Annotated in this window: 43 protein-coding genes and 3 pseudogenes; 27 read left to right on the plus strand and 19 right to left on the minus strand. The window is 66.6% G+C overall.

The genetic code is table 11. The annotated features are described in order from the left end of the window. Positions 1–319: 319 nt before the first annotated feature. The 5 genes from Q9R26_RS17655 to Q9R26_RS17675 form a co-directional block, all read right to left on the minus strand. Positions 320–943, minus strand: coding sequence for a recombinase family protein (locus Q9R26_RS17655; protein ID WP_311228052.1), 624 nt, complete (start codon positions 941–943; stop codon positions 320–322). Between the two features lie 809 nt (positions 944–1,752). Then, the gene (locus Q9R26_RS17660; RefSeq protein ID WP_311228053.1) at positions 1,753–2,178 is read right to left on the minus strand and encodes an aromatic ring-opening dioxygenase LigA; all 426 of its coding nucleotides are present in this window, start codon (positions 2,176–2,178) and stop codon (positions 1,753–1,755) included. A 58-nt stretch (positions 2,179–2,236) separates the two neighbouring features. Continuing rightward, entirely contained in the window at positions 2,237–2,578 is a 342-nt protein-coding gene (locus Q9R26_RS17665) for an Lsr2 family protein (protein ID WP_311228054.1), read from the minus strand. 252 nt (positions 2,579–2,830) lie between these two features. Beyond that, entirely contained in the window at positions 2,831–3,112 is a 282-nt protein-coding gene (locus Q9R26_RS17670) for a hypothetical protein (protein ID WP_311228055.1), read from the minus strand. A 1,047-nt stretch (positions 3,113–4,159) separates the two neighbouring features. Further along, the gene (locus Q9R26_RS17675) at positions 4,160–5,212 is read right to left on the minus strand and encodes a BLUF domain-containing protein (RefSeq protein ID WP_311228056.1); all 1,053 of its coding nucleotides are present in this window, start codon (positions 5,210–5,212) and stop codon (positions 4,160–4,162) included. A 451-nt stretch (positions 5,213–5,663) separates the two neighbouring features. Between Q9R26_RS17675 and Q9R26_RS17680 the strand changes: the two genes are divergently transcribed. The 4 genes from Q9R26_RS17680 (at position 5,664) to Q9R26_RS17695 (ending at position 8,384) form a co-directional block, all read left to right on the plus strand. Beyond that, on the plus strand, positions 5,664–5,888 hold the full coding sequence (locus tag Q9R26_RS17680; protein WP_311228057.1) for a hypothetical protein: 225 nt from the start codon (positions 5,664–5,666) through the stop codon (positions 5,886–5,888). A 166-nt stretch (positions 5,889–6,054) separates the two neighbouring features. Continuing rightward, a complete protein-coding gene (locus Q9R26_RS17685) occupies positions 6,055–6,897 on the plus strand; it encodes an oxygenase MpaB family protein (RefSeq protein ID WP_311228058.1) in 843 nt (280 codons plus the stop codon). Positions 6,898–7,050: 153 nt separating this feature from the next. Further along, positions 7,051–7,986 (plus strand): ParA family protein, encoded by a 936-nt coding sequence (locus Q9R26_RS17690; protein ID WP_311228059.1) that lies wholly within the window; start codon positions 7,051–7,053, stop codon positions 7,984–7,986. Continuing rightward, positions 7,983–8,384: a ParB family protein gene (locus Q9R26_RS17695; protein ID WP_311228060.1), complete on the plus strand. Its 402-nt coding sequence runs from the start codon at positions 7,983–7,985 to the stop codon at positions 8,382–8,384. Before Q9R26_RS17690 ends, Q9R26_RS17695 begins: the two co-directional genes overlap by 4 nt. On the opposite strand, the gene Q9R26_RS17700 is transcribed toward Q9R26_RS17695, so the two are convergent. The 3 genes from Q9R26_RS17700 to Q9R26_RS17710 form a co-directional block, all read right to left on the minus strand. Next, positions 8,381–9,010 carry a recombinase family protein gene (locus Q9R26_RS17700; protein WP_311228061.1) on the minus strand — a complete coding sequence of 210 codons (630 nt, stop codon included), beginning with the start codon at positions 9,008–9,010 and terminating at the stop codon, positions 8,381–8,383. The two genes, Q9R26_RS17695 and Q9R26_RS17700, sit on opposite strands and share 4 nt — an antisense overlap. A gap of 140 nt (positions 9,011–9,150) precedes the next feature. Next, positions 9,151–10,101 (minus strand): DJ-1/PfpI family protein, encoded by a 951-nt coding sequence (locus Q9R26_RS17705; protein ID WP_311228062.1) that lies wholly within the window; start codon positions 10,099–10,101, stop codon positions 9,151–9,153. Between the two features lie 10 nt (positions 10,102–10,111). After that, the gene (locus Q9R26_RS17710; protein WP_311228063.1) at positions 10,112–11,320 is read right to left on the minus strand and encodes an MFS transporter; all 1,209 of its coding nucleotides are present in this window, start codon (positions 11,318–11,320) and stop codon (positions 10,112–10,114) included. Positions 11,321–11,425: 105 nt separating this feature from the next. On the opposite strand from Q9R26_RS17710, the gene Q9R26_RS17715 reads away from it, so the two are divergent. The 12 genes from Q9R26_RS17715 (at position 11,426) to Q9R26_RS17770 (ending at position 21,318) form a co-directional block, all read left to right on the plus strand. Beyond that, positions 11,426–12,004 carry an NADPH-dependent FMN reductase gene (locus Q9R26_RS17715; RefSeq protein WP_311228064.1) on the plus strand — a complete coding sequence of 193 codons (579 nt, stop codon included), beginning with the start codon at positions 11,426–11,428 and terminating at the stop codon, positions 12,002–12,004. Between the two features lie 65 nt (positions 12,005–12,069). After that, positions 12,070–12,522, plus strand: a complete 453-nt coding sequence (locus Q9R26_RS17720) for an NUDIX domain-containing protein (protein WP_311228065.1) — start codon at positions 12,070–12,072, stop codon at positions 12,520–12,522. Positions 12,523–12,738: 216 nt separating this feature from the next. Beyond that, positions 12,739–13,554: an MTAP family purine nucleoside phosphorylase gene (locus Q9R26_RS17725; protein ID WP_311228066.1), complete on the plus strand. Its 816-nt coding sequence runs from the start codon at positions 12,739–12,741 to the stop codon at positions 13,552–13,554. Between the two features lie 17 nt (positions 13,555–13,571). Then, positions 13,572–13,775 (plus strand): heavy-metal-associated domain-containing protein, encoded by a 204-nt coding sequence (locus Q9R26_RS17730; RefSeq protein ID WP_311228067.1) that lies wholly within the window; start codon positions 13,572–13,574, stop codon positions 13,773–13,775. Positions 13,776–13,960: 185 nt separating this feature from the next. Continuing rightward, positions 13,961–14,797, plus strand: coding sequence for a hypothetical protein (locus tag Q9R26_RS17735; RefSeq protein WP_311228068.1), 837 nt, complete (start codon positions 13,961–13,963; stop codon positions 14,795–14,797). A 32-nt stretch (positions 14,798–14,829) separates the two neighbouring features. Next, positions 14,830–15,624: an FkbM family methyltransferase gene (locus Q9R26_RS17740; protein ID WP_311228069.1), complete on the plus strand. Its 795-nt coding sequence runs from the start codon at positions 14,830–14,832 to the stop codon at positions 15,622–15,624. Positions 15,625–15,733: 109 nt separating this feature from the next. After that, the gene (locus tag Q9R26_RS17745; RefSeq protein WP_396136842.1) at positions 15,734–16,978 is read left to right on the plus strand and encodes an MFS transporter; all 1,245 of its coding nucleotides are present in this window, start codon (positions 15,734–15,736) and stop codon (positions 16,976–16,978) included. Positions 16,979–17,217: 239 nt separating this feature from the next. Beyond that, positions 17,218–18,024 (plus strand): TIGR02391 family protein, encoded by an 807-nt coding sequence (locus tag Q9R26_RS17750; protein WP_311228071.1) that lies wholly within the window; start codon positions 17,218–17,220, stop codon positions 18,022–18,024. Beyond that, entirely contained in the window at positions 18,017–19,324 is a 1,308-nt protein-coding gene (locus Q9R26_RS17755) for a tyrosine-type recombinase/integrase (protein ID WP_311228072.1), read from the plus strand. Before Q9R26_RS17750 ends, Q9R26_RS17755 begins: the two co-directional genes overlap by 8 nt. Continuing rightward, entirely contained in the window at positions 19,321–20,256 is a 936-nt protein-coding gene (locus Q9R26_RS17760) for a hypothetical protein (RefSeq protein ID WP_311228073.1), read from the plus strand. Before Q9R26_RS17755 ends, Q9R26_RS17760 begins: the two co-directional genes overlap by 4 nt. Then, a complete protein-coding gene (locus tag Q9R26_RS17765) occupies positions 20,256–20,525 on the plus strand; it encodes a hypothetical protein (RefSeq protein ID WP_311228074.1) in 270 nt (89 codons plus the stop codon). The genes Q9R26_RS17760 and Q9R26_RS17765 overlap by 1 nt, the downstream gene beginning before the upstream one ends. Before the next feature lie 226 nt (positions 20,526–20,751). Beyond that, complete coding sequence (locus tag Q9R26_RS17770; RefSeq protein WP_311228075.1) at positions 20,752–21,318, plus strand: winged helix-turn-helix domain-containing protein; 567 nt, start codon at positions 20,752–20,754, stop codon at positions 21,316–21,318. A gap of 711 nt (positions 21,319–22,029) precedes the next feature. Here Q9R26_RS17770 and Q9R26_RS17775 read toward each other — a convergent pair. After that, entirely contained in the window at positions 22,030–22,761 is a 732-nt protein-coding gene (locus Q9R26_RS17775) for a GAF and ANTAR domain-containing protein (RefSeq protein WP_311228076.1), read from the minus strand. 16 nt (positions 22,762–22,777) lie between these two features. Continuing rightward, positions 22,778–23,491: a GAF and ANTAR domain-containing protein gene (locus tag Q9R26_RS17780; RefSeq protein ID WP_311228077.1), complete on the minus strand. Its 714-nt coding sequence runs from the start codon at positions 23,489–23,491 to the stop codon at positions 22,778–22,780. A gap of 446 nt (positions 23,492–23,937) precedes the next feature. Here Q9R26_RS17780 and Q9R26_RS17785 point away from each other — a divergent pair, with 446 nt between their 5' ends. After that, positions 23,938–24,174, plus strand: coding sequence for a hypothetical protein (locus Q9R26_RS17785; protein WP_311228078.1), 237 nt, complete (start codon positions 23,938–23,940; stop codon positions 24,172–24,174). 387 nt (positions 24,175–24,561) lie between these two features. Here Q9R26_RS17785 and Q9R26_RS17790 read toward each other — a convergent pair whose 3' ends face one another. The 3 genes from Q9R26_RS17790 to Q9R26_RS17800 all read right to left on the minus strand — a co-directional run bounded on the left by Q9R26_RS17790 (position 24,562) and on the right by Q9R26_RS17800 (position 27,872). Then, the gene (locus Q9R26_RS17790; protein ID WP_311228079.1) at positions 24,562–24,882 is read right to left on the minus strand and encodes a hypothetical protein; all 321 of its coding nucleotides are present in this window, start codon (positions 24,880–24,882) and stop codon (positions 24,562–24,564) included. Between the two features lie 357 nt (positions 24,883–25,239). After that, positions 25,240–26,463, minus strand: coding sequence for an alpha/beta hydrolase (locus tag Q9R26_RS17795; RefSeq protein WP_311228080.1), 1,224 nt, complete (start codon positions 26,461–26,463; stop codon positions 25,240–25,242). A 185-nt stretch (positions 26,464–26,648) separates the two neighbouring features. Next, positions 26,649–27,872: an alpha/beta hydrolase gene (locus tag Q9R26_RS17800; protein ID WP_311228081.1), complete on the minus strand. Its 1,224-nt coding sequence runs from the start codon at positions 27,870–27,872 to the stop codon at positions 26,649–26,651. 60 nt (positions 27,873–27,932) lie between these two features. On the opposite strand from Q9R26_RS17800, the gene Q9R26_RS17805 reads away from it, so the two are divergent. Continuing rightward, complete coding sequence (locus tag Q9R26_RS17805) at positions 27,933–28,532, plus strand: helix-turn-helix domain-containing protein (protein WP_311228082.1); 600 nt, start codon at positions 27,933–27,935, stop codon at positions 28,530–28,532. A gap of 201 nt (positions 28,533–28,733) precedes the next feature. Here Q9R26_RS17805 and Q9R26_RS17810 read toward each other — a convergent pair whose 3' ends face one another. The 3 genes and pseudogenes from Q9R26_RS17810 to Q9R26_RS17820 all read right to left on the minus strand — a co-directional run. Beyond that, the gene (locus tag Q9R26_RS17810; protein ID WP_311228083.1) at positions 28,734–29,342 is read right to left on the minus strand and encodes a 3-hydroxyacyl-CoA dehydrogenase NAD-binding domain-containing protein; all 609 of its coding nucleotides are present in this window, start codon (positions 29,340–29,342) and stop codon (positions 28,734–28,736) included. Positions 29,343–29,523: 181 nt separating this feature from the next. After that, positions 29,524–29,664 (minus strand): annotated as a pseudogene (locus tag Q9R26_RS17815) (alpha-L-rhamnosidase C-terminal domain-containing protein); the annotation flags it as partial. Positions 29,665–29,750: 86 nt separating this feature from the next. Further along, a pseudogene (locus Q9R26_RS17820) lies at positions 29,751–29,987 on the minus strand (alpha-L-rhamnosidase); the annotation flags it as partial. Positions 29,988–30,588: 601 nt separating this feature from the next. Here Q9R26_RS17820 and Q9R26_RS17825 point away from each other — a divergent pair. The 3 genes from Q9R26_RS17825 to Q9R26_RS17835 all read left to right on the plus strand — a co-directional run bounded on the left by Q9R26_RS17825 (position 30,589) and on the right by Q9R26_RS17835 (position 33,536). Then, on the plus strand, positions 30,589–31,950 hold the full coding sequence (locus tag Q9R26_RS17825; protein ID WP_311228084.1) for a SpoIIE family protein phosphatase: 1,362 nt from the start codon (positions 30,589–30,591) through the stop codon (positions 31,948–31,950). Positions 31,951–32,121: 171 nt separating this feature from the next. After that, the gene (locus Q9R26_RS17830; RefSeq protein ID WP_311228085.1) at positions 32,122–32,427 is read left to right on the plus strand and encodes a hypothetical protein; all 306 of its coding nucleotides are present in this window, start codon (positions 32,122–32,124) and stop codon (positions 32,425–32,427) included. 218 nt (positions 32,428–32,645) lie between these two features. Continuing rightward, positions 32,646–33,536, plus strand: a complete 891-nt coding sequence (locus Q9R26_RS17835; protein WP_311228086.1) for a helix-turn-helix domain-containing protein — start codon at positions 32,646–32,648, stop codon at positions 33,534–33,536. 78 nt (positions 33,537–33,614) lie between these two features. Here the strand turns inward: Q9R26_RS17835 and Q9R26_RS17840 are convergent, their stop codons facing one another. Together Q9R26_RS17840 and Q9R26_RS17845 are read right to left on the minus strand one after the other, a co-directional pair. Beyond that, positions 33,615–35,795, minus strand: a complete 2,181-nt coding sequence (locus Q9R26_RS17840) for an ATP-binding protein (RefSeq protein ID WP_311228087.1) — start codon at positions 35,793–35,795, stop codon at positions 33,615–33,617. A 459-nt stretch (positions 35,796–36,254) separates the two neighbouring features. Beyond that, positions 36,255–37,622 (minus strand): NtaA/DmoA family FMN-dependent monooxygenase, encoded by a 1,368-nt coding sequence (locus Q9R26_RS17845; RefSeq protein ID WP_396136843.1) that lies wholly within the window; start codon positions 37,620–37,622, stop codon positions 36,255–36,257. 120 nt (positions 37,623–37,742) lie between these two features. On the opposite strand from Q9R26_RS17845, the gene Q9R26_RS17850 reads away from it, so the two are divergent. From Q9R26_RS17850 to Q9R26_RS17870, 6 genes and pseudogenes are all read left to right on the plus strand, one after another. After that, the gene (locus tag Q9R26_RS17850) at positions 37,743–39,407 is read left to right on the plus strand and encodes an ABC transporter substrate-binding protein (protein WP_311228089.1); all 1,665 of its coding nucleotides are present in this window, start codon (positions 37,743–37,745) and stop codon (positions 39,405–39,407) included. Continuing rightward, positions 39,407–40,345 (plus strand): ABC transporter permease, encoded by a 939-nt coding sequence (locus Q9R26_RS17855; protein ID WP_311228090.1) that lies wholly within the window; start codon positions 39,407–39,409, stop codon positions 40,343–40,345. The genes Q9R26_RS17850 and Q9R26_RS17855 overlap by 1 nt, the downstream gene beginning before the upstream one ends. Then, a complete protein-coding gene (locus Q9R26_RS17860) occupies positions 40,342–41,250 on the plus strand; it encodes an ABC transporter permease (RefSeq protein ID WP_311228091.1) in 909 nt (302 codons plus the stop codon). Before Q9R26_RS17855 ends, Q9R26_RS17860 begins: the two co-directional genes overlap by 4 nt. Further along, positions 41,247–42,038: pseudogene (locus tag Q9R26_RS18660) on the plus strand (ATP-binding cassette domain-containing protein); the annotation flags it as partial. The gene Q9R26_RS17860 and the pseudogene Q9R26_RS18660, both read left to right, overlap by 4 nt. A gap of 177 nt (positions 42,039–42,215) precedes the next feature. After that, positions 42,216–42,959 (plus strand): ABC transporter ATP-binding protein, encoded by a 744-nt coding sequence (locus tag Q9R26_RS18665; RefSeq protein ID WP_396136844.1) that lies wholly within the window; start codon positions 42,216–42,218, stop codon positions 42,957–42,959. Further along, positions 42,956–44,176 (plus strand): acyl-CoA dehydrogenase family protein, encoded by a 1,221-nt coding sequence (locus Q9R26_RS17870; protein ID WP_311228093.1) that lies wholly within the window; start codon positions 42,956–42,958, stop codon positions 44,174–44,176. The genes Q9R26_RS18665 and Q9R26_RS17870 overlap by 4 nt, the downstream gene beginning before the upstream one ends. Before the next feature lie 120 nt (positions 44,177–44,296). Here Q9R26_RS17870 and Q9R26_RS17875 read toward each other — a convergent pair whose 3' ends face one another. Then, on the minus strand, positions 44,297–44,641 hold the full coding sequence (locus tag Q9R26_RS17875) for an Lsr2 family protein (RefSeq protein WP_311228094.1): 345 nt from the start codon (positions 44,639–44,641) through the stop codon (positions 44,297–44,299). Between the last annotated feature and the right edge of the window lie 107 nt (positions 44,642–44,748).

Below are 44,748 nucleotides of genomic sequence, written 5' to 3' on the forward strand. Positions count from 1 at the left end.
CGGCGAACCGCCGCCCGCGTCAGCGTCGGCCGGGGAGCCGAGGGCGTAGGCAGTAGGGTGCAGATGCCGTCCGGTTGAGCATGCTCGCCAACGGCACACGGGCGTTCCCCCGGCAGCGTGGGACGCCTGGCCGGGGTGGTGTTTCAGGGACAGCACCCCGGCACCAACCCCTCTCCGACAGGGGATCGGATACCGAACTTCGGATCTAGGCCCTGCCGGAAGTATCCCCTCGGCGGACTCCGTTGCCTTCTGCTGTCTGGCCGGGGGCGTTGCCGTGTGGCTGTCGGGCAAGATATGCCCGGCGAAGGAGCGCTAATCGCTACGCGCCGACGACGTCGCCAGCGGCTGGATCGGGGGCAGCGGGGGAAATGGGTGTCGCGAGCATCCGGTAGAGAGTTGTGCGGTCGATGCCGAGCCCTCGAGCGATGGTGGTCTTCGGGACGCCGGTGCTGATGAGGCGGCGTGCTTCGGTGATCTGGTCGTCGGTGAGCTTGCGGTTTCGCCCCTTGTACTTGCCGGCAGCTTTGGCGATACGGATGCCCTCGCGCTGCCGCTCGCGGATCAAGGTGCGTTCGAACTCAGCGAACGCACCGAGGAGGTTCAGCATGAGCCGGCCGATGGCGTCGTCGGTGTCGCGGCTGTAGGTCTGCTGCTCCTTCACGAACTCCACCGAGGCCCCCTTCGCTGTGATCTCGTCAACGATGTCCCGCAAGTCGCCGAGGGAGCGCGCGAGCCGGTCCATCGACGCGACACGGACAACGTCGCCGTCCCGGACGTATCCGATGCAGTCGGCCAAGGCCAAGCGGTCGGCGCGTGCACCGCCGGAGATCTTCTCTTCGAACACTCGGTCGACGTCGCCGATGGTCTCGAGCTGCCGGTCGAGGTTCTGATCGACCGAGCTCACCCGAACGTAGGCGACGGTCTGCGTCTTGTGTTGCACCACTCCTAGACCCTCGCACACTCCTGTAGCAAAATGACCAAACGGCACCCTAGAACCACGTGAATCGACCACCCGAGCCGGTGTGGTGCTGGGGTATACCCCAAAACGGCATCGATTCCGAACGAGAGCCAGTCTCGTTGGTGAGAAGCAAGCGAGCGCGACTGCTGCTGTCGGAGGGGCAGGTCACAATAGCGTTGGACGAGAGAAGGAGGTCGCAATGGTGCGCTCAAACTTGTGGCCACGGAATCGGTACGGAGGGCCGGGCGGTGGTCGGTACACGGGCCCCGGCGGAGGGTTGTACGCCGGACCCGGCGGAGGGAGATACTCCGGGCCCGGCGGGGGCATGTACACGGGCCCGGGCGGAGGCATGTACACGGGTCCGGGGGGAGGGCTGTACACCGGCCCCGGGGGAGGACTTTCCACTGGTCCTGGTGGAGGCCTCTCCACGGGCCCTCGCGGTGGGCTGTCCTCGGGTCCTGGCGGTGGCCTATCTGCAGGGCCCGGGGGTGGGTTGTACGCAGGTCCAGACCAACATCCGTACACCGCAAACCAACCGCCGATCGATGTCTTCATCGCCGAACTGCGACACCGTGGTCTCAATGCTCAGGCGGACATGTTGGCGCACGCTCACGGGCTCAGCATGTAGTAACGCGGCAGCATCTTGTAGGCGAGTGCGTCAAGGCGGAGAGTAATGCTCGGCTCACAACGTGCGCTCGCATGGCTGGCATCAGAGCGCTGTTTTGTCACTAAGAAGGAAGACGGCCGGACCGTCAGGTATGACGCTCCGGCCGTAGATTGGGCTGCGGAAGGAGTTACTTTCCGAGGCGTCGGAGGGCGATGCCGAACAGGGAGGTGACGAGGCCGAGGCCGATGGCGAACGCGGCGGTGCCGAACGAGACCACCGACGTGAACAGCGATGCCCGCAGGAATGACGCGTTCATGATGACGGGCCGGTTGGGGTCGTCTTGGGGTAGTTCGGCGAAGGTCTTGCCGTCGCTGATCGCGGTCGCGTGCGTGTTGATGATCTCGGCTTGCGCGTAGGCGGTGAGGGGACCGCGGACGGGGCGTTCGGGGAGGAGCTTGCTGTCGGGGGAGACGGTGATCTTCTGCGCGGCGAGTTCGGCGGAGACCAGACGCCACACCACGGCGCCGGCGGCGCTGAGAACACCGCCGGCGAGGACGCCGATGGTGCCAATGGTCCGAACGGTGCGGACGTGCTGACGGCGAGAGTGAGACATTCGAGGAGTTCCTTTTGCTGCGTCGGACAGGGGCACCCGGCTCCGGGTGCTGGGGAGGTCAGTGGGCGGCGTCGTAGGCGTCGCGCACGGTCTGGCTGATCCGGCCGCGGGAGGAAACGTCGTACCCGTTGGTGGCAGCCCAGTCGCGGATCTTCGCGAGCTCGTTCGGGTTGCTGCGGAGCTTGCTGTTCGAGCTGCCGCGCCCGCTCCGGCTCGTCACCTTGCGGGCGGCGGCGATGTAGTCGGAGAACGCTCCGCGCAGGGCGTCTGCGTTGTCGTCGGTGAGGTCGATCTCGTAGTGGCCGCCATCGAAGGAGAACTGCACGGTATTTCCGGTGCCGGCTTCGATGGTGTCGCCGGTGAGGTCGTCAATCAGGTGGGTGGTGACTTTCTGCGCCAAGGTGTCCTCCAGCGTGATCGGGTGGGTTTCGGTTCCACCGTGGCATAGGAAGCTGGCGTCGTGCGGGACGACCCTCGGATGTTAATGCTGGCAGAGGTGCGGCAGCTCATTCCACATGGCCCGAACTCGATGCTCACTCCTGAGCGCGTGGACGCGTTCGCTGCGGCGGCTGGAGCGGCTCGCGCGGTGTCGTGGATTGGCCGCCGGCTGCTGGGCGAGCCGGGCCTGGACGGGCTGAGAGTCAGGGTGCGTCTACTGCGCAGTCGGGGTTGTGACGGGCCGGGATAGGTAGGCGAGCTGGTGTTCATCGCAGAACCGGCCGGGCAGCTCGTGCCCGGTGTCGAGGTCGACGAATTCCCACGCTTGTGGTTCCGCCGCTGCGGGACAGCCGTCAACGGTGCAGGCGGTGAGGTCCGCGAACTGGACGAGCCACGGCTCCGACATCACCACCGGCCCGGTTTCGGCCGCACGTTCGACGTCGTTCGTTCGCGTTCCAGCGTCGACGTCGTGCTTGAGCGGGGCGACGGCCAACATGTCGCGGTCCCGTTGATGCTGGCGCCGGCGTCCTCCACGACGAGATCCCATACGGGGATGCTGCCACACCCGAGCGTCCGCGAGCAGCACCCTGCACTTCGATCGGGCTGTGGGGCCGGGGCGGCGTGTACCCACGATTCGTCGTCACCGCCCCGGCACCGGCTGCGAGGCGCGCGTGCCGGCACTGTGCACCCTGCTCGATGTGCCGCGGGCATGTCCAATGCTCCCGGCCAGCTGTCGGGAGCCGCTGCCCGGCCAAAGCCAGCTGCCCCAGCAGCCCTTTGTTCCTGTCCGAGCGGGCACGCACTCGTTCCGCGACGACAGCGCGCGGCAGCGTCGTATCCGCTGAGGAGCTCGGCTGGCTGCAGTCCGGTCTGTGAGGCCGGCTGGGGCTGCGGGGTACTGTCATGTGGGCTACCCCGTGTTCCCCTAGTTGCGGGTGCCCGATTCCCTGTTTTCCGGGCTGGCTTCGTCTTGACCATGCGTCGAACCCGACGGCGTTGTAGCGCGCGGGCGGTGGTCCCGGACCCGAACCAATGACCACCGCCTGCGCACCCTCTTCCTACCCGCACACCGTGATGATCACGCCTCGGAGCGGTGTGTGTGCGGTCAGCGGATGATGAGTGCTGCAACAACGAACATGCTGGCACCAACCGCGAGGGCAGCGAGTCCTGCCCATTCCCACCAGGTCATTCGCCGGACGCCGCGGGGTGGCCGCTGTCGGCGGCGCGAGCGACGTCGGCGGGAACGTGTCGCGGTCATCGTTCGCACGGTACCCCCGGGGGGCGGGGCATGCTGTGGGGAGCAGCTGGGTGGTTCCCGCTGTTAGTGGGGCGAGCTGGGACCTGATCTGCCTGGCTCGCCCCGCGCTTACCCGGTGCCGGCGCGGTGGACGAGTGCGCGGTGTCGGGGTTAGTGTCGCGGGCACGTGCGTCTGGTTTGAGCGTGCTCCTGGGCGTGCCGGGGTGCCGTCGGCTGCACGGGCGGCGCTCCTGGCCGGGGTGGTGTTGCTGCAGGAGGGTGACACCACCCCGGTCACCTTCGTCGTTAGGTGCGGGGTGCGATGGGGATGTCCCAGTAGGTGGGTTGTTCGTACTGCTCGGCCCAGCCGCGTCGCATTCGGGTGGCTGCTCGGTCGAACTCGTCGACGACGTCGGTGTCCGCGGTGAGGAGTGATTGGAGGCGGAGGCCGTCGTAGAGGGCGAGGAGCTGTTTTGCTCCGCGGACCGGGTCCATCGTTGCTGGTTCCCGCCCGTCGCGGACGTCTGCGGTGAGTCCGGTGCGGATGGTTTCCCGGAACCGCCGGTACGCGGACCGGTAGTAGTCCGCCCCATCGAGGGTGGTGTCGGCGGAGGAGGCGAGGCTGTAGGCGAGCAGCTCCATCAGTGCTGGTTCTTCCGCGTGTGCGGCCATCAGGGCGTGTAGGAACGCGACGGTGCCCTTCTCCGCGATCAACGGCGCCAACGGAGTGGAGATCGCCTGCGTCCACCGCTCCACGGTCGCCGCCAGTAACGCACGGTCGGTCGGGAAGAACTCCCGTACCGCTGCCGCACTCATGCCGGCATGCTCCGCGGCGGTCTCGAGGGTGAATCGGCTCACGCCGCCGTCGTGGAGCGCAGTGATCGCGCCGTTGATCGCGCGGGTCTTCGGGGCTTCTTCTTCCGCTGCGGTCTGGCTGGTCAGCGGTGCGAGGGGGTGCTTCCGAAACCACTCCAGCAGCCCCTTCGCGCGCGACTGCCCAAACGCGTGATCCGTGGGCCGGTCGGGGGTGAAGAGGTCGCTGAAGCCGGGCACGTCGCGCAGGAGCGGGTCGAGGGGTTGGAACGCCATCGACCAGTCCGGGAACGTGCGCTCCTGGACGGGTTCGTCGAGGAGGACCCGGACGTTGGTGTGGCGGGGATCGATACGGACCTGCTCGAACCGTGCATGAATGACATCGTCGTCGCCCTCGAGGATCCCGAGACAGTTGTCACCCTTGTGGGCGAGGATCCCGGTGACGCCGAGGGCGGTGTTCTTCTCCCGGCCCACGGCGAGGATCTGCGCGAGCTCGGAGTCCGTGATCGGACGAGTCTGCGTGCTGGTGTAAACGAGTGAACGCATCAGTACTGGGCCTCCCTGCCGACCATGCTGGCCGCCACAGACGAGTCAACGGCCACCGGGGAGCTGACGCAACCCCACCTTCGAGGCCCCGGCATAGCTGCCCGGGAGCCGATCGGCTACCGGGCGACGCCTGCAGCTGATGATCGTGGTGACCACGCGTATCCGCTTAGCTCGTCCTCGCGCTGCCTGGTTCGTCGATGGGCCTGGTTGCGGGCTACGTTCCCGTTGCGGCCGGGAAATCCCCGGTGTTGGTCGGGTGGGGGAGTCGGCGATGTTGACTGCGATCGCGTGGGAGGTGCAGTGCGCTCGGTATGAGTGCCGGTTGCCGGGGGTGGTGGCGGTGTCGTTTCGTCCGCATGCGGTGGGGCCTGCGGGGTGGGCGTTGACGGTGTGCGAGCATCATGGTGTCCCGGTTCCAAAAGCGGTTGCGGGGCAAGGATGGGGTGTGGGTGTGAGCGCGTTGCGGTTGGCTGGGAAGTCCGACACGGAGTGGGACATCATCGAGGGCCGCTCGGATCGGGTGGTGGGCCGGGTGGTGTGGGAGAACGGTGCGTTCTTCCTCACCGATGTCGACGGCGGCACCGAGCTCGGTGCGTTCTACCGTCTCGAGCACACGGTCTCGGCCGCGGAAGCGCTCCTGGTTGGTTCACCCTTTGAGCCGCCGTCGGCGGCGTAGTTCCTGCAGGAGAGGCTCTACGACGGCGGTGCGGGTGCCGGAGGGAGACCGCGAGCGGACCACACCACCGCCTACCGCGTGGCCACCACCATCGGACTCCAAGCCCTCCGCGACGTCGAGCTCGCCGCATAACGACCCGGCGGACGCCGTGGGTAGCCTTCGACAGGTGAGACACCGCGACCGGACCGATGAACCGCACGACGACTACTCCGCGTTCCGACGTGCCGTGCAGTTCGACCTCGCACAGGACATCAACGCCGGCTTCGTCTCCGCGTACTTCCGCTCCTTCGCCACCCCCGACAGCGCCCGCGTCCTCATGGCCTCCGGAGCCATGCAGTCCGACCCGTTGAAGCGAGCCACGGACACCGGCGTGGTGATCTACGAGCTCATCGCCAACGGGTTCGACCACCCAAGGAGCATGCAGATGCTCGAGCTGCTCCGCCGCGTCCACAAGGGCCTACCCGTCACCGCCGACGACTACCGGTACGTGCTGCTGTCGATGCTGATCGTCCCGTACCGCTGGTGCGCCCGCTACGGTATTCGGCCCTGGACAACCGAAGAGACGGCCCAGGGGGTGGCGTTCTTCACCGAACTCGGCGACCGCATCGGCATCGACCGGCTCCCGCCGACGATGACCGCGATGGAAGCGTTCTTCGACCAGTACGAAACCGACACCGTCCGCCCCTCCCCCGACTCCCACACCCTCGTCCTCGCCTCCCTCGACGTCTTCCGCTTCCAATTGACCGGACCCATGCGGCTCCTCCGGTTCCTCGCACCGCAACTACTCTCAGCCACCGTGGAAGACCCCCGCATCTGCCACGCCCTCGGCATCCCACCCGCAGCACGCTGGACACGAGCACTCCTCCACACCAGCGCCGGCGCCCGTCGTGCTGTCAACCGCATCACCGGGCCCCGGCGTCGGCTCTTTTTCACCCCCGGTGCCCCAGTCGGCGCGTACCCACACGGATACCGCCCCTCCGATGTCGGACCTGAGCGCACCAAGCTCTAGTCAGGTGGACGGCGTTGTTCTCATAGGCGCTAATGGCACTATTCGCGCCTTTAGCGCGAATGACGGTATTGACACCATTAGCGTCAATGGGTACGTTGGGTCTTGCGGTGCTAATGCCGCCTATGACACCATTAGTGCTTATGGAGGCCAGACATGGACAGGACGGCTCTTAATCGCGTCATCGCCGTATCGAACGGCAAGGGTGGCGTGCTGAAGACAACGATCACGGCGAACATCGGGGGACTGCTCGCCGCCAGCGGCTCGCGGGTTCTGCTCGTAGACCTGGACCCACAGGGCAACCTCGCCGAGGACCTCGGGTTCACGGGGTCCGATCGAGACGACAGGGGTGCGGCCCTCGCAGACGCTCTGCAGACCGGCGGTCGGTATGGCGCGACCCCTGTCCGGACGATCCGCGACAACCTCGACGTCTTCGTAGGCGGGCCGGAGCTCGAGCGAGCCAGCGCATTCCTCGTCACGCGCGGGAGCCAGTCTGAAACGACGCAGCTCGCGCTCGCCCGTGTGCTGGCCCCGATCGCAGCAGACTACGACCTCGTGCTGATCGACTGCCCTCCCGGCGAGGAGGCGCTGCAGACCGCGGCTATGGGGGCCGCGAAGTGGGTACTCGTCCCGGTCAAGAGCGACGCCTCGTCGCGCCGTGGATTCGAAGCAGTCGCCAACCGGCTCGAGCTTGTGCGGGGGCAGCATGACGGCGTCACGGGATACAACCCGGAGGTGGGTCTACTCGGAGTGGTTCTCGTCGGCGTCGGCACCAACTCGACCGCCATCCGCCGTGAGGCCCGACACCGCATCGTCGGCGAGGACACAGCTGCTTCCCGCGACGTGTTCGAGAGCACCATCCGTCACAGCGAAGCGACCGCACAGGCCACGCGTGAAACCGGGCAGCTCGTACATGAACTCGACGACCAGGTCAGTCGAGCCCCGAAGTGGTACCAGATCAGGCGAGGCGAGGCCACGGCACCCGACTTCGCGCCTCGGTCCGCCACGAACGTCGCGGACGACCTCCAGGCGGTCACCGAGGAGCTCGTAGCCCGCCTCGCTTCTGCCGAATCTGAGGGAGACACCGCATGACCGACGCAAGCGCGCCTCGCCGGCGCATCGAGGGCGTGTCCGCGCTGAGCCGGATGCGGAGCACTGCGGCTGCACCCGCACGCACAGCGGGTCCGACCCCGGATCCGTCAGCGGTGATCGAATCGCCAGCCGAGGCTCCGGGGGTTGCTGTCGAGCGGGGCGCGGATCCGCAGGGCGCCCGCGCTCGTCTCTCCGGGTACACCACCACGGACTTCGCCAGCCTCGCCAAGAGCACCTACAAGGCGACCGCCCATCTCGAGGATGAGGCCAGCTTCTCCGACTTTCTGCAGAGCGCCGTGGATCGCGAGATCAAGCGTCGCCAGGAGCTCTACAACGACGGACGCCCGTTCGCGGCGTCGACGTCGCGACTGCAGGCCGGACGGCCACTCCGAGGCTAAGCCTCGTGCTCACCGTCGACGCGCGCCAACGTGAGATCCGTCGACGCTGCGATCGGAGCACGATCACGAGCGCGGTAGATCGTGGCGCGGCCGACGCCGAACAGTTCCATCAGTTCGGTGATCGTGTGGTCGCCGGCACGGTAGAGGTCAACGAGGAGTCGTTCGCGAGTGGGGGAGAGCTTGGGCTTGCGGCCCTTGAGCTTGCCTTTCACCTTCGCGGTGGCCGTGCCCTCACGGGTTCGGGCCCTGATGAGGTCTGACTCGAACTCGGCAACCATGCCGAGCACGTTGAAGAGCAGCCGGCCGACGGGGTCGGTCGGGTCGTAGACCGACCCGCCGAGGTTTAGCCGCACGTCCTTCTTCGTGAGCTCCGCGGCGATGTCCGTCGCGTCCCGCAGCGATCGCGCGAGTCGATCGAGCTTCGTTACTACAAGGGTGTCGCCGGGCCGACAGGCCGCGAGGGCTGCTCTGAGTCCTGGGCGGTCCCGCTTAGTACCCGTCATGCCCTTGTCGGTGAACACGCGTTCCATCGGTACGCCGAGTGCCACGAGGGCGTCGGTCTGCGCGGTGAGGTCCTGGCCGGCGGTCGAGACGCGGGCGTAGCCGAGGGTCCATCCGGTGTCCATAGAGACAGTTTCACATGAGGCACCGTCACCGGACTCATTTCCGGACCGGGTATACGGGCCTTGTGCTACCCAGTGTTCATGCGGGGTCACTCGGACGCTCCACCGGTACCGGAACGCGATCGTCTATCGAGACGGTCTCGTCACTCCTGGAATGCGGTTCGGTAGGCGGTGGGTGAGGTGCCGATGATGCTGCCGAAGTGGCGTCGGAGGTTTGCGTCGGATCGCAGTCCGGTGACTTCGGCGATCTGGGTCATGGTGTGATCTGTGCGTTCGAGGAGTTCTCGGGCTCGGTCGATCCTGGCGCGGAGGATCCACTGCATCGGGGTGATCCCGGTGTCGGCTGTGAATCGGCGAGAGAACGTCCGCGCGGACACGTTCGCCTGGCCCGCCAGGACCGTGAGAGACAGGTCGGCGTTGAGGTGATCGAGTGCCCAGGCGCGGGTGGCAGCGAAGACGTCGCCGAGGGGTTCCGGGATGGTGCGGGGCACGTACTGGGCTTGTCCGCCGCTTCGGTAGGGGGCGCTGACGAGGCGTCGGGCGACGTGGTTGGCGAGGGCGACGCCGTGGTCGCGGCGGATGAGGTGGAGGCAGAGGTCGATGCCGCTGGCGGCGCCGGCGCTGGTGAGGACGTTGCCGGCGTCGACGAACAGCACGTGCTCGTCGACGTCGACGTGCGGGTACTGGTCGCGGAGGACGTCCGTGTAGTGCCAATGCGTCGTCGCGGCTTGCCCGTTGAGGAGGCCGGCGGCGGCGAGGGTGAACGCGCCCGTCGAGATCGCGGCGATCCGGGCACCGCGTTCGTGCGCTGCGCGGAGCGCTGCGATGACCGCTGGCGGTGTGGTGACGTCGGCGGGGTTCCGGTAGCCGGGGACGAGGATGGTGTCGGCCCAGGTGAGGGTGTCGAGGTCGTGGCTGACGGCGTAGGCGAGTCCGTTCCACCCGTCGACGGTGCCGACGCGTTCGGCGCAGACGCGGACCTCGTAGGGCATGCTCGGTCGCTTCGCGAACACGTGCGCGGCGATTCCGACGTCGAGGGCTTTCGCTCCGTCGAGCACGAGTACCGCGACTCGGTGGTCGCGGTCTGTGCTCACGTGCCGGAACTTAGCGTGCGGAGCGTGCACGGGCGGTGACGGCAGCGGCGATGGTAAGGACGGTGAGCACGATGATCGCCGCAGCGACGTACACGGCACGGTACGGGGAGGGGAACGCCCCGAGTGCGGCGATGAGGAGCCCGGCGAGGACGGCTCCGGCGCGGCGGGTGTTGGTGAAGAGACCCGAGGCGAGTCCGGGGCTCGGGAACACGTCCTGGAACACGGTCAGTCCGAGGCCGGCGACGGTCGCGAAGAACCAAGCGTTCAGCGGTTGCAGGGTCAGTAGCTGCCACGGCTCCTGCACCAGAGCGACCAGGCCGTAGTACGCGACGCCGCACACCCACCCGCCGGCGAGGAGGAGCCGGACGGAGCGGTGTTCCTGGAGTCGGCCGATGAGCAGCAGTGCGGGGATCTCGAGGAGGGCCGCGGTGCCGAGGGTGATGCCGGCCCAGATGAGTGGGGCATGGAGGTCGTGGGTGACGAACAGGGTCGCGATGGTGACCGTGGCGATGTTCGTGGCCTGCAAGAGCGTGAACGCTCCGACGACTCCCCAGCGGTTCCACCCGCGGAGCTGCGCCAACAGCCGTGGCCGAGGTGTGGCGTCATCCGTGAGGGTGTCGCTGCGTCGGAGGAGGAGAAGAAGGGCGGTGGCGACGTTGACGAGGCCGATGCTGGCGAGGAGCGCTATCGCCGCCGGGGAGCCGGCTGCCCCGGTGACGAGGGTTGCCAGGGGTGGACCGATGACCCATGCGAAGGACACGATCGCGCGGGTGCGGATGACCTGCGCGGGTGGTGCTCCTTCGTGGCGGAGCTGCGCGAATAGGAGCGTCGACCCGACCCCGGGCGGCCCGCCGAGGATGACCAGCGCGAGCACGACCACCGGAAGCGACGTCGTGAGGGCGAGGACCGCGACGAGAGCGACCCCGCCGATGGCGCAGAACATCAGCGGCCGCAGGTAGTTCCGGGTCCGGTCCGCGAGGGTCGGGATCACCAGTGACGCGGCGAATCCGCCGACGTTGTAGAGTCCGAGAACCCAACCGACCTCGGCCGGTGTCGCGGCGTACAGAGTCACGAGGAGCACGGCGAGGAGCGGGTTGAGTACCGCGAACTGCAGCGCCCAGAACCATGCAGCGATCGGCCACAGGAGGCCTCGCGCTTTCGCGCCGTCAGCGCTTTCCGTTGTCGTATTGCCCTCGTTGCGGACGTCCTTGTCTGTCACAGGCCCAGCCAAGCTCGGGCTGTCCCTCAGCACCAGTGGCCGCCGCGACACCGGCCGTACAGATCGCGCCACTCCACACCGCACCCGACTCGATACCGTGCAGGGATGGTTTCACTGCGTTTGCCGGTCATCTCGTGCAGCCTTGATCCCGCCAGCTCCAGCCGCCGGCTTGCCGAACAGTCGGCGGCACTCCTGACGGCGAACGGTCACTGGTCAGAAGTCATCGACCTCGCGGCGGCCTCGCTGCCGGCATTCGACAACGACAAGGTGTTCGACAGTGACGCGTTCGGTGCGCTGCACAGTGTCATACAGGAGTCCGATGGCGTGGTGTTGGCGTTCCCGATCTACAACTGGGCTCCGTCATCGACGGTCAAGTCACTCATCGAGGCCACCGGCGCGACTGGAGCCGACAGGCATGCTGCGTGGTTCGACAAAGTGGTCACCTTCGTGTGCGCTGCCGGACTGCCGCACAGCTACATGGCGACCGGCCCGCTCGCGCAATCACTGATGCTCGACTTCAAGTGCGTCGTGAACCCTTACACGGCCTACATCTCGGAGCGCGACTGGGAAGCGGGAACGCTGATCCCGGACCGAGCTGCGCGCCTCGACAAGACCATGACCGTGCACGTCGAACTCGCGACGCTGCTTCGTGGCAGGACGTATCGCTCGGACTGGGAAGTGTGAACTCGACGGATACCGTGTCCGATGACCCATCCTTCTGTGGGAAGGGCGCGCGGTAGCTTCGGAGCATGCCGGTCTCTCAGTACGTCCGATCGCTGCGCGAGCGGATCGGGAGCAGCTACCTCCTACTCCCGGGCGTGACAGCGGTCATCCGAGACGACGATCGCTTCCTCTTCGCGCGGCAGCGCGACTCCGGACGATGGAGTCTGATCGGGGGCGGCATCGAGCCCGGCGAGGACCCGCCCGCGGCGTTGCTGCGCGAAGTGCGAGAAGAACTCGGTGTGGGCAGCGACGTCATTCGGATCATCGGGGCTTACGGTGGCACCACCCTCGAGAACGTCTACCCGAACGGCGACCAAGTTGGGTACGTGACGGTCGCGTATCTCTGCTCACTGCGCACGTCGTCGTTCCTCCTCGACGAGGACGAAGTGCTCGAAACCCGGTGGGCGACTCTCGCCGAGATCACCGAACTCGATCATCACGAGTGGATCGAGCAGGTGCTGACCGACGCCGCCCGGTAGTGGATCGGCTACCGAGCCGCCTTTGATCGCGTTTCAGTTCGTATCCGCTTAGGGGTAGGCGGGGGGGGCTCGCATGCCTTCGGCTCTGGGGCCTGCCGTTTGAAGGGGTCGGGGTGGTCTCTCTCTTGACTTCGCCGCCGTGTGGTCGTAGACAGAGCTGACTCGCCCTCGCTTGCGGGTGGTGGGTGTCGCTGGTTGACAAGGGGGTACAGCGGTATGACGGTACGAGTTCTAGGGCTGTTGGGGAGTGCGGAATCAGCAGCGATCTTGTCTGACATCGAGACGCTCGAACATCCCTCCGCGCACGGAACGCTCCTGATCCGGCATGGCTACCTGAACGGGCAGGAGGTCGTCGTGTTCCCGCGGTCTGGGCCGCGTCATCCGTTGCCGGCGCACAGTATCGACGCTCGGGAGAACATTCAGATCCTCAAGTCGTATGGCGTGACCGATGTCATCTCGAGCGGTATGACGGGCTCTTTGCGACCGTCGATCCCGGTTGGCTCGGTCCTCGTGCTCGACCAGTTCCTGGACTTCACTCGAGTGCCGCGCCCGACGTTTTTCGATGACGACGAGTTCGGTTTCGTTGATTTCAGCGAGCCGTTCTGCAGTCGGCTGCGCGGTGATCTCGTCGCGGGTTTCCGGGACATCGGTGTTCCGGCGATACCGAGTGGCTGTTACGCCGGCGTTGACGGGCCCCGCTTTGAAACCTCGGCGGAAGTTCGCATGTTCGCGCAGCTCGGTGGTGATGTCGTTGGGTGCACCGTCCTCCCGGAGTGCGTGTATGCACGGGAGGCTGGCCTGCACTACGCGACGGTTGCTGGTGTCGTGAACCTGGGTGCTGGGCTGCAAGCCGGCCCCCTGCACGCGCCCGACTGGTTAGCGATGCGAGAGGAGCACATGGCGAGTATCGCGGCGGTGCTCGACGTCGTCACCAAGGCGATGGCGGGGAGCCAGACCGAGCAGCGTGGCTGCGACTGCCCTCCAATCGCGTACGAACGAGTCCGGGACACTGCGGAAGCGATATCGGTGTGAGTTCGCAGACACTGAACGTGCAGCTCGGGCAGTTGCACTGCGACTCGTGCGCGCAACTCGTCGAGGACGTCCTCGAGGACCTTCCCGATGTGCATGCTGTGCGGCTGGACCGAACATCCGGTGAATTGGCTCTTTCGTCGTCGACGACGATTGAGGCGAGCGATGTCGCTGCCTGGTTGAGCGATATCGGGATTCGTTCCGGGGTGGGGGAGGGCTCATGACGGAGCGGCTGCTCTTCGTTGGACTGTTCCGGTGGAACGCAGGATCAAGTCAGACGGTCATCGGCTACCACCGGGCCGCCGCAGACCTGAACATTGAGGTCGCGGTCTGTTCAGACGCGGGGGTCGTTGACCCGATCGTGGCGCAGCATGTTCCCGCAAGGCCGATCTCATGGGCCACCCATCTGGTGTTCGCCTACGAAGATCCGCAGTTCCTCACCCACGACGAGATCGATCGATGCCTGGACGTGCCGCGTGATCGTCGGGTCATCATCGATACTGACGCGCACTGGGGGCCTGATCGTCGTTTCAGCGCCGACAGCACCGGTGGGATCTACGGGGCGAAGCGCTGGAACGCGCTCTACACGGAACTCAGCGACCTGATCCTGCAGCCACGGCTCGGGCCGCTGCCCGACGGCGCCGAGTACTTCCCGTACTTCGGCGTCGGTGACGCTTCGCCCAGCGTTCACCCCGGTGCGGGCGGCCCCGACGTGCAGTACATCGGGAACAACTGGTGGCGGTGGGACGCTCTCCGCAGCTTCGTCACGGCGGCAGCGGCTCCGGGCCGGGAGATCACTGTTCGTGGACGGTGGTGGGACGACCGCACGTGTCCTGGGTATCGGGAGGCGACGTACTCAGACCCGGCATTGCTGGCGGAGCTCGGGGTGTCACTGCTGCCATCGGTGCCGATCGGGGAAGTGACGACGACCATGGGAACGGCGACGGTCACGCCCGTGCTGTCCCGGCCGAAGCTTTCCGAGCTGCGCATGCTGCTGCCGAGAGTGTTCGAAACGATCTCCTCGGGCAGCTTGCCGCACTTCCCGACGACGATGGCGTACCTGCTCGAGGTGCTGCCCGAGATCGCCCCGTTCGTGCAACACGACGAGGACGACCCGCTCGTCGAGCGACTGCTCCACGAGCCGACCCGGTACCGGGTCGCGCAAGAAGCGGCTGCGGCGGCAGCCCACGATCGATTCAGTTTCCCCACGAACCTGCAGCGACTCCGAGAGCTCGTCGCTGCCTGACCCGCTCGGACTCACCGCGTGGAAGGAGAATCATGCAGACCGACACTGTGCGGCTGCTCTCGTACGGCGGCAACGGAGAGGACGTTGTCCTCTGCCGCGGGTTCTACGGTGCACCTCCGGACTACTTCGTCGACGTGGGCGCAGCACACCCGGTGTGGGGGAGCGTTTCCCGGAACCTCATCATGGAGCTCGGGTGGACGGGACTGCACGTAGAACCCCACCCCATCCAAGCCGAACGTCTCCGCCTCGCGTACCCGGACCATCATGTCGAGCAAGCCGCCGCCGGTGCCGAGCACGGGCACGCTGACTACTTCCTTGCGTCGGGAACACCGGATGAGACCAGCACAGACCCCACGGCAGGACTGTCAACAATGAGCGGCGCCGCCGCCAGCGCGCTCCGCTCGTCTGGAACGCAGCTCGAGCGTCGCCGCGTCGAAACCCGTCCGCTCCACGACATGCTCATCGACGCGAACGCGCCCGTGGGATTCGGCTTGCTTAAAGTTGACGTCGAAGGGTTCGAGCACGAGGTGCTCTCGGGTGCTCGGCTCGCGTACTGGCAGCCCAAATGCCTCGTCGTTGAGGCGACCCGTCCCAATACGTCCACCCTCGCCGATGGCGGGTGGCGTTCGCTGATCCCTGGCGACCTGTATCGGATGGTGCTCTTCGACGGAGTGAACGAATTCTTCGTCCGCCGCGACTTGCCCGACCTGGCGCAGAAGATCGGGATCCCGGTCAACAGCATCGACAACTCCCTGTCCGTGTTCTGGTACAACCGCCTCGACCCGGACGTACGACCGGGCGTTAAGCTCACCCCATGGCCGGTCTGACCGGCTACCCCTTCTAGACAACGTTCGCAGGCTCGGTTCGCGTTTCTTGACGCGGGTGGACAACCGAAGGCTGGTACGCCGGCCCCTGCGAACGTCGGAAAGCCCAACCGTGATCCGAAGCGGGACATCCCTCAACGGCAACGCGTACCGGCAGCTGTTCACAACAGCAGCGGTCCGACAGTTCTTTCTCCGCTCTGTTCCCGGCCGATTCGGCACGGCAGCGGCGAGCTTGGCAGTTGTCGTCGCTGCTCAGACCATCAGTGGCTCGTATGCAGTCGCCGGGGCAGCCGCCGCGGTCCTGGCCGTCAGCAACGCGATCTGCGCCCCACTTGGCGCGATAATCGCGGCGCGGACGGGGCAATGGCGAGTCCTGTATGCGAATGCTGTCATCGTCCTCGTTGCCGCTGCGGGGTTGATAGTCGCGGAACGCACCGGCAGCACCGCGATCCTCATCGGCGCGGTGACGCTCCTCGGGGTCGGTATGCCACAGATCGGAGCGGTCGCGGTCTCCCGATGGTCGACGCTCATCGCCGACCCCAGGCGCCTTCGAGCAGCGTTCGCGATCGAGTCGATGATGAACGAAGTGACGTTCCTGACTGGACCGATCCTGGTGAGCGTCGCTGTGGCTGCCGGCGGTGCGGCACTCGCGCCGGCAGGCTGCGCATGCTTGATCGCCGCGACTGCCGCCCTGGTCGCAGCAGCCCGGGCATCGGAACCGCCACGATCACGAACCGCCCGCTCCGATCGGGACTACAGGCGCGGAATGCGAGCTCCAATCGTGGTGGTTGCGGCGGCAGCGGTGGTGAACTTCGCCATTGGAGGCTTCTTCGGCAGCGCCCAGGTGAGTGTCGTTGCCACGGCAACTTCGCTCGGCGCCGCAGACGTCAGCTCCGCCATGTATGCGTTGATGAGCGCCACGGGAATTGTTGCCGGCTTCGGTTACGGTGCAATCCACAGGACGGCGAAGCACGCACGTATCGATCTCATCGCCGGTCTGGCGTGCATTGCCGTCGTTGCGGCCGTCGCAGCCACGATCACTTCCGTTGCGGCGCTTGCTGTCGTTCTGCTGCTCGCCGGCATCTTCACGGCGCCATCGATCATCGCCGCCTCCGTCATCGTGGAGCAGGCCACACCCGCTCACCAGGTGCAGTCGGTGTTCACCGTCCTCACCTCGATGAGCAGCGCGGGGAGCGCGACCGGCGCCGCCCTCTCCGGCATCTTGATCGAAGCGATCCACCCCGAGGCCGGGTTCGCCATCTCTGCCGCCCTAGCGACCCTCGGCTTGTGTGCAGCTCTGTTGCTTCTCCGGCGTACCCGTGACGCTCACACCCCGCGCAAATCTGGAGTCCGCTGACGAGGTAGCGCGTCTGCCGACCGTGAGGTCAGATCCGTTCACGGGGCGTTGCCCTTGCCGACGGCGTCTCAGTTTGGGTCCCACCTGCACCAATCTGGTTCATGGTGGTATTTGTCACTTCCACTACCGCCGGAACGGTCCGAGAAGCAGCATTATCGGAACTGATGTGGGCGGGGGTCACAGGACCTGTTTCCGACGGATTTCGCTTCCCAGGACGCCCTCCGAGCGTCTGGAGAGCCGTGTACACGAAGACCGTCGTTGCCACCGAGGACCGCGAGATCTCGGTTCCTGTCCTCGAACAGCGGACCACGCTCGGTCGGCTCAACGACGCGAGTCCCTCGGACGCCGGGATGTTCCTACTCCACGCCTTCGCCTGGGCGAGCACGCCGGCGTGGAGCGCCCACGACATCGTCAGTACGGCGCGTGGTCGTGCCACCAACGCGGCGGGGGAGTCCGTGAAGGCCCTCTCGGGTGCGAACCAGGTCATCGTCGAGCAGTACGTGGCAGACGGCATCGCGTGGCTCGTGGCCCGAGGCCTCCTCGGCCCGAAAGCTGAGGCGCACTACGGTCCCTACTTCATGCTGACCACGGACGGGCTCGAGGCAGCGAAGCACCAATCCGTGACGCACATCGAGTCCACCCTGCAGCTGCACTCCGAGCTCCACCCGGCGCTGAACACCACGGCGCGTCCGAACTTCGAGCGCGGCGACTACGCCACCGCGGTCTTCTCGGCAACCCAGCAGGTCGAGATCGCCGTCCGTGAAGCCGCCGGCTTCGGCCAGGAGAAGCTCGGTACCCACATGATGCGGGACGCCTTCAAGGTCGGCGGACCCCTCGCGGACCACCGCGAAGTGCCGTCCGAGCAGGAGGCGGTCCTCAACCTGTTCGTCGGCGCCATCGGCGCGTTCAAGAACCCCACCAGCCACCGCACGGTCGAGTTCGACAGCCCGATCGAGGCGGCGAGCATCATCCACCTCGCAGACCTGCTCCTCCGCATCGTCGACCGGGCTAAGGCACGCCTCGCTAACGAGGTGTCCGGTGAGTGACGAGCCGGGGGAGGAGCTCGTCCTCTCCGGCGACGCACGCGAGGACCTCGTCCCGGAGCTGGTCGGTGATGACCGGCTAACGCTGCGGCCGCTGCGAGCGGTGTCGGGCAAGGCGATGACCGCCGAGCAGCGCGCGGCCGCCGAGCGCAGTCGCACCGCGGCGGCCGTTCGTCGTGCTGCAGCGCGGGGGCCGCGGCCGCCTGTCGTGGCAAAGACGGCTGAGCAACTCGCCCTCGAGGCGAAGTCCGAGAGCACGGTGCGCGCCTACCAGAGTGATCTCCGTCAGTTCGCGCGCTGGCTCGCGGGCTTCGAGGACGACGAGGTGCACGATCCAGCCGACATCGCCGGCGTGCGCACGGCGCCGCGGACCCCGAAGGTGGTCGCCGACTTCCTCGCAGCGAAGGCGGCCTCGGAGGTTGCTCCAGGGGTCCGTCGCTACGCGCCGTCGACGATCGCGCGCTACCTCGCCGCAATCAACTGGGAGCACGAGCGCCGCCACTTCGATCCGCCCGGGAAGCACCCGCGCGTCCGCGACACCATGCAGGGCATCCGACGTGATGACCCACCACCCGTCCAGCGTGCTGCTCCGCTGACGCTGAAGCTCCTGCAGCGCACCCTGCGCGCGATCGACCTCACCGACCTGCAGCGCGGAACCATCAACACCCGCGACTACGCCCTGCTCCTGTTCGGCTTCGTCGGCGCGTTCCGCGAGAGCGAACTCGTTGCGACTGACGTCAGCGACTACCGTGTCGTGCCCGACGAGGGGGTCCGCATCCGGATGCGTCGATCCAAGACGCAGCAGGAAGGCGACGGGCCAGCGAAGGTCATCCGCTTCGGCTCGAACCCGCTCACCTGCGGGCCCTGCGCATTCGTGCGGCTGTACCGGCTGCAGGTCGAGCAGCATCAGCGCGGAGAGGCCGGGATGTTCGCCGCGCTCAAGGACGCCGCGACCGACGTCCACATCTGCGACGACGGGCTCCCGCCGCACGAGGAGCGTCTCAACCCTGCAGCTCCGTTCTTCCCCGCGGTGAGCAAGTGGGGCTTCTTCCGCGAGACCCGGCTCACTCCGACGGCGGTCGGCAAGGTCGTCCAGTCCCGGATCCGGAAGGCCGGCGTCGACGCCGAGGGCTTCAGCGGGCACTCGATGCGTGCCGGCTTCATCACCGAGGCTCGCAACGCCGGCGCGACCGACGTCGAGATCATGAACCAGACCGGCCACACCTCCGCGGCGACGCTGCGGATCTACGACCGCGAGTACGCGCCGCTGGTGCGCAACGCCTCAACCCGGATCAAGCTGTGACCGAGACATCGCAGCTCGAGCGGCACTGGGCACGCTTCGAGGCATGGTGCACGGCGTCGGGAAGAGACGCCCTCCCGGCGACGCCCGAGACAGTCGAGCAGTTCCTGGAGTGTTTCCCCGGATCGAAGTCGCAGCAGCGGCTTCGACGTCAAGCGATCGCCGCCCAGCACCTCGCCGCAGGGGAGCCGTCCCCGATCATCGTGCCGCCGGCGGATCGTGTCTGGACGGGCGAGGCGTCGGTCGCGGACGTCGAACAGGCGTTGGTGGAGATCCCGAAGTACCGCCACCCCGTTGGTCTCCGGGGCCGGCGTGACGCGTTCCTCGTGGTCCTCGTCGGCCTCCTGCAGTTGAGCCGCCAAGAGGCCCGGAGTATCACGCCCGGGCTGATCGAGGTCGGCAGCATCGTGAAGATCCACGGTCGCGTCATCCCCAGCAACGACGACCCGGCCACGTGCCTGGCGTGCGCCGTCACACGCTGGCTCCGGGTGGTCGGAAACGCGTACCTCGGCCATCAGCACGAGACACGCGCGCTCCTGGACTCGACGAAGGCCGATCTCTCCGAGCACGACTGCGGCCGCCCCGTCACCGAACCGTGGCGTCGTGCAGCCAAGTTGCTGCTCTCCCTCGACAGCTACGGCTGGACCAGGACGGACGTACCGCTATCGACGCGGTCGATCACGTCCATCGTCCCGGCCAGGCGCAGCTCGTCCGGGTTCGTCGAGGACGTCGGACCGCACACTCGGAAGCCGAGCCGCTTTGACGCTCTGAGTGCTGCCGAGACCTACAAGGAGGTCGGCGAGCTCGAGGTGCGGGTGGCCGCAGCGTTCGCACGGTCCGCCGAGGTGCTCGCGGAAGCTCACCGGCTCGGCCTGGCGATCGACGACCTGCTAGCGCCCATGCACGACGACGACGAGGATGATGAGGGCGTGTGATGACCCGACACGAAGAGCTAGCCAGGGAACTCTGCGGCCGGTGGGGCAATCCGAGACGCAACGAGATCTTCGAGCTAGCGTCCCTCTACCCAGAGGTGGCGCGCCGATTTCTCGCCGTGATTTCCCCCTGGGACGAGCCAGGCAACCCGCCGGCGCGGTTCGATGACCACGACATGCCCCTCCGCTACTACGAGGCCGCCGCGGATATCGACGTCACCGAGGGGTACGGGCAAGAGTGCCAGGAGCTAGTGGGGCGCTTAACGCCATGAGGTGCGCGTGAAGTAGAAGGCGGTTGCGCGGGAAGTTGCGAGAAGAAGAACCTGAAGGTGCGGCGATCACCACGCTGGTCACCGTGCCGCTCACGATCGTCGAGCCTGTTCGGCTTCAGCCTCCGCTAGATCGGCTGCCGAGAGGGTGCTGCTGATCGAAGCGTTAGCTACGTCCCCTCAGTATGGCGCCTCGTCCGGCGACTGATATCCGGGATATGGTTCCGGTATGCCTGTTCCGAAGTCTCCGACCAGTCAGGGTCCTCGCCGTCTTCTCCGTGATGTCGTCTACGAGCAGATGCTCGAGGCGATCGAGAACGGCACGCTCGAGGCGGGGGAGCGTCTGAACGATGAGGAGCTCACGAGCTGGCTTGGTGTTTCGCGTACTCCGGTGCGGGAAGCGATTGCCCGGCTTGAGTCGGAAGGGCTCGTGGAGATGGCCGCGAACCGGTACACCCGGGTTGCCAGCCTCTCCGGGCCGGCGCACGACCAGGCCGCGATGCTCCTCGCTGCGCTGCACGCGTGGGCGATCGACCACGCCGAGGAAGCGACCACTGATGCGCGGAAGGCCGCGGCCGCGAGCAAGCTCACTGCCAGCGTCGACGCGCACGACGTTGACGCGTACCGGGGGCTGCAGGACGCGGTCGCTGCGCTCATCGCCGGGTTCGGCAACCCGCTCTTCACGGCGACCGAGGCAGCGGTGCGTGGTCGGGTGAAGTTCCACGCCCCTGCTGCTGACGCGAACATCGACTGGGACGCGGCAGCTGCAACGGCTGGCGCCCTCGCGAAGATCTGACCGCCGGCACTCGGCATCGGGCGCGACGCATCCCGGACTCTCGCTGATGCCATTCCGTCCCCTGGGTTTTATGGTCGCGCGCAGGGGTCTCACCAGCTCCTGCGCTGGCCGGAGTTGAGACAAAGCTCCTCCGGCCCGTCCACACAGCCCGGTGGGCTCGTACCGACCGTGCGGCGAGCGATCGTCGACCTCGGGAACGAGCCGGAAGAGGGGTTAACTCGATTCCGACCCGCCGGATCGCAGCAGACTGCTCTCCTAGCGTGTTGCCGTCCTGACCCGAACAGTTCCGCAACTCGCTACCGCCAGTGTCTGCTGGTGCGCGTGAGTGCGTTCGCAGTGCCGCGCACATCGGCGTCGGGAGCTCTGAGACGTGCGTTGGCCAGCTAGGTCGATGTGCCAGTCGCGGCCCCGTAGTGCGGTCGGGTGCGCGTGTAAGCAGTGCTGCCGTCGTCGGGCCGACTGCTGGCGGGGAGGGGAGACCGGTCGGGCATGCGTTCGGGTCGATGCCCGACCGGTGGTTCGGGGAGACCCGTCGGCATGGCGCCGAGGGGGGAGGGCTGCAAAGTCACACTGATTCCTTGGTCATCATGGAAAGCAAGAGGTGTTTCCGGCGACCAAGGACTGGGGCAGCTGGGGGCAACGCTAGGGGAGTCGTGGCGTGGGGCACAAGCCCCCGGCGTGAATTGTTGAGGGCGCCTCGCTCGGGCGGTGTTAGGTGCGTTCCGTGATGGCGGGCAGTACGGTCTCGCCGGTGGCAACGGCCCGGGCGAGCTCAGCGAGGGGCATCTGGTGTGAGCGGGCGTAGCGTCGGAGGAGCTGGAACGCGGTGTGCATGTCGACCTGGTGGGTGTGGGAGATGAAGCCCTTGGCCTGTTCGATGACCACTCGGCTGTTGAGTGCCCGTTGCAGCTGCTCTTGGGCGAGGGTGGCGTGCTCGACGCTGCGTTGCTGCAGGATGCTGATCGTGGCGACGTCGGTGAGTGCTCGTGCGGCGATCGCGTCCTCGTCGTTCAGTGCGCCAGCGGTCTCACGGAACAGGTTCATCGATCCGAGCGTCGTGTCCCGCAGGCGTAACGGAATGGAGTGCACGGAGGCGTAGCCAGCTTCTTCGGAGGCGGCCGCGAAGCGCGGCCACCGTTGCCGCATTTCGTCAGCGTCGCTGACGGACACGGCTGTTCCGGTCGTGAACGCTTCGACGCAGGGCCCTTCGCCGGCTTCGAGCTGCATCAGGCCGATGAGGTTGCTGCGTTCGCTCGTCGACGCGACGACCTCGAGCTCCTGCCGCTGGTTGGCGAGCAGGATGCCGGCGGCAGAGGCGTCGAAGAGCGCGGTGGCGTTGTCGACGAGGGATTGCAGGAGTTCAACGACGTCGTAGTCGGCGACGAGGGTGTCGGTGAGGGTGACGAACGCGTCGACGAGGCGGTGCTCTCGAGTGGTGACCATGGTCTGTTTTCCTTCCCTACGGTGCATCGTCGTTGTGGTCTGTGAAGTCGACGACTCGGGAGACGACGTCGGCGGCGAGATCCCGGACGGATCGTCCGGCCGCGAAGGCGTGCCCGCGGAGGATTAGGAGAGCGTCGTCCACGTTAGCTCCGGTCTGTGCGGCGAGCATGCCGGATGCTTGGTGCACCTCCCGGCGAGAGTATTCCCCTGCGGCGGTCGCTGGGGTGCCGTCCGCTTCCGATTCGATGCGGAGCAGTGCCCGGCGCAGCACTTGCCGGGCGGCGGCTTCGGTCAACGCGGCCGCCTGCCGGACCGGGCCCGGGTCAAGAGTGCTGGGGGTGCGCGTGTAGAGGTCGACGACTCCGATGTCGAGCGTGCCGAGCCGCATCGGGAACGCGAACACGGCGCCAAGTCCGGTCGCTTGCATTGCCTCCAATGCGACGGGCCACCGCGACGACGTCGCTCGCTGCACATCCGGTTCAAGCACCGGCGTCCCGGTTCGCACGGCTTCCCAGCAGGGTCCTTCGCCGAGGTCGAGCTGGATCTCGTCCAATCGCGCTGCTGTCATGTCGCTCGCGCACACCGTTTCGGATCCGAATGGGTTTCCGACGGTGGAGATCGCGATACCGGTGACCGGTAGCACCGACAAGAACGGTGCACAGAGATCCTCGTCGACCGCAGCACTGTGAAGTGCGGCGGCGGCGCGAGTGAAATCGTCGGCCGCCGTCACCAAAGCTCACCTTCAGTACCAGGGTCGCTGTGCAACTGCTGTCCCTGCCCGTGCATGGTTGACCTCCTCGCTGTCACCAGCGCGAGGTCCAGGCACCGGGTCGCTGCCCACCGTATCGTGCCAGCGCAGTCGCGGTGCACGGTGTGGCATGTTCGGCCTTGCGCCACCTGCACATCAGGTCTACCGTTGCTGACAGCTGCCCCAGCCCCTGGTCGCCGGAACCACCCGGATTCTCGATGACGAACAGGGATGACACCGTGACCACGCAGCTGATTCACCTCGGCGGTTCTCCGCTTCTGCACCATGGACCACCGGTCGGGCGCGCCCCTGATCCCGTGCCCGACCGGTACACCCTCCCCGACGGTCGCTGGCCCGACTCCGCATCAACCGTGCCCGTGGTCGAAGCGGCCCAATAGGCCGCCCTCCCGACCCGTACGACGCACTCTGTGTGGTTGGAAACGAAGTCCGCACTGAAGACCACCGAGTTCTACGTCTGGCTCGTGGTCTCCATCGCGATCCTCATCGCAGCCGCCGTCACCGACAACGGCGACGACAACCAACGCTTCGGCGCCGACCGCGCGTGGCTGTACGTCGCAATCGTGACCGCGGTGTACATCGTCAGCCGCGGCCTGGCCAAGGCTGGCGCCCACCGCCACGACCGCGAAGACAACGACCGCTCCTAACCAAGAAGCACCGATCCATGCAGCCCCTGGTGCCCATGCCTCGTATTGGCACCGGGAGGTGAACCGTACCCACCGGTGACCGGTCATCTAGAGATAAACCGTCCCGGTAGCCGATCGGCTACCGCACACGCGGCAGCCGATTCCTGCACCTGTGAGCAGCTTCGTTCTGTGTCGTCGTTCTCGCTTCGCTCCGTGTCGTGTTCACGTCTCGATAGCGGATTGACTTTCGGACGAGCGCTCGAACGTTCGATGGATCAGCGCTTGCCCTGATTTCGGAGACTCCAAACACCGAGGTGCAGAGACCAAGGCATGAGCACGATCAGCGGCAGCCACGAGCCGATTTTTGACCAGTGTTGATCACCAAGTTCAAGAGCCCCAGGGCAAGCATCAGCGCGGCAGTGATAGTGACGAACCATGCGAGCGCACGAGGTAGGGGTTTGATTGATCCCACGGCGGGATGCTATACGGCACGATCGTCCGGTAGCCGATCGGGTACCGAGAGACATCGGTCCGGGCAGATGACCATGCGAGTGCGACACCCTGCCGGCCGGCTTCGAAACTGACCGCATCCACTGAAGTGCGCCCGTTCGTGACGGCGTAGATCGCGATGACGCAGCCCGCCTCCCGCCCGTCGATCAGACAGTTGCCGCCTTGGCTGTACGTCGCGATCGTGACCGCGGCACACATCGTCAGCAGGGGACTGGCCAAGGCCCGCGTCCACCGCCACGACCGCGAAGACAACGACCGCACCTGAGCGAGAAGAGCTACTACATGCAGCCCCTGGTGCCCATGCCTCGCATCGGCACCGGGTCCGAACCGTACCCGCCGGTGACGGTTCATCGAGAGACGAACCGTCCCGGTAGCCGATCGGCTATCAAGATGCCCAGTAGGGGCGGGCTGAGTGGCTGGACGTGTCTAGCATGGTGGCGATGTCAGGGGAGTGGGTATCGGCGTCCGCTCGGTGTCGGACGGGAGCGATCCGACCACGTTGGACAGGGCGGCTGGTGTTGAACCTGATGGCGACCGTGTCCGGATCGTGTCCGGATCGTGTCCCCGGGTTGCCGGTTAGCCGCCGTGCTGCTCGAAGAGCGCCAGCGACCTTTGCAGCAGCGTCTGGTTCGCGACACCGTTGAAAATGAAGATGCTGCCGTGATCGGTGTGCGGGATCCGCACCGTTGTCACCGCCGCACCGGCTCCACGAGCGGCTTCGGAAAAGCGCAGTGCGCCCGCGATGGGGACCAGGTGGTCGTCGCCGCTGAGTACCAGCAGGGTCGGTGGTGCCTGGTCGCTGACGAAGGTTGAGGGCGACACGGCGGCGGCCCGCGCAGGGTGGGAGGCTGGGCTGCCGCCGAGGTAGTCGGTGACGAACGTCCGCGACGCTCCGCCGAGCACGGCGTCGGGGTTGCCGTAGATGCTCGCCGTGTCGACCCCGGGGAAGGCCGCCGAGACCGCTCGGAGGGCCGGCACAGACCCACCGCATGACGACTCGGCGCGCCCCTGTGCGGCGGCGTAGCCGGCGGTGAGGATCAGACCTCCTCCAGCTGACTCGCCCCACGCGAAGAGCCGTGCAGGATCCCCGCCGTACTGCGCGGCGTGGTCGCCGACCCACCGCAGCGCGCAGCCGACCTGCGGCCCCGCGGTGTCCCACGTCGCTCGGGCGCTGGTGGAGAGCACGTACTGCGGAGCGACGGCGAGGTAGCCGCGGTCCGCGAACCATCGTAGGTTTGCCGCCTGATCCTCCGGCGCGCCGCCGCTCCACCCGCCGCCGTGGACATACATCACAACCGGGTGCCCGCCGCCGCGCGCCGTTCCATGGGGCCGGTAGACGTCCATCTTCAGAGCCGTGCCGTCGACGGTCGTGTACTGCACGACCTCGTCAGGAGCCCCGGCTGTGATCGGCTGCGGATTGAACGTACCGAGCACGTTGATCCGCGCACCCGCGGCGTCCGCGGCACGTACCTGACTCGACAGGATCAGACCGGAGCCGATGGACGCGACCATCCCGACGGCGGTGAGCACCGCACCGGTCCGACGAAGGCCGAGTCGGAAAGCCAGCAGCGTCAGGGCCACGCCCACCAGGGCTATGACGACGAACTGGGGTGCAAGCGGCGTCAGTACGAAAGTTCCGATAGTGCCAATGACCGGAAGGCGGGGTATCGCCGCACCCAGCAGCAGTACCCCGCTCAACAGACAAAGCGCGCCTCCGAGGAGGAGGAGGATCAACCGGACAACCCGTCGGGTCCTCCCCGCCCGCTTCGAACGCTGCGCAACGCTGATGGAATGGGGCACGGATCCTCCTAGGGTTTGAACGAACGGCCGGTGACTACGCTGAACGGCCGGGTCGGGATGAGCGACCGCCGCTGATGCCTTACCGGGCATCATGCTCCGCGCGTTGGGTGAGATGAGGGCTCGACTCCCCGCAGATCGACAGTCCGGGAATTCCCGGCTGAACGGCGGGCGGCGATCGTCTTCGACTATTTGTTTGAAGTCGAAGGGGTGAGGCCCTGCTCTTCAAGCCACTTCAGAGTGATTGACCGGTAAAGCTGAGAACCAAGCGGGCTGGACTGAAACACGTGCTCGCCGTGTGGAACCGAAACGTACGTCGTGTCGACGCCCGCGGCACGCGATGTTCTGGCGAAGTCAGCAACGGCGTGAGCTTGCACGAGGTGATCATTCGTTCCCTGCAAGATGAGCGTGGGCGGTGAAGCGGGAGTGACGTGGGGCGCGGAGGCAACCGCCTTGTATTCCTTCGGGAATTCGGTGGGTGAGCCGCCGACGTATTGCTCGAGGAAGGTCTGCCCCGGGTGCACACCACCGGTCACGCTGTCGTTCCAGAGCGCCACGGGGTTGACGGCAGGGAAGATGACGGCGACGGCATCGACGTCAGGCATAGCGCCAATGCGGTCACAAGCGAGGTCGCCCGAGGCCGTGCGGTAAGCGGTGTTGATGGCGAGGTTCCCGCCCGCGCTGTCACCCATGGATACAAAGGTGGAGGGGTCTCCGCCGTAGCTGGCGGCGTTGGCTTGAGTCCAAGCCATGGCGCAACCAATCTGATCTTCGACGAAGTTGACCGTATGAGATCTTGGGGTTGCGAGGGTGTAAGCGGGTCCGATGACAAGCCAGCCAGCGTTGGTGAGTGCGGGGATGATCTCTTGCATCTCAGCCGGTGAACCGTTGACCCACCCTCCGCCGTGAGTGATGAAAGCAACGGGTGCGTTCTCCGCGGAGCCAGTAGTCGGGCGCCAGATCGATACGTTCAAGCTCTTTCCATCGTGCTCGCCATATGAGACGACATCGTCGGGTGCGGATGTCGACACGGTCAGGCCGAACGGGTTGATCGCAACGCCGTACTGCGCTCCGAGGCTGACGAGCTGCGTGGTGATGACGGCGCAACCGATCACGGTCACGGCCGCAACGCCGGTCATGATGCCTCGCCAGATGCCCCGACGTCGCAATAGCAACCACACGGCCACACCCAGGCCGATGAGAGCCGCTAGACCGAGCCAAGTCGACGCTCCCGACAGCGCCGCACCGATGACGCCGAGACCCAGAAGCCTGGGGAAGAACGCGCCGAGAACCACGAGACCGAGCACGACGATCAGGACCGAGCCAGCGATCTTCGCCACCCACAGGGCGATCACCCAGCCGGGAGAAGGGCGCGCTGGTCGGTGGTGAGCGTCGGAGGTGCCTCGAGTCATGCGTACACCCTAACGCAAAATTACAATCAACTGCACTATTGCATCTGGTAGCATCATCCTGTGACCGACGATCCATCCCATCGAGAGCGCGCGAAGGCGCGGCGAACGAAGGCAATCGAGCTGGCGGCGATGCAACTGTTCGCTACGCAGGGCTACAACCAAACGACCGTGGCCGATATCGCGTTGGCCGCGGAGGTGGCTCCACGAACGGTGTCATTGCGTTTTCCGACGAAACTCGATATTGCTCTCGCGTCGACCAACGCAGCAATGCTGCGCTTGGCGGATGTTCTCTCCAGTTCTCATCGGACGCGTGGAGTGGTTGACACGGTGGTTGACTGGGTCCAGAACGAGATTGCTCTCACTGATCCCGGCGAACGCGAACTTCGCGCATCGATGTTCCGGGCCAACCCTGCACTACGCGCCATGACAAGCATCCAAGGTGAGGCAACGGTCAAGGTCGGTATCCAGGCACTGGCCATGGAACTCGGGGTGCCGCCAGAAACGCCAGTTGTGCACACGATTTACGGCGCTATTGCGGGCGCAATCCAAGAGACCGAGCTGCTACCCGATGTCCGTGGCGAAAGCGGGCAGACATTCGAAGCGCTCCGAACATTTCTCCACGCGGGCATAGCTGCTCTGCAAGCACAGCCGCGCAGCTGAATCAACGCGTAGCCAGGCCGCAATGCCCAGTCCTGATGGTCGCGAGGGAGTGCTTTTGCCAGCCTGCTCTTGCAGGTGGATGCGCGGAAAGCTGTACATTGCGTCAGCTCGTTCGCTCGTCTCGCCTTACCGAATTGCACTGTGGCGCAATGCGTGGTTCGGCTTGTGGCGGTACGTCTGTTCTGAGCCAAGACGAATAATTCAGTACCGGTAGAACCCTTCGCGGGTGGGGATGCCGAGCTTGCCCTGATCGAGGCAGTTCGCCTTGAGGTACGCGGCCCACACCTGGCCGGCGGGCTCGGGGCTGGCGACGGCGACGTGGTAGGCGGTGGTGAGTCCGATCACGTCGTAGATCTGGAATGGTCCCGAGGGAGCCCCGGTCCCGCGGCGCCAGGTCTTGTCGACGGTTTCGGGGTCGGCGACGCCCTCGAGCACCAGTCCGGCCGCGGCGTTCAGCAACGGAACGAGGAGTGAGTTGAGGACGTAGCCAGCCTTCTCCTTCCTGATCTCGATCGGCACGAGGCCGCTGCGCTCGGCGAAGTCGACGACCGCGCGGAATACCTCGGGATCGGTGTCGGTTGTGCCCATCACCTCGGCGGTGTTCTGCCGCCAGACGTTGTTCGCGTAGCGCAGCGCGAGGAAGCGGTCCGGACGACCGGTGGGGTCCTTGAGGTCGCTCGGCAGGAGGGTTGATGAGTTCGTCGCGAAGATCGTCTTCTCGGGAGCGGCAGCGCCCAGTGCGGAGTAGAGGGCGCGCTTGATCTCGAGGTCCTCGGGGACAGGTTCGATGACGAGGTCGGCGTTGACCACAGTCTCCGCGAGGTCGCTGGAGTAGCGCAGGCGGGTGAGCGCGAGCTCCGCGGCCGTGTCGCCTGCTGCGACCTCGGTCGCGTAGATTTCCGAGCCCGGCGAATCGCTCGTGGGCGCCCTCGAGGGCGGCGTCGGTGCCCTCGGGAATGCGCGCGATGAGGTCGATCTCCGTCGCGGACCGCGACCATCGAACGGAAACGGCTCCGGAGGAAGTGAGGAGCTCGCTCTCGACCCAGTCGAGGGTGCTCCCGGGTTGCGGAGCGATGAGGATCCGGCGGTATCCAGGTTCGAGGGGCGCGATGCCGGCGACGACACGGTGCATCCAGGTTCGAGGGGCGCGATGCCGGCGACGACACGGTGCATCCAGTCGGCGACGGAGCCGAGGGCGTAGTGGTTGAAGCTCGTCATCTCGCCCGGGTTGATGGTGCCGTCGGGCAGCATCGAGTCCCAGCGCTCCCAGATGGTGGCCGCGCCCATTGTGACCGTGTAGAGCCAGGACGGGCACTGCTGCTGCAGGAGCAGCTCGTAGGCCGTGTCGATGTGCCCGATGCTGCTGAGCGCGTCGGTGATGAACAGGGTTCCCGCGAAGCCGGTGGAGATGACGTGACCACTGGCGGCGACCAGCTCGGCGAGGCGGTGGTGCAGTCGCTGAGGATGCGGTGCGCCGAGGTGTCGACGTAGCCGTCGCGGAACGCGGCGCGGAGGCGGGTCGCGAGCTCGGCGAACTCGCTGTGAGCGTCCTCCAGGCCGAGGAGGGACGCTGCTTCAGCGGTGACGACGGCACTGCGGTAGGCGCTGGCGGTCGCGACGACACCTGGGTCGACTTTCGCCGCCCACGGCATCTGGGATCGGTGTCGGGATCGAGCCAGTCGCCGAACTGGGAATTCGCGTTTCAGAGCCTGTCCGAGGACAGCAGCGACGCGACCCGGCGCAGATGAGCGGCCATGGACGGGAAGGCCTCCTGCTGTACCGTCCGGTCGCCGTACGCCTGCCACAGCGCCCGCGGCACCCAAACGACGGCATCGCTCGGCAATTGCCCGGTGGGAAAGCCACCCGTCGTGCCCGTCGGCGTCGCGACACCACGCCCAGCCGCTCTCCGGATCATCCAGGACGAGTTGGACCGTGGTGTGCGGCTGGCTCTTCCAACGGTCGACGTCGCCGACGCATAGGCGCACATCGAGTCGGCATACGCGGCAACCCCGAACGCGGGGCTGTTTGTCCGCTCGGCGTCGTGTTGACTGGTTCGATGGGACCAGATGCGGCGCAGGACGGCCCGGACATAACCGTGGCCAGTGCGCCGGCTGGCCGCCGGCTGGTCCGGATCCGAGGCGACGCGGATACCGGCCCCGTCAGCTTACCCATCGGCCAGCCGCTGATGGCTCCGCTGGTGAAGCAGGCGGTCGTGGCCGGGTTCATCACATCCGCTGCAGTCGCCAGCACGCTCACGCCGTGGCTTCCTGTGTCCGAGCCCATCAGCATGTGGACCGGGGTCGCGTGTGCGCTGCTAGCGCTCCTGGTCGCGGCCGCGATTCCGCGGTGGCCGTGGCTCCTGCGTGCTGAGTTGCTGCTGCCGGCGGTGGATTTCATCGCTATCGGGCTGCTGCGGTATGGCACCGGGGGGACCCGGTCGGTGTTCCTGGCGATCGTGGTGTTGCCCGTCATCTGGATCGCCGCTAACCCTGGCCGTCGGCATATCGTCTACCCGCTGATCGGTACATGCGTGACGTTGCTGTTGCCGTACGTGATCGCACCGGGCGCGATACCGGGCAGTGAGGCTGTCCGGCTCGTGGTCGTGGTGCTGGTGTATGGCGCGGCTGCGGCGGTTACGAACGAACTTTCCCGTCGTGCAACGCTCCGCCTCGACGTCGCGCAACGGCTGGGACGGGTGATGGAGTCGGAGATCGTGCAGGCCGCGCTCATGCAGCAGGCGCTGCTGCCGAACGATGCTGCCTCGCTGCCCGCGCAGCTCGAAGCGGTCGGCGTATGCATCCCGGCGAAGCGTGTTGGCGGGGACTTCTACGACTGGTTTCCAACACAGACCGGAGCAGCATTCACCCTGGGCGACGTGATGGGGAAGGGCGTCGCTGCCGGCATGATCGCGGCTGCGGTGCGGTCGGTGATCCGAAGCACCGTTGACGACTCGGACGCCGCGCAGGGACTCCGCCGTGCGGCGGCCGGGATTGCATCGGACGGCAGCGCCCTCCTGAGCGGCCAATTCACAACCTGCTTTCACCTCCGCGTCGACCGGGACGGCACCGCGCAGTGGGCCGACGCGGGCCACGGTCTCACGATCCTGCGTCGTGCCGATGGGACACAGGAACCGCTTCGTTCCGCTGATCTGCCACTTGGTATTGGCATGTCGTGGTCGAGCGTGCCCGTAACCCTGGTCGACGGCGACGCGATCGTTTCTATCAGCGACGGCGTACTCGACCTCTTCGGCACCGGCGCCGACACCTTCGACCGCTTTTCCGACCTGCTCGAGGAACACGGCACTGCTGCCTCGGTTGTCGCAGCAGTTGCCGCCCTCGCGACCGCGAGTGATCACCCCGACGACGTCACCATCCTCGCAGTCACGTACCGTGCGTCGGTGGCCGCCGAAGGGCAATGAACGGGAACCTTCCGCTGTCACGCGTCCTGCACCGCGCTCTCATGGTGGTGTTCGAGCGGTGAAGATGGATTCGTTCGAGATGTTTGTGCGGCCCTGAGTCGATGTCGAGATGGTGGTCGCTAGCGTCGAGACGTGGGCAGCCAGTGCCGGCGCGACGGTGCTTGGAGAGCGATGAAGAATCTCGGCTACGGCTCAGAGACGATCCTGGTGACGGATGCTGCCGCGTCGGCGGTCTTGCACTACGCGGCGGTCCTTGCGCACACAGGCGGTGGAGATGTCGTGGACGTGCCAACCTGCGACGAATATGGCGTTGCTGCGACCGCGAGTGTGGTCCTCGGTCCCGGGATTCCGGTGCTGGCGACCAACGCTTCCGATGACTTGTCGGAGGACGACGATCCTGATTTCGTTCAGGAGCTCACCAGGCGCGTCGCTCTCGCTCTCGCTGGCGTGCCGAGCCACAGACCCGGTGGGGCCTGACCTTGCTCGCTGACTAGCCGTACAAGCGGCTTGTTCGCGATAGTGGCCCCTCGAGCGAGTCCGCATCAGCTGAGTGGTGAGTGCGGGTCTTCCAATGTCCGCGTTCCGCAACCGGGATCTGCGGTGGAGTTCAGATGCGGGCTTGGCGATGTCAGGATGCTGTGGTGACGGCAACGCCGCTCCCGGAACGGCCGCCCACGTTCCGGAGGACGAAAGTGGTGGCGATCAGCGAACACCGCGGTGCTGAGCTCGAGGAAGCGTACGGCCTCACTGATGGCGTCGAGGGATCTCTCGATCAGTTTCAGTACGTCAGCGCCGGGGATGCGGACGTGTCGATGCGCGGGGCCGTGGTCGCGGGCACCCGGACCGGTCGCATGCAACGGCGGCCCCAACACATTGTTTTCTGGATCGGGGACGGCTCCGCAACCATCACCCCTGAGTCCGCTGCTGCGATGACCGTCGTGCCCGGTCGGCCGATGTTCCTCTCGAGCAGTGTCCTTTACGACTTCACCGCCGACACCCGCAAGGTGTCGATGCTGCACCTGTCCAATCGGCTCCTCCGACAGCATCTCGGGAACCGTGGCATCTACGTGCCCGGTCCAGTCGTCTTCGACGAACAACCCGCTGACCTCGACGCGCTGCGTCGGCTGCGGGAGGAACTCCGTCGGAGCACCCCCGACCTGGTGGACGAGTCGATCGAGGGGGCCGCTCGAACGATGCTGAACGCACGGGTCGCTGACTCGATCATCGACACCTTCCGTGTGCGTGTTCCTTCGAGCGACACGTTGACACCCGTCGCACGTGCGGTGGACTTGATGCATCGTGAAGCGTGCAGTCCGCTGGCGTTGCGCGATCTTGTGGCTGCATCTGGGTTGAGCGCGAGGGGGCTTCAGGGTGCCTTCGCCCGCGTGCACGGGATGACTCCGCTGCAATACCTGCGCAACGTCCGCCTCAACGGTGTACGACGAGACCTCCAGGACGAGGCCGCGACAAGCGTCGCAGACATCGCACGCCGTTGGCAGTTCCACCACCTCGGCAGATTCGCGCGCACCTACGCCGATCGGTTCGGTGAGCCACCGAGCCAAACGCTCCGACGACGGCAGCACTGACCGCGCAGGCGCTACCGGGCGACCGGCGAGCTGTGATGCCCAGGGACGTTGTGTCGTTGAGCATCACACTCGGTGCTGTCAGGTGGTGAGTGCGGCGGTGTCGGGGTGGGGGATGGTGTGCCAGAGGTCGACTTCGTCATCGGCGTCGAAGCCGAGGGCGGCGGCTGTTTCGTCGGGGGTGGAGGCCACGATGGTGATGGCGGTGCCGGATTCGGGTTGTCCGGTGCGGATGACGATGCGGCTGGATTGCACGGACTCGAGTTGGTGGGCGGCGTCGTTGAGGAGGGCGTCGAGTGCCGGTGCCGTGATTTTGTCGAGGCCGCCGTCGTCGAGGACTTGGACGAGAGTGCCGCGGCGGCGGTGGTCGGAGATGACCTGGCGGATGGCGCTGTTGAGCAGGCTGCGGCCGCGTATTTCGTCTCGGAGGGCTTGTTCGAGGACACGGCATTCGGTCCGGGAATCCTCATCGAGGATCCCGTTGGTGGTGATGATGCGGTGGAGCATGGGGGCGGCGGTGTTACCGGCGTGCTGGAGTCGCTGCTGCCGCTCGTTGTTGAATGCGTCTTGCTCTGCGTACTGGATGGTGAGGTCGCGGTGTTTCAACGCAGCGGTTCGGGCGGCGGCGGTGACTTGCCGGATGGCGCGGTGGATGAGGAGTCCTGCGATGACGATGACGATTTCTCCGGCGAGACCCAGGCGGATGACCCCGGCGGGTCCGGCCCACACGGCGATTTGGGTCACGAGCGCGGTCACGGTGATGACAGGGGGTACCCGACGGCCGGCCATCCACCCCATGGCGGCGCCGGCAAGGACTCCGCAGGTGTAGCGGGCGACGGACGCGGCGTCGAAATCGGCTGGATCAAGCCCGATTGTGGCGATGCTGCACAGCAGCACGGCCACGCAGGTGGTCGTCCATGCCGCCCGGTCAGACATGACTCCTCGCCTTGCGCCTCGGATGAGGGCGGGAAGGATGGCGAGGCCCAGGACTGAGGAAAGGATGGACGCGTAAGCGTGGGTGTTAACGAGGGCGTCGACGGTGGCGATCAGGACGGCTGCAACGATCGTTGCGGCGAAGAGCTGGTAGAGGCGTCGGCGGGGCAAAAAGCTCAGGAGTGATTCGCCGGGTCGACGGGTCAGCGGTGTGTATGTCGGGTCCGGATGCCATTCCAGAGTGACCACGGTGCCGTTGCCGGGTGAAGAGCGGATGTGCGCCGTGCCACCGACGTGTCGGATGCGTTCCAGGATCGAGACTCGTATTCCGAGCCGTTCGGCGGTGACGGCGTTGGGGTCAAAGCCGTGGCCGTCGTCGGAGATGACGACGCGGAGGCCGCCGCCTCTGACGCCGGAACCGACCACAGACCGTGTCGCCGACGTCCCGGCGTGCTTGACGCTGTTGACGAGAGCCTGGACGGTCGCCGAGACAAGCGCATCACCCACCTCCGGCGGCAGTTCTATTGAGTCCACATCCGTCAGCGCGAAGTGAACGGTGTCGGGAGAGAGCGACAGGCCAGCTGCAACCGATGACCAGACGAGACCGAATTGTGCGACCGTCGGCTGCGTGGACTGGCGTTCGTGGGACGAGACGATCGCGAGGGCTTCGTAGGACATGCTGACTGCGCGCTCGGGTGTCTGCTGGCTCGCGGCCGTCAGCAGAGCAGCGAGCACAGTGTCATGCAGCAGCGCATCAGTGCGGACGCGTTCTGTCTCCGTCGCCGCCTGCCGTTGCTGGTCCTCGAAGAGGAGCTGTGCTTGACGTTCGACCGTGTCCGCATGATCGGCACGCACCCGCAATGCCCGCACCCCCATGATGAGTCCGACGATGAGGAGTTGGAGGCCGAGGAAAACGATAAGGGTGTGACTGATGGGGAACCGTCCGGCGTAGACGCACGCGAGAGCGACGTTGAGTCCGGTGCAGACAAGCCCCGCGCGCAGTGGACGGACCTCGGCCAGCACGGCGCAGCTGAAAGCGATGAGCGACAGGCCGAGAAGCCATGGCGTTGACCCTGACGGCAAGGAGTCAGGAATCGTGAATGGTTCCAGGAGGAGAAGACCGATGTAGCTGGCGACCGGGATCCACAGTCCCGCCTTGACTGCTCCCGTGCGGCGTAGAAGTGCAATCGGCAAGGCGACAACCATCACGCCGGCCAAGGACAAGGACACGGCGATCAGTGGAAAGGGGGCAATCCAATGATCAGCCGGGAATCCCGGTAGGGCTAGTAGCGTCAACAGCGCTGCCACGGTGGCGAGAGTCGCGGTCATGCCGCGCTCAACCCCGAACCGAAGCAACGCCGAAGCGCTCCATGGGCGATGCTCGGGGCTGGGGAACCCGCCTCCGGATGCCTCGCGGCCCGGAGGCGGTTGATGGACCGCCAGGTCAATAGGTCTCGCGGGCACGTCCCAACGGTAGACCGACCAAAGCCACGAAGGGACTCCCCAGAAGGGGCCACGGTGCGCGCTCGTCCCTGGGGAGACTAGGGCATTGAGAATGATCGCGGCCGACTTCCCGCTGACTGGGCACTAGGTGGTTAAGAGGGCTTGCTTCGATACCTGCCCTACTGATGTCCGCTGACATAACTGCGCCCCATCGGCGCGAAGGAGAACAGCCGGCCACCTAGATGGTCGCTGGCTGGTCTGCTCGGGGGAGCGGCGTCAGTGCGCGACATCGAAGGCGTCGCTTGGGATTCGATGCCGGAGGACCGAAGACGTGACCCATACCGACTACGCGTCGACTGCGCTCGTGCGGCGTCGTGCAGCCGGGTGTCGGTTGGGTAGCTGGGAGGGCCCGCCGCCCTGGATACGCTGCCGGAGAGTTTCGCCCGTGCTGTAGCGCTCGGGTAGTCGTCCACGCTCCTGCAGGAGCGGTGTGACGTATGTTCCGAAGTCCCGCACGGTGTCGAACGAGTGGTATTGGCGGAGGTTGATGCCGTCGAGGCCGTCATCGTCGAGCCACCCCTCGATCTGCTCGGTGACCGCCTCTGGTACACCGGCGGCCCAGAATGCGCCGTGCCACGCTTCGTTCACTCGGTCGAGCAGTTCACCGACGGTGGCGTCGAGCGCTACCCGGCCGACGAGCCGTTCGCCGCCTTCGACTCCCTCGGCCTCGAGTGCGTCACGGACGGTGCGGTTTCTCGGGTGGCGGAGTGCGTTGAACGGGATGCTGCCGTGGATCAGGGGACCTTCCTCGCTTTGGAACGCCCGGTACTGCGCGACCTTCTCGTCGACCTCCCGCTGCGTCGGAGCGGTGATGACGGCCGCCTGGGTGACGAATTTTACGTCGTCGCGGTCGCGTCCAGCGGCTTCCGCCGCGTCACGTACGGCGTCGGCGGTTTGCTGGACTCCGTGACCGCCGGTGAAGACGACTTCGGCGTGCGTGCCCGCGCGCGCGATGCCGGCGGGTGATCCGGTCGCAAGGAAGAGCGTGGGGGTGCGCTGCGGCGAGGGTTCGGAGAGGTGTGGTCCGGCAACTCGGAAGTGCTCGCCGACGTGGTCGATGGTGTGCACCTTGTCCGGGTCGGTGTAGACCCCGCGCTCCGCGTCGCGCACGACGGCGTCGTCTTCCCAAGAGCCTTCCCAAAGTTTGTAGAGGACGTCGAGGTATTCGTCGGCGATCTCGTACCGGGTGTCGTGCGGGATCTCGTCGGCGAGCCCAAAGTTCCGGGCAGCGTTCGGGAGGTAGCTCGTGACAACGTTCCAGCCCACCCGGCCGTTGGTCAAGTGGTCGAGGGTCGACATCCGACGGGCGAACGCGAAGGGCGGCTCGTAGCTGGTCGAGAAGGTGATACCGAATCCGAGGTGTTCGGTGACCGCGGCCATCGCTGGCACGACCAGCATTGGGTCGTTGTTTGGGATCTGCAGCCCCTCCCGAAGTGTCGGCGCGGCGGAGCCGCCATACACGTCGTAGGCGCCGAGAACGTCGGCGATGAAGATCGCGTCGAACTGTGCTGCTTCGGCGGTGCGGGCAAGCTCGGTCCAGTACCGAATGTCGGTGTACCGGTGGCGGTTGTTGCCGGGGAGCCGCCAGAGACCGTGGGTGATGTGCCCGACGCAGTTCATCTCGAACAGGTTGAGCAGGAGTCGCTTCGGCATGCCGCCGAGGTTAGGCACCGCAGGTTTTCCGCGGAGTCCCGTGACGATGTGTGTCGTTGCGTTGCCGCGCGTTGCACGACACCTGGTGCCCGGATTGTGCCGCCCTTACTGTCGCCTCTCATGACACGCACCCATGGTTTGCGCTCCGCTTTTGCGGTCATCTCGACCGTCGCCGTCGTCGCGGTGATAACCGGGTGCAGTGGCGCTTCGACGGCGGCGACACGCGATAGCGGTCCGGTGCGTGGCGGCACGCTTGTGTACGCCACCGACCGGGAACCGACCTGCCTTGACCCGCACAACTCCGGCGACATGCCGCAGACCTACATCGCCAGGCAGTACTTGGACTCGCTCGTGTCGTTGCAGAAGGACGGGTCGGTGAAGCCGTGGCTTGCGTCGAGCTGGAAGATCTCCGCCGATGGCAAGCAGTACGACTTCACGCTGAAGCCGAACGTGCAGTTCACCGACGGCACCCCGTTCGATGCCCAAGCGGTGGTGGACAACTTCACCCAGATCCTCGATCCGGCGACGCAGTCATCGACCGACCTGCTGTACCTGAGCGGGTACTTCGACCGCGCCACCGCGATCAGTGACCACGTCGTCCGGGTGTCCCTGAAGCGGCCGTACTCGCCGCTCTTGGCCGCGCTATCGCAGGCGTTCTTCGGCATGGAGTCCCCGAAGGCCATGGCGCGCGGGCTTGCGGCGAATTGCGAGTCACCGGTCGGGACCGGACCGTTCAAGGTCGCGAAATGGAACCACGAGCGGGACGTTGAGCTGGTCCGGAACGACCACTACAACAGCGCGCCGGACGATGCGAAGCACCAGGGCCCCGCGTACCTGGATGGGATCACGTGGAAGTTCCTGAAGGACAACACGACCCGGTACGGCGCGTTGAGTTCCGGGGAGGCGGACGTGATCTTCAACGTGCCACCGGAGAGCGAAGGGCTGGCGAAGTCGGACCCGACGATCGACTTGCAGTCGTTCGTGCACTCGGGTTCGCCGTTCAGTCTGGACATCAACACGCAGAGCACCGTCTTCAGCGACATCCGGGTGCGAAAGGCCTTCGTGCACGCCTCCGACGCCAAGGAAGCTGTGGAGAGCGCCTACAACGGTGTGTTCCCGTACGAGGGCAACAATGTCTCCTCCGGGACGTCGCACTACGACCCGGCGTACCACGAGCCCTTCCCGTACGACCCAGCGTCGGCGAAGCGACTGCTGGACGAGGCCGGTTGGACCGGACGCGACGCCGATGGCTACCGGACCAAGGACGGACAGACGCTCACGGTGAAGCTGCCGTACAACGCCGACTCCGCCGAGACTCCGCCCGCGGATGTCACGATCCTGCAAGACATCCAAGCGATGGAGAAACGCGTCGGGATCAAGGTCGTGCTGCAGGCGCTGGACTCGTCGTCGATGAACGCCGTCTGGGGTGACCCAAAGGCTTACGACCTGCTCGGAAACTACTGGAACAGCCCAACCCCGCACGTCATGTACATCAAGTACTCGAAGGCGACTTACGACATCGACAACGGGCAGAACTCGGCGTTCGCGTACGACGACGAACTCGACCGGCTGCTCATCGAGGGCACGGCGACGACCGACACCGCGCAGCAGGCGGCTGCGTATTCGAAGGCGCAGGCGCTGCTGTCGTCGAAAGCCTGGTCGCTGCCGCTCTACCCGATTCAGACCCGCCTCGGCATCTCCGAGCGCGTCGGCGGCGTGTGGATTGAACCCAGTGAGGGCGAGCCGGTCCTCTCCGACGCCTACCTGATTGACGGAGGCAAGTGATGGTCATCCGAGTTACCCGACGCATCATCGAGGCGGTGATCCTACTCCTCGCTGTCGGCACCATCGTGTTCTTCCTCGAACACGCGGTGCCCGGTGACCCGGCGGTTGCGATCCTCGGCGGTGCTGCTGCGCACCCCACGAAAGAAGCCGTCGCCGCGGTCACGGAGCAGTACGGCTTCGACCGGCCGCTCCTGGTGCAGTACGTCGACTTCCTCGGCGGGTTGTTCCGGCTCGACTTCGGGGAGTCCTACACGCTGAAGCAGTCCGTCACGACCGTCATCGCGGGCCAGATCGGCCCGACCTTGGCGCTGACGGTGTCCGCACTCGTCATCGCGTGGGTGCTCTCGATCACCTCGACGCTCCTCACCGCCGGCAAGCCGGGCATCATCGGACGCCTCGGGTCCGTTGTCGAAACCGTCGCCGCAGGCCTCCCGCAGTTCTGGCTCGGCCTGGTGCTGCTACTCGTCTTTGCAGTACAGCTGCACTGGTTCCCGGTGATCGGCTCGGGAGTGCTCGGCATCGTTCTGCCAGCGCTGACCCTCGCCATCCCGCTCGCGGGATTCCTCGGGCAGGTCACCCGCGACGAGTTCGAGGACAAGCAGCAACAGCCGTTCGTCCTATCCGCCCGCAGCCGGGGTCTGTCCGGTCGTGCAATCCGCGGGAAGTATGTGCTCCGGCACGCGGCGCTGCCCGGTGTGACGCTGTCCGGCTGGGGCCTCGGGTCGTTGATCTCTGGAGCCGTAATCGCCGAGGTCGTCTTCGCCCGCCAGGGCATCGGGCAGGTCCTGGTCACCGCCGTGAGTGCGCAGGACCTGCCGCTCGTCATCGGCATCACGTTCGTCGTCGCACTCGTGTACGTCGTGGCGAACATCCTCACCGACCTCGCATACGTCGTGGTGGACCCGCGACTGCGCAGCACGAGCGGAGCCGCAGCATGACCACAGCAACGATCGCGCCAACCGAATCCACGACCCTGCAGCCCGATCCGGCGTCGGCCAGGCCCGATCTGCGAACGGTGCGGCGGGCCTCCCACCCGTTGCAACGCATCTCGTTCTGGGTGGCGGCGGCGTTCATCGCGCTCGTCACAGTGGCTGCTCTCTGGCCGTCCCTGCTCGCACCGCAGGACCCGCTCGCCATCGACCTCGGCAAGAGCTTCGACGCACCCAGCTGGCAACACGTGTTCGGTACCGACCAGTCCGGCCGAGACGTCTACTCGCGCGTCGTGCACGGCGCCGGGCAGTCGGTCCTCATCGGAGTGGGCGCGACCGCGCTCGGCCTCGCCGGGGCCGTTCTCCTCGGCGCCCTCGGCGGACTCGGCGGCCGAGCCGTCGACGCCGTCGTGACGCGTGTCATCGAGGTGCTCTACGCGTTCCCGGGGATCCTGCTCGCGCTGATCTTGATCGCCATCTTCGGATCAAGCGCCGGGACGCAGATCCTCGCCGTCGGCATCGCCACCATTCCGGGATACGCCCGGATGGTGCGTGGACAGGTGCTCGCGGTCCGCGGTGCCGCATACGTACAGGCCGAACGCACGCTCGGGCATTCGGCGGCGCACGTCCTGTTCCGGACGCTGCTGCCCAACGCGTTCCGGCCGCTCACGGTGCTCGTCACGCTCGGTATCGGACAAGCGATCGTTTGGGCGTCCGCACTCGGATTCCTCGGCATGGGCGTACAACCCCCAGCCCCTGAGTGGGGCGCGATGCTCAACGCCGGCCGGAACTACCTGCAGCAGGCGTGGTGGCTCGACTTCTGGCCGGGCGTCGTGATCGTGCTCCTCGCGCTATCGCTGACCGCCGTTGGCCGCGCCGTCCGAACCCTGACCCAGCCTGGAGGCCCACGATGACCCCGTCTTCCGTTCGCACGTCCGCCCCGGCTCCGGACGCCCCAGCGGACGCCCCCGTGGTCGAGGTCCGGGACCTCTCCGTCGCCTTCGGCGGCAGGACCGTTGTGCAGGACGTCTCATTCACCCTTGAGGCGGGCCGGAGCGTAGCGATCGTCGGGGAATCCGGCTCCGGTAAGAGCGTCACCGCGAAGTCGCTGCTCGGCCTCAACGGTCCGTCGTCGACGACGACCGCTTCGGCTCTGTCGCTTGGCGGACGCGACCTGCGGAACCTGTCCGACGGCTCATGGCGGAAGGTGCGGGGCAAGGACGTTGGGTACGTCCTGCAGGACGCCCTCGTCTCACTCGATCCGCTCCGGAAAGTCGGCGCCTCCGTCGCCGACGCGCTCCGCGCGCACGGCGTTGGGCCCCGATCCGTCCGAGAGCAGCAGGTACTCGCCCTGCTCGAGCGTGTCGGAGTGCTGTCGCCGGCGCTGCGTGCCCGACAGCTGCCGTCGGAACTGTCCGGCGGGCTCCGACAGCGGGCACTCATCGCCGCAGCGATCGCCCTCAACCCCGCCGTCCTGATCGCCGACGAGCCCACGACCGCCCTCGACACCACCGTGCAGGCGCAGATCCTCGCGCTCCTCGACGAGCTTCGCGCAGGCGGAACCGGACTTGTACTTATCAGCCACGACCTCGGCGTCGTCGAGCAGCTCGCTGACGACGTCGTGGTGATGCAGCACGGGGTCGTCGTCGAGCAGGGACCGGTCGGCCACGTCCTCGGCGACCCGCAGCACCCGTACACGAAGCGGCTGCTCGCAGCGATCCCTTCAGCGCACGCGCCGGGGACGCGGCTGTCCGACGCTTCAAGAGCGACTCTTGCGCCGCGGCCGGCGTCACGACCGGTGCCCGCCCCCGGGTCTCTGGTGCTGTCCGTCTCGCACGTGACCAAGCGTTACCGGGGACCCGACCGAATCGTTCGGACCGTGGTCGACGACGTCTCGTTCGACCTGCGTGCGGGAGAGACGCTCGGCATCGTGGGGGAGTCCGGGTCCGGGAAATCCACGACCGCCGCGATCGCGCTCGCGCTGACACCACCGTCCTCGGGGGACGTCACATTAAAGGGAAGGCCCTGGTCGGCACTGTCGGAACGTGCTCGCCGAGCGGATCGGCCGCGGATCGCCATGGTGTCGCAGGACCCGTTGTCGTCATTCGACCCACGCCGAACCGTGGGCGAGTTGATCCGTTCGGCGCTCACTGGAGCGCGCGCCGCCCGTGGAACACCCGAGGACGCCCGCTCCGACACCGCGCGCGTGGAGGAGCTGCTCACCGGCGTCGGAATCGACGCGTCGCTTGTACGGCGACACCCGTCGACGCTGTCCGGCGGGCAGCGACAGCGCGTCGCGATCGCCCGCGCGCTTGCCACTGACCCCGACGTGCTCGTCCTCGATGAAGCCGTCAGCGCGCTTGATGTGTCTGTCCAGGCGCAGGTACTCGACCTACTCGCCGATATCCGTCGGGAGTATGGCACCGCCGCGCTGTTCATCTCGCACGACCTCGGTGTCATCCACCACGTCAGCGATCGCGTGCTCGTGCTTCGCGACGGCCGCGTCGTGGAGGAAGGAACAGCCGACGAGGTGTTCCGCTCACCACGCGACCCCTACACGCAAGGGTTGCTCGACGCGATCCCCGGCGTCAGCGTCCACCGGAACCTCCAGGAGACATCATGACCACCACGACACTCCCCAACAGCAGCACCCTGCTGCAGCGCTTCACGCCGGTCTTCGAGCGAATCGCAGCCGGTGCGGTGGAGCGCGAGCAGACCCGCTCCCTGCCGCACGAGCAAGTCAGGTGGCTGGCGAACTCGGGGTTCACCGCCGTGACGGTACCGACATCCTCCGGCGGAGCCGGCGCATCAGCCAGTGACCTTTTCGCCCTGCTCATCCGTCTCGCCGAGGCCGATTCAAACCTCCCGCAACTCCTCCGCGCACACTTCGCTTTCGTCGAGGAACTGCTCCTCGAGCCCGACATCGTCCGCCGTGACGAGTGGCTCACGCGCATCGCCGCGGGGGAGGTGTTCGGCAACGCCAGCCATGAGCGCTCCACCGCGACAGTCGGATCCTTATCGACGCACATCGTGCCCGACGGCGACGGCTGGCGGCTGCACGGCGAGAAGCACTACAGCACCGGCACGATCTTCGCCGACTGGACGACCGTCACCGCACGCACACCCGACGGGCACACCGTCGGGGTCACCGTACGCGTCGATGACCCCGGCGTGGAAGTCCGCGACGACTGGAATGGCTTCGGGCAGCGACTGACCGGCAGCGGTACAACAAAGTTCAACGGCGTCCGAGTCGAACTCTGGCAACTCCGTCCAGAGCGTGCCGAGCGCCGGACAGTTCTCCCGGCCTACCTGCAGGCAGTGCTCCTCGCCTCACTCGCTGGAGTCAGCGCCGCGGCCGCGCGTGATGCCGCAAAGTTCGTCCGCTCCCGGACCCGCCACTACCAGCACGGCGCCGGCCCGACAGCAGCAGCCGACCCGCTCGTGCAGTCCGTGGTCGGACGGATCGCGGCGGACGCCGTCGCCGCGGAGGCCCTCGTGCTGAACGCCGCGGCGGCCATCGATGACGCACACGACGCAATCGTGGACGGTGTGACCGGCGCTGATCTCGGCGCGTTGATCGACGCAGCGGAACTGCGAACAATTGCGGTGCAGAGCACGGTTGTCGAAGTGGTCCTCCGAGCCGTGACGACTCTGTTTGACGTCGGCGGCGCCAGTGCAACCGACCGTGATCGTTCCCTCGACCGGCATTGGCGGAACGCCAGGACACTGTCGTCGCACAATCCAGTCGTGTTTCAGCAACGAGTGATCGGCGACCACCTCCTCAATGGTGCTTCGCTGACCTATTTCTGGGCCACCGGCGAAGCCGCATCGTCAGCGTGATTCACCGGCCGTAACACGTGCCACGAAACGTCGAGTTGCTCAACCAGTGACATACCGACGCGGACACGAACAGCCGGCCGCCTCGAGGGGTAGCCGGCTGTTCCGCGTGGGGGAGCGGTGTCAGTGCGCGGCGTCGTACGCGTCGCGGACGGCCTGGCTGATGCGGCCGCGCGAGGAGACCTCGTGGCCGTTCGCGTTCGCCCACTCGCGGATCTTCGCGAGCTCTTCCGAGTTGCCGCGCTTCGGGCTGGTGGTGGCGCCCGCGCGCCCGGAGCGGCCGCTGACCTTCCGGGCGGCGGCGACGTAGTCGGAGAACGCTTCGCGGAGCGCGTCGACGTTGTCGTCAGTGAGGTCGATTTCGTAGTGGGCGCCATCGAAGCCGAACGCGACGGTGCGGCCCGCGCCGTCTTCGATGGTGTCGCCGGTGAGATCGTCGACGAGGTGCGTGGTGACTTTCTGCGCCATGGGAGGTCGCCTTTCGCTCGAGGGGAACACATCCACCTTGGCATAGCGAAACCCCTAATACGCATTCTTGAGTCCTCGTTGAATCTTCCGATCAGGCAGACTGGGCA

It is taken from the genome of Curtobacterium sp. BRB10 (genome assembly GCF_031844325.1).
In the GTDB taxonomy this organism is placed as follows: domain Bacteria; phylum Actinomycetota; class Actinomycetes; order Actinomycetales; family Microbacteriaceae; genus Curtobacterium; species Curtobacterium poinsettiae_A.

What these genes read in the sequence shown, in the direction of transcription:
- Q9R26_RS17725 (WP_311228066.1), top strand. Translation starts at nt 12,739, where the DNA reads ATGACGGTACGAGTTCTAGGGCTGTTGGGGAGTGCGGAATCAGCAGCG.
- Q9R26_RS17770 (WP_311228075.1), top strand. Translation starts at nt 20,752, where the DNA reads ATGCCTGTTCCGAAGTCTCCGACCAGTCAGGGTCCTCGCCGTCTTCTC.
- Q9R26_RS17875 (WP_311228094.1), bottom strand. Translation starts at nt 44,641, where the DNA reads ATGGCGCAGAAAGTCACCACGCACCTCGTCGACGATCTCACCGGCGAC.
- Q9R26_RS17715 (WP_311228064.1), top strand. Translation starts at nt 11,426, where the DNA reads ATGGTTTCACTGCGTTTGCCGGTCATCTCGTGCAGCCTTGATCCCGCC.
- Q9R26_RS17825 (WP_311228084.1), top strand. Translation starts at nt 30,589, where the DNA reads ATGGGACCAGATGCGGCGCAGGACGGCCCGGACATAACCGTGGCCAGT.
- Q9R26_RS17855 (WP_311228090.1), top strand. Translation starts at nt 39,407, where the DNA reads ATGGTCATCCGAGTTACCCGACGCATCATCGAGGCGGTGATCCTACTC.
- Q9R26_RS17670 (WP_311228055.1), bottom strand. Translation starts at nt 3,112, where the DNA reads ATGTTGGCCGTCGCCCCGCTCAAGCACGACGTCGACGCTGGAACGCGA.
- Q9R26_RS17700 (WP_311228061.1), bottom strand. Translation starts at nt 9,010, where the DNA reads ATGGACACCGGATGGACCCTCGGCTACGCCCGCGTCTCGACCGCCGGC.
- Q9R26_RS17840 (WP_311228087.1), bottom strand. Translation starts at nt 35,795, where the DNA reads ATGACCGCGACTCTCGCCACCGTGGCAGCGCTGTTGACGCTACTAGCC.
- Q9R26_RS17690 (WP_311228059.1), top strand. Translation starts at nt 7,051, where the DNA reads ATGGACAGGACGGCTCTTAATCGCGTCATCGCCGTATCGAACGGCAAG.
- Q9R26_RS17765 (WP_311228074.1), top strand. Translation starts at nt 20,256, where the DNA reads ATGACCCGACACGAAGAGCTAGCCAGGGAACTCTGCGGCCGGTGGGGC.
- Q9R26_RS17830 (WP_311228085.1), top strand. Translation starts at nt 32,122, where the DNA reads ATGAAGAATCTCGGCTACGGCTCAGAGACGATCCTGGTGACGGATGCT.
- Q9R26_RS17870 (WP_311228093.1), top strand. Translation starts at nt 42,956, where the DNA reads ATGACCACCACGACACTCCCCAACAGCAGCACCCTGCTGCAGCGCTTC.
- Q9R26_RS17800 (WP_311228081.1), bottom strand. Translation starts at nt 27,872, where the DNA reads ATGACTCGAGGCACCTCCGACGCTCACCACCGACCAGCGCGCCCTTCT.
- Q9R26_RS17675 (WP_311228056.1), bottom strand. Translation starts at nt 5,212, where the DNA reads ATGCGTTCACTCGTTTACACCAGCACGCAGACTCGTCCGATCACGGAC.
- Q9R26_RS17845 (WP_396136843.1), bottom strand. Translation starts at nt 37,622, where the DNA reads ATGCCGAAGCGACTCCTGCTCAACCTGTTCGAGATGAACTGCGTCGGG.
- Q9R26_RS17740 (WP_311228069.1), top strand. Translation starts at nt 14,830, where the DNA reads ATGCAGACCGACACTGTGCGGCTGCTCTCGTACGGCGGCAACGGAGAG.
- Q9R26_RS17660 (WP_311228053.1), bottom strand. Translation starts at nt 2,178, where the DNA reads ATGTCTCACTCTCGCCGTCAGCACGTCCGCACCGTTCGGACCATTGGC.
- Q9R26_RS17850 (WP_311228089.1), top strand. Translation starts at nt 37,743, where the DNA reads ATGACACGCACCCATGGTTTGCGCTCCGCTTTTGCGGTCATCTCGACC.
- Q9R26_RS17775 (WP_311228076.1), bottom strand. Translation starts at nt 22,761, where the DNA reads ATGGTCACCACTCGAGAGCACCGCCTCGTCGACGCGTTCGTCACCCTC.
- Q9R26_RS17860 (WP_311228091.1), top strand. Translation starts at nt 40,342, where the DNA reads ATGACCACAGCAACGATCGCGCCAACCGAATCCACGACCCTGCAGCCC.
- Q9R26_RS17695 (WP_311228060.1), top strand. Translation starts at nt 7,983, where the DNA reads ATGACCGACGCAAGCGCGCCTCGCCGGCGCATCGAGGGCGTGTCCGCG.
- Q9R26_RS17720 (WP_311228065.1), top strand. Translation starts at nt 12,070, where the DNA reads ATGCCGGTCTCTCAGTACGTCCGATCGCTGCGCGAGCGGATCGGGAGC.